This is a genomic window from Bartonella sp. MR100HLJHH, assembly GCF_042194215.1.
Lineage (GTDB): Bacteria > Pseudomonadota > Alphaproteobacteria > Rhizobiales > Rhizobiaceae > Bartonella > Bartonella grahamii.
Genome location: NZ_JBHIMR010000001.1, coordinates 57,672 through 115,342, shown reverse-complemented (window position 1 = coordinate 115,342; position 57,671 = coordinate 57,672). Strand labels below are relative to the sequence as shown.

51 protein-coding genes and 1 tRNA gene (2 of these 52 cut by a window edge) are annotated in these 57,671 nt (G+C 37.6%); 33 read left to right on the top strand and 19 right to left on the bottom strand.

Going from position 1 to position 57,671, the window contains the following annotated elements; translation table 11 throughout:
* From mnmE to ACFIJ7_RS00485, 5 genes are all read left to right on the top strand, one after another.
* On the top strand, positions 1-1,078 hold the 3' portion of the coding sequence (mnmE, locus tag ACFIJ7_RS00505; protein ID WP_273787546.1) for a tRNA uridine-5-carboxymethylaminomethyl(34) synthesis GTPase MnmE. Its footprint begins 230 nt before the window's first position; the window shows 1,078 of its 1,308 coding nt (coding positions 231-1,308); its start codon lies beyond the left edge, outside the window; its stop codon occupies positions 1,076-1,078.
* A 106-nt stretch (positions 1,079-1,184) separates the two neighbouring features.
* The gene (gene mnmG / locus ACFIJ7_RS00500) at positions 1,185-3,053 is read left to right on the top strand and encodes a tRNA uridine-5-carboxymethylaminomethyl(34) synthesis enzyme MnmG (protein WP_375644350.1); all 1,869 of its coding nucleotides are present in this window, start codon (positions 1,185-1,187) and stop codon (positions 3,051-3,053) included.
* A complete protein-coding gene (rsmG, locus tag ACFIJ7_RS00495; protein ID WP_375635355.1) occupies positions 3,053-3,700 on the top strand; it encodes a 16S rRNA (guanine(527)-N(7))-methyltransferase RsmG in 648 nt (215 codons plus the stop codon). Before mnmG ends, rsmG begins: the two co-directional genes overlap by 1 nt.
* 6 nt (positions 3,701-3,706) lie before the next feature.
* Positions 3,707-4,504 carry a ParA family protein gene (locus tag ACFIJ7_RS00490; protein WP_375644349.1) on the top strand — a complete coding sequence of 266 codons (798 nt, stop codon included), beginning with the start codon at positions 3,707-3,709 and terminating at the stop codon, positions 4,502-4,504.
* 32 nt (positions 4,505-4,536) lie between these two features.
* Positions 4,537-5,442: a ParB/RepB/Spo0J family partition protein gene (locus ACFIJ7_RS00485; RefSeq protein ID WP_375644348.1), complete on the top strand. Its 906-nt coding sequence runs from the start codon at positions 4,537-4,539 to the stop codon at positions 5,440-5,442.
* A gap of 558 nt (positions 5,443-6,000) precedes the next feature.
* Here the strand turns inward: ACFIJ7_RS00485 and ACFIJ7_RS00480 are convergent.
* The 6 genes from ACFIJ7_RS00480 to dapF all read right to left on the bottom strand — a co-directional run bounded on the left by ACFIJ7_RS00480 (position 6,001) and on the right by dapF (position 11,815).
* The gene (locus ACFIJ7_RS00480; protein ID WP_375644347.1) at positions 6,001-6,840 is read right to left on the bottom strand and encodes a hypothetical protein; all 840 of its coding nucleotides are present in this window, start codon (positions 6,838-6,840) and stop codon (positions 6,001-6,003) included.
* Positions 6,841-6,905: 65 nt separating this feature from the next.
* Entirely contained in the window at positions 6,906-7,667 is a 762-nt protein-coding gene (gloB, locus tag ACFIJ7_RS00475; RefSeq protein ID WP_375644346.1) for a hydroxyacylglutathione hydrolase, read from the bottom strand.
* A gap of 62 nt (positions 7,668-7,729) precedes the next feature.
* Positions 7,730-8,416 carry a septation protein A gene (locus ACFIJ7_RS00470; protein ID WP_375635351.1) on the bottom strand — a complete coding sequence of 229 codons (687 nt, stop codon included), beginning with the start codon at positions 8,414-8,416 and terminating at the stop codon, positions 7,730-7,732.
* Positions 8,413-9,666, bottom strand: coding sequence for a signal recognition particle-docking protein FtsY (gene ftsY, locus ACFIJ7_RS00465; protein ID WP_375635350.1), 1,254 nt, complete (start codon positions 9,664-9,666; stop codon positions 8,413-8,415). Before ftsY ends, ACFIJ7_RS00470 begins: the two co-directional genes overlap by 4 nt.
* A 14-nt stretch (positions 9,667-9,680) precedes the next feature.
* A complete protein-coding gene (gene mtaB / locus ACFIJ7_RS00460) occupies positions 9,681-10,964 on the bottom strand; it encodes a tRNA (N(6)-L-threonylcarbamoyladenosine(37)-C(2))-methylthiotransferase MtaB (RefSeq protein ID WP_375644345.1) in 1,284 nt (427 codons plus the stop codon).
* Positions 10,964-11,815 (bottom strand): diaminopimelate epimerase, encoded by an 852-nt coding sequence (dapF, locus tag ACFIJ7_RS00455; RefSeq protein ID WP_375635348.1) that lies wholly within the window; start codon positions 11,813-11,815, stop codon positions 10,964-10,966. Before dapF ends, mtaB begins: the two co-directional genes overlap by 1 nt.
* A gap of 227 nt (positions 11,816-12,042) precedes the next feature.
* Between dapF and ACFIJ7_RS00450 the strand changes: the two genes are divergently transcribed.
* The 8 genes from ACFIJ7_RS00450 (at position 12,043) to lpdA (ending at position 23,176) form a co-directional block, all read left to right on the top strand.
* The gene (locus tag ACFIJ7_RS00450; protein WP_015857108.1) at positions 12,043-12,588 is read left to right on the top strand and encodes an AprI/Inh family metalloprotease inhibitor; all 546 of its coding nucleotides are present in this window, start codon (positions 12,043-12,045) and stop codon (positions 12,586-12,588) included.
* A 98-nt stretch (positions 12,589-12,686) separates the two neighbouring features.
* Positions 12,687-13,886, top strand: coding sequence for a cell division protein ZapE (gene zapE / locus ACFIJ7_RS00445; protein ID WP_375635470.1), 1,200 nt, complete (start codon positions 12,687-12,689; stop codon positions 13,884-13,886).
* Positions 13,887-14,174: 288 nt separating this feature from the next.
* Entirely contained in the window at positions 14,175-15,137 is a 963-nt protein-coding gene (gene mdh, locus ACFIJ7_RS00440; RefSeq protein WP_375644344.1) for a malate dehydrogenase, read from the top strand.
* 90 nt (positions 15,138-15,227) lie between these two features.
* On the top strand, positions 15,228-16,424 hold the full coding sequence (sucC, locus tag ACFIJ7_RS00435; RefSeq protein ID WP_375635346.1) for an ADP-forming succinate--CoA ligase subunit beta: 1,197 nt from the start codon (positions 15,228-15,230) through the stop codon (positions 16,422-16,424).
* Between the two features lie 3 nt (positions 16,425-16,427).
* The gene (gene sucD, locus ACFIJ7_RS00430; protein ID WP_375644343.1) at positions 16,428-17,330 is read left to right on the top strand and encodes a succinate--CoA ligase subunit alpha; all 903 of its coding nucleotides are present in this window, start codon (positions 16,428-16,430) and stop codon (positions 17,328-17,330) included.
* Positions 17,331-17,494: 164 nt separating this feature from the next.
* Complete coding sequence (locus ACFIJ7_RS00425; protein WP_375644342.1) at positions 17,495-20,494, top strand: 2-oxoglutarate dehydrogenase E1 component; 3,000 nt, start codon at positions 17,495-17,497, stop codon at positions 20,492-20,494.
* 32 nt (positions 20,495-20,526) lie between these two features.
* Positions 20,527-21,738 (top strand): 2-oxoglutarate dehydrogenase complex dihydrolipoyllysine-residue succinyltransferase, encoded by a 1,212-nt coding sequence (gene odhB, locus ACFIJ7_RS00420; protein WP_375644341.1) that lies wholly within the window; start codon positions 20,527-20,529, stop codon positions 21,736-21,738.
* A 31-nt stretch (positions 21,739-21,769) separates the two neighbouring features.
* Entirely contained in the window at positions 21,770-23,176 is a 1,407-nt protein-coding gene (lpdA, locus tag ACFIJ7_RS00415; protein WP_015857101.1) for a dihydrolipoyl dehydrogenase, read from the top strand.
* A 1,142-nt stretch (positions 23,177-24,318) separates the two neighbouring features.
* On the opposite strand, the gene ACFIJ7_RS00410 is transcribed toward lpdA, so the two are convergent.
* Positions 24,319-25,557: a saccharopine dehydrogenase NADP-binding domain-containing protein gene (locus ACFIJ7_RS00410; RefSeq protein WP_375644340.1), complete on the bottom strand. Its 1,239-nt coding sequence runs from the start codon at positions 25,555-25,557 to the stop codon at positions 24,319-24,321.
* A gap of 53 nt (positions 25,558-25,610) precedes the next feature.
* Positions 25,611-26,708 carry a carboxynorspermidine decarboxylase gene (locus ACFIJ7_RS00405; RefSeq protein WP_375644418.1) on the bottom strand — a complete coding sequence of 366 codons (1,098 nt, stop codon included), beginning with the start codon at positions 26,706-26,708 and terminating at the stop codon, positions 25,611-25,613.
* A gap of 167 nt (positions 26,709-26,875) precedes the next feature.
* On the opposite strand from ACFIJ7_RS00405, the gene ACFIJ7_RS00400 reads away from it, so the two are divergent.
* The 7 genes from ACFIJ7_RS00400 (at position 26,876) to mnhG (ending at position 33,656) form a co-directional block, all read left to right on the top strand.
* On the top strand, positions 26,876-27,373 hold the full coding sequence (locus tag ACFIJ7_RS00400; RefSeq protein WP_375644339.1) for a BA14K family protein: 498 nt from the start codon (positions 26,876-26,878) through the stop codon (positions 27,371-27,373).
* 231 nt (positions 27,374-27,604) lie between these two features.
* Complete coding sequence (locus tag ACFIJ7_RS00395) at positions 27,605-30,526, top strand: monovalent cation/H+ antiporter subunit A (protein ID WP_375635340.1); 2,922 nt, start codon at positions 27,605-27,607, stop codon at positions 30,524-30,526.
* The gene (locus ACFIJ7_RS00390; protein WP_015857096.1) at positions 30,526-30,867 is read left to right on the top strand and encodes a Na+/H+ antiporter subunit C; all 342 of its coding nucleotides are present in this window, start codon (positions 30,526-30,528) and stop codon (positions 30,865-30,867) included. The genes ACFIJ7_RS00395 and ACFIJ7_RS00390 overlap by 1 nt, the downstream gene beginning before the upstream one ends.
* Positions 30,867-32,489, top strand: coding sequence for a monovalent cation/H+ antiporter subunit D (locus tag ACFIJ7_RS00385; protein WP_375644338.1), 1,623 nt, complete (start codon positions 30,867-30,869; stop codon positions 32,487-32,489). Before ACFIJ7_RS00390 ends, ACFIJ7_RS00385 begins: the two co-directional genes overlap by 1 nt.
* Positions 32,486-32,971 carry a Na+/H+ antiporter subunit E gene (locus ACFIJ7_RS00380; RefSeq protein ID WP_375644337.1) on the top strand — a complete coding sequence of 162 codons (486 nt, stop codon included), beginning with the start codon at positions 32,486-32,488 and terminating at the stop codon, positions 32,969-32,971. Before ACFIJ7_RS00385 ends, ACFIJ7_RS00380 begins: the two co-directional genes overlap by 4 nt.
* A complete protein-coding gene (locus ACFIJ7_RS00375; RefSeq protein ID WP_375635337.1) occupies positions 32,968-33,249 on the top strand; it encodes a K+/H+ antiporter subunit F in 282 nt (93 codons plus the stop codon). Before ACFIJ7_RS00380 ends, ACFIJ7_RS00375 begins: the two co-directional genes overlap by 4 nt.
* Positions 33,246-33,656 (top strand): monovalent cation/H(+) antiporter subunit G, encoded by a 411-nt coding sequence (gene mnhG, locus ACFIJ7_RS00370; protein WP_375644336.1) that lies wholly within the window; start codon positions 33,246-33,248, stop codon positions 33,654-33,656. The genes ACFIJ7_RS00375 and mnhG overlap by 4 nt, the downstream gene beginning before the upstream one ends.
* 16 nt (positions 33,657-33,672) lie before the next feature.
* On the opposite strand, the gene ACFIJ7_RS00365 is transcribed toward mnhG, so the two are convergent.
* The 4 genes from ACFIJ7_RS00365 to ACFIJ7_RS00350 all read right to left on the bottom strand — a co-directional run bounded on the left by ACFIJ7_RS00365 (position 33,673) and on the right by ACFIJ7_RS00350 (position 36,634).
* Entirely contained in the window at positions 33,673-34,062 is a 390-nt protein-coding gene (locus tag ACFIJ7_RS00365; RefSeq protein ID WP_015857091.1) for an MliC family protein, read from the bottom strand.
* 17 nt (positions 34,063-34,079) lie between these two features.
* Positions 34,080-34,475 (bottom strand): MliC family protein, encoded by a 396-nt coding sequence (locus tag ACFIJ7_RS00360; protein WP_375635334.1) that lies wholly within the window; start codon positions 34,473-34,475, stop codon positions 34,080-34,082.
* Between the two features lie 418 nt (positions 34,476-34,893).
* Positions 34,894-36,027, bottom strand: coding sequence for a 3-dehydroquinate synthase (aroB, locus tag ACFIJ7_RS00355; RefSeq protein WP_375644335.1), 1,134 nt, complete (start codon positions 36,025-36,027; stop codon positions 34,894-34,896).
* Positions 36,002-36,634 carry a shikimate kinase gene (locus ACFIJ7_RS00350; RefSeq protein WP_375644417.1) on the bottom strand — a complete coding sequence of 211 codons (633 nt, stop codon included), beginning with the start codon at positions 36,632-36,634 and terminating at the stop codon, positions 36,002-36,004. The genes aroB and ACFIJ7_RS00350 overlap by 26 nt, the downstream gene beginning before the upstream one ends.
* Positions 36,635-36,893: 259 nt before the next feature.
* Between ACFIJ7_RS00350 and ACFIJ7_RS00345 the strand changes: the two genes are divergently transcribed.
* From ACFIJ7_RS00345 to ACFIJ7_RS00335, 3 genes are all read left to right on the top strand, one after another.
* Positions 36,894-37,832: a site-specific tyrosine recombinase XerD gene (locus ACFIJ7_RS00345; RefSeq protein WP_375644416.1), complete on the top strand. Its 939-nt coding sequence runs from the start codon at positions 36,894-36,896 to the stop codon at positions 37,830-37,832.
* A 78-nt stretch (positions 37,833-37,910) separates the two neighbouring features.
* Positions 37,911-38,867: an acetyl-CoA carboxylase carboxyltransferase subunit alpha gene (locus tag ACFIJ7_RS00340; protein WP_375644415.1), complete on the top strand. Its 957-nt coding sequence runs from the start codon at positions 37,911-37,913 to the stop codon at positions 38,865-38,867.
* 40 nt (positions 38,868-38,907) lie between these two features.
* Positions 38,908-39,657, top strand: coding sequence for a L,D-transpeptidase family protein (locus ACFIJ7_RS00335; RefSeq protein ID WP_375635332.1), 750 nt, complete (start codon positions 38,908-38,910; stop codon positions 39,655-39,657).
* Positions 39,658-41,203: 1,546 nt separating this feature from the next.
* Here the strand turns inward: ACFIJ7_RS00335 and ACFIJ7_RS00330 are convergent.
* The 3 genes from ACFIJ7_RS00330 to ACFIJ7_RS00320 form a co-directional block, all read right to left on the bottom strand.
* Entirely contained in the window at positions 41,204-42,265 is a 1,062-nt protein-coding gene (locus ACFIJ7_RS00330; RefSeq protein ID WP_375644334.1) for a CobW family GTP-binding protein, read from the bottom strand.
* A gap of 416 nt (positions 42,266-42,681) precedes the next feature.
* Complete coding sequence (locus ACFIJ7_RS00325) at positions 42,682-43,773, bottom strand: D-alanyl-D-alanine carboxypeptidase family protein (RefSeq protein ID WP_375635330.1); 1,092 nt, start codon at positions 43,771-43,773, stop codon at positions 42,682-42,684.
* A 706-nt stretch (positions 43,774-44,479) separates the two neighbouring features.
* Positions 44,480-45,277 (bottom strand): 1-acyl-sn-glycerol-3-phosphate acyltransferase, encoded by a 798-nt coding sequence (locus ACFIJ7_RS00320; protein WP_015857082.1) that lies wholly within the window; start codon positions 45,275-45,277, stop codon positions 44,480-44,482.
* Between the two features lie 129 nt (positions 45,278-45,406).
* On the opposite strand from ACFIJ7_RS00320, the gene thiD reads away from it, so the two are divergent.
* Entirely contained in the window at positions 45,407-46,261 is an 855-nt protein-coding gene (gene thiD, locus ACFIJ7_RS00315) for a bifunctional hydroxymethylpyrimidine kinase/phosphomethylpyrimidine kinase (RefSeq protein WP_375635329.1), read from the top strand.
* 403 nt (positions 46,262-46,664) lie between these two features.
* On the top strand, positions 46,665-46,862 hold the full coding sequence (locus tag ACFIJ7_RS00310) for a hypothetical protein (RefSeq protein ID WP_375644333.1): 198 nt from the start codon (positions 46,665-46,667) through the stop codon (positions 46,860-46,862).
* A 785-nt stretch (positions 46,863-47,647) separates the two neighbouring features.
* Here the strand turns inward: ACFIJ7_RS00310 and ACFIJ7_RS00305 are convergent.
* The gene (locus ACFIJ7_RS00305; RefSeq protein WP_375644332.1) at positions 47,648-48,463 is read right to left on the bottom strand and encodes a GNAT family N-acetyltransferase; all 816 of its coding nucleotides are present in this window, start codon (positions 48,461-48,463) and stop codon (positions 47,648-47,650) included.
* A gap of 473 nt (positions 48,464-48,936) precedes the next feature.
* A tRNA-Gly gene (locus ACFIJ7_RS00300) sits at positions 48,937-49,011 on the bottom strand.
* A 185-nt stretch (positions 49,012-49,196) separates the two neighbouring features.
* Here ACFIJ7_RS00300 and ACFIJ7_RS00295 point away from each other — a divergent pair.
* The 4 genes from ACFIJ7_RS00295 to holA are packed head-to-tail and all read left to right on the top strand — an operon-like array spanning position 49,197 to position 52,961.
* Complete coding sequence (locus tag ACFIJ7_RS00295; RefSeq protein WP_375635327.1) at positions 49,197-50,174, top strand: ABC transporter substrate-binding protein; 978 nt, start codon at positions 49,197-49,199, stop codon at positions 50,172-50,174.
* 58 nt (positions 50,175-50,232) lie between these two features.
* Positions 50,233-51,129, top strand: coding sequence for an ABC transporter permease (locus ACFIJ7_RS00290; protein ID WP_375635326.1), 897 nt, complete (start codon positions 50,233-50,235; stop codon positions 51,127-51,129).
* A complete protein-coding gene (locus ACFIJ7_RS00285) occupies positions 51,122-51,916 on the top strand; it encodes an ABC transporter ATP-binding protein (protein WP_015857078.1) in 795 nt (264 codons plus the stop codon). Before ACFIJ7_RS00290 ends, ACFIJ7_RS00285 begins: the two co-directional genes overlap by 8 nt.
* A gap of 4 nt (positions 51,917-51,920) precedes the next feature.
* Positions 51,921-52,961, top strand: a complete 1,041-nt coding sequence (holA, locus tag ACFIJ7_RS00280; protein WP_375635325.1) for a DNA polymerase III subunit delta — start codon at positions 51,921-51,923, stop codon at positions 52,959-52,961.
* A 375-nt stretch (positions 52,962-53,336) separates the two neighbouring features.
* Here holA and ACFIJ7_RS00275 read toward each other — a convergent pair whose 3' ends face one another.
* Positions 53,337-53,483, bottom strand: coding sequence for a hypothetical protein (locus tag ACFIJ7_RS00275; RefSeq protein ID WP_375635324.1), 147 nt, complete (start codon positions 53,481-53,483; stop codon positions 53,337-53,339).
* Between the two features lie 356 nt (positions 53,484-53,839).
* On the opposite strand from ACFIJ7_RS00275, the gene ACFIJ7_RS00270 reads away from it, so the two are divergent.
* The 4 genes from ACFIJ7_RS00270 to ACFIJ7_RS00255 all read left to right on the top strand — a co-directional run bounded on the left by ACFIJ7_RS00270 (position 53,840) and on the right by ACFIJ7_RS00255 (position 57,447).
* Positions 53,840-54,007 carry a hypothetical protein gene (locus tag ACFIJ7_RS00270; protein ID WP_375644331.1) on the top strand — a complete coding sequence of 56 codons (168 nt, stop codon included), beginning with the start codon at positions 53,840-53,842 and terminating at the stop codon, positions 54,005-54,007.
* 737 nt (positions 54,008-54,744) lie between these two features.
* Complete coding sequence (locus ACFIJ7_RS00265) at positions 54,745-55,674, top strand: prephenate/arogenate dehydrogenase family protein (protein WP_375635323.1); 930 nt, start codon at positions 54,745-54,747, stop codon at positions 55,672-55,674.
* A 410-nt stretch (positions 55,675-56,084) separates the two neighbouring features.
* On the top strand, positions 56,085-56,939 hold the full coding sequence (locus tag ACFIJ7_RS00260) for a YihY/virulence factor BrkB family protein (RefSeq protein ID WP_375635322.1): 855 nt from the start codon (positions 56,085-56,087) through the stop codon (positions 56,937-56,939).
* Between the two features lie 31 nt (positions 56,940-56,970).
* The gene (locus ACFIJ7_RS00255; RefSeq protein WP_375635465.1) at positions 56,971-57,447 is read left to right on the top strand and encodes a YaiI/YqxD family protein; all 477 of its coding nucleotides are present in this window, start codon (positions 56,971-56,973) and stop codon (positions 57,445-57,447) included.
* Position 57,448: 1 nt separating this feature from the next.
* Here the strand turns inward: ACFIJ7_RS00255 and ACFIJ7_RS00250 are convergent, their stop codons facing one another.
* Positions 57,449-57,671, bottom strand: partial view of a TlpA disulfide reductase family protein gene (locus tag ACFIJ7_RS00250; RefSeq protein ID WP_375644330.1) — the final stretch only. The gene runs 473 nt beyond the window's last position; 223 of the gene's 696 nt are visible here — the last part of the coding sequence; its start codon lies off the right edge, out of view; the stop codon is at positions 57,449-57,451.

The window sequence follows — 57,671 nt, the reverse complement described above, 5'->3', positions numbered from 1 at the left end:
ATTCCATTTACATGGAGGAAAAGCCGTTGTTAGTCGTTTTCTCGATGAATTGTCGACATTTTCTGGATGCCGTATTGCAGAAGCAGGTGAATTTTCACGTCGTGCTTTTATGGAAGGAAAATTAGATCTTGTTCAAGCAGAAGGTCTTGCTGATTTAATAGAAGCAGAAACGGAAAGCCAACGGCGTTTAGCTGTTATGGGTACAAGTGGACATTTAACGACACTTTATCGTGATTGGCGTCATAAGCTTATGAAGGCGCGTGCTTTTATTGAGGCAGAACTCGATTTTGTTGATGAAGCAGATATTCCTAACGCAATATCTGATAAAGTTTGGAAAGATGTTGAGGATCTTTGTACTTCTATTCGTGAATATATTACTGAAGGAGAGCGTGCTAGTATTTTACGTGATGGATTAAAAATTGTTATTGCTGGTGCTCCAAATTCTGGAAAATCAAGCATTATGAATCGTCTTTCAGGAAGATCTGTTGCTATTGTAACGGAAGAAGCAGGAACAACCCGTGATGCTTTAGAAATGAGAATTATTCTTGGTGGTTTACCTATTTTTTTAACGGATACTGCTGGTTTTAGAAAAACAGAAAATAAAATAGAACAAATGGGAATAGAAGTTGCTAAACAGCATGTTAGGGAAGCTGATTTAGTTATTTTGGTTTATGATATAGGAAATCCTGAGCAAGTTGATTTACCAGAAACATCGGCTGAAATATGGTGTGTTGGCAATAAGCTTGATCTTTATGAAAAAAATGATCAGCATTGGTCTATACAATTTTCCGCATTAACTGGTTTAAATTTTGATTATTTTATCAAAGAACTTGAATCATTTTGTCATCATCGTGCTTCTGAAATTGGAAATATTGTTCCGGCGCGTAAAAGACAACTTCAATTATTAAAGGAGGCTGTTAAAGAGATTGAATATTCTCTTAATTATCATTCTCTTGATCTCAGTTTACGTGCAGAACATCTCCGTTGTGCAAGTGATTTTCTTGGAAAAATTACAGGAGATATTGATGTTGAAGATTTGCTTGATATTATTTTTTCAGAGTTTTGTGTTGGTAAATAATGATTCACGTGAAACATTGATTATTTCATAGACAGATTATAAAGATTATGTAATTTATATTCTGTTTCACGTGAAACCTTAGAATATTTTCTACGGAATGAATAAAATGCAATCATATGATGTTGTTATTGTTGGTGGTGGTCATGCTGGCTGTGAAGCGGCTTCAGCTTCAGCGCGTGTAGGAGCCAAAACAGCGCTTGTTACACATAAAATATCAGCACTGGGAACAATGTCGTGTAATCCTGCTATTGGTGGACTTGGAAAAGGGCATCTAGTTCGTGAAATAGATGCGTTAGATGGTCTCATGGGAAGAGCAGCAGATGCTGCTGGAATTCAGTTTAGACTACTTAATAGACGTAAAGGACCGGCAGTAAGAGGACCACGGACACAGGCGGATCGACAACTTTATAAAAAAGCAATTCAAAAATTATTAAAAGAACAAGAAAATCTTACTCTTATTGAGGATGAAGTTATTGATCTGGTTGTTAAATATAATTGTGTATCAGGTGTTATTTTAAAAAAACAAGGAACAATTTTATCTGGTGCTGTTGTTTTAACAACAGGAACATTTTTAAATGGCTTTATTCATATTGGTGATAAAACATGGGCTGCTGGACGTATGGGAGATCAGTCAAGTGTGCAACTTGCTAAACGTTTAAAAAATTATCATATAAAACTTGGTCGATTAAAAACAGGAACCCCTGCTCGTTTGAGTAAAAAAACAATTGCTTGGGATCATCTTCCAAAACAACAAGCAGATGAAAATCCCATTCCCTTTTCTCTTTTAACAGAGAAAATTGAACAACCACAAATTGAATGTGCAATAACACGTACAAATGAGAGAACACATCAAATTATTCGCGAGAATATTTATCGTTCTGCTTTATATTCTGGAAATATTGAAGGGTTAGGACCACGTTATTGTCCTTCTGTTGAAGATAAAATTGTGAAATTTGGAGAACGTGATGGACATCAGATCTTTCTAGAACCAGAAGGATTAAATGATGATACTGTTTATCCAAATGGTCTTTCTACTTCTCTTCCTGAAGATGTACAAATTTCTCTATTGAAAACCATTGAAGGGTTGGAAAATGCTATAGTTTTGCAACCTGGTTATGCTATTGAATATGATTTTGTTAATCCACAACAATTAACGAGAAGCTTAGAATTATGTTCTTTACCGGGTTTGTTCTTAGCAGGCCAAATTAATGGTACAACAGGATATGAGGAAGCAGCAGCACAAGGACTTTTAGCTGGATTAAATGCGGCACGTAAAGTAGGTAAATTAGATGAAATACTTATAAGTCGTTCTACCGCTTATATTGGTGTTATGGTTGATGATTTGGTTTCACGTGGTGTTTGTGAACCTTATAGGATGTTTACATCACGTGCTGAATTTCGTTTATCTTTACGATCTGATAATGCTGATACGCGTTTAACACCTTTGGCACAAAAATGTGGTATTGTGAGTGAAATACGTTGGGAATGTTATCAGAAAAAACAAGAACGCCTTGATCAAGCACGATCAATATGTCAAAATCTTTTTTTAACACCCAATGAAGCTTCTGCTCATGGATTACACGTTAATCATGATGGAATTCGGCGTTCCGCTTATGATTTTCTTGCTTATCCTCATATGACTTTAGAGCGTCTTTCAGATTTTTGGCCACAATTACAAATGATTGATTCTAAAACAGCAGAATCTTTAGAAATTGAAGCACAATATGCGGTTTATTTAGATAAACAAGCACAAGATATTGCCTCTCTTCAAAGAGATGAGCGTTTAGAAATTCCTTCTTCTCTTGATATTCAGGCAATTTCAGGTCTTTCAAATGAACTTAAATCAAAAATTCAAGAAGTGTCGCCGCGTTCAATTGCTGATGCACAAAAAATTGATGGCATGACACCCGCCGCGTTATCGCTTATTATTACATATATTCAACGTCAACGACGTGAAAAGGCTAAAACAGCTTAATGGATTTTTCTACAGAAAAAAAATATCAACAATTATTAAATATTGTTCCTTCTGTTTCACGTGAAACGATGGAAAATTTAATTCAGTTTGAGTCTTTAATACTTCAATGGAATGCGCATATTAATTTGATATCTGCTACAACGATACCAGATCTATGGACACGGCATATTCTAGATTCAGCACAAATTTTTCCTTTGTATGCTCATTCTTTACATTGGTGTGATTTAGGATCAGGAGGAGGTTTTCCTGCAATTGTGATTGCTATCTTTTTGAAAGAAAAAAAAGTAGGACATATTAATCTTGTTGAAAGTAATGGGAAAAAAGTTTCTTTTTTGCGAACAGTTATTGCTCAACTTAATCTTCCAGCAACGGTTTATCACGCTAGAATTGAAGATGTATATCAAAAAATTCCCGTATCTGATATTATAACGGCACGGGGATTAGCGCCGCTCAATAGTCTTTTACAACTTATTTTTCCTTTATTAACAGAAAAAACAATCGCTCTTTTGCAAAAAGGTCGGGATTACGCTACAGAAATAAAAAATGCCTCTGCCAATTGGCACTTTGATCTGTTAAAACATAAAAGTAAAGTTGATGAAAATTCTGTTATTTTAGAAATTTCTCATATTCGATCATATAGAGGGTAGAGCAAAATGAGCGAAACACGAATTATCGCTATTGCAAACCAAAAGGGTGGAGTCGGAAAAACAACCACAGCAATTAATCTTGCAACAGCTTTAGCGGCTATTGGTGAAAATGTCCTTATTATGGATGTTGATCCACAAGGTAATGCTAGTACAGGTTTAGGGATTGATCGTAATAACCGTCCTTTATCTTCTTATGATGTTTTAGTTTCGGGAGTTTCAATTACACAAGCGGCTTTAAAAACAGCAGTACCTAATCTTTATATAGTTCCCTCTACACTTGATCTTTTAGGTGTGGAAATGGAAATTTCTTCATCACAAGATCGCATACAACGCTTACGTAAAGCTTTCTATGATGATCCGGAAATGGAAAAAAAATTCAATTATATTTTAATTGATTGTCCTCCCTCCCTTAATCTTTTAACACTTAATGCTATGGGGGCTGCGGATTCTGTTTTAGTGCCTATGCAGTGTGAATTTTTAGCACTTGAAGGTTTAAGTCAATTACTTGAAACAGTAAAACAAGTGCGATCCGTACTTAATCCATCTTTAGAAATCCAAGGTATCGTTCTAACAATGTATGATGGACGTAATAATCTTTCAAATCAAGTTGTTGAAGATGTACGTTCTTTTATGGGAGATAAGGTTTATCGTACTGTTATTCCACGAAATGTAAGAGTATCAGAAGCGCCCTCTTTTGGAAAACCTGTATTGCTTTATGATCTCAAATGTGCTGGGAGCCAAGCTTATTTGCGTCTAGCATCAGAAATGATTCAACGTGAAAAACAAGCGCGTGCTGCTGCTTAAAAAAATCAACTAAAAATTTAAAGAGCAAAATTATGAATGATGATCAATCAAAAAAAAGGCTGGGTCGTGGATTAGCGGCATTAATTGGGGATATCAGTTTAAACAGCGATATTACACGTTCATCAAATACTGACAAATTTACAGAGTCCGATACAGCTTCTCCTGTTTCTGAACGATTTGTTCCACTTGAATCTATTTCGTGCAATCCACATAATCCGCGACGCCATTTTACCGATTCAGAACTTGATAATTTAGCACAATCAATTCGCCAGCACGGTGTTGTTCAACCTGTTATTGTAAGACCATCACGTGATCATCCTCATCGTTTTGAATTAATTGCTGGCGAACGGCGTTGGCGTGCTGCACAGCGAGCTAATTTAAATAAATTACCTGTTATTGTTCGCGATGTAGATGATAAAACGGCTTTGGAATTGGCAATTATTGAAAATGTTCAACGTGCCGATCTTAATCCTATCGAAGAAGCAATGGGATATGAAATTTTGCTGAATGAGCATGGATATACGCAGGCAGATTTAGCGCAAGTTATTGGAAAAAGTCGCAGTCATGTTGCTAATACGCTTCGTTTGTTAAAACTTCCACCAAAAGTACAACAATTCTTAACCGATGGACAACTTTCCGCTGGTCATGCACGCTGTCTTATCACTGTTGAGAATCCACAGGATTTAGCCGAAAAAATTATTCGCGAAGGGCTTTCTGTGCGCCAAACGGAAATACTTGCGTATGAACAAGCAAATCCAAAAGTCAAAAAACGAACTGCTGTTGAGAAAGATACAGAAACAAAATCTTTAGAAAAATTACTTGCAGATGTTATCGGAATGAAAGTGACTATCCGGCATGGCAAAAAAGGTGGTGATTTAAAAATACGCTACTCTTCACTAGAACAATTAGATGATATTTGCCGGCGTTTGCAAAACTAGTTAATTGTCTAAAATAGTACGAATTCTATCGATATATTTTTGATCGAAATTTAAATCATCTGAAGATATAGTATTTTTTCATTGAAGAGGATTTCTTTATCTTCAAAGGCTATTATTGCAGCAAAGTTGCTTGAAGAGTCATGAGATCAATAATGTAATCTTTAGGTGAGAGATTATGTTTTCTTAAAAGATCTGTTAGTTTTGATCTAGAAAAAATAGAAGCAATGAGTCTTTTAATGCTGTTATCATTTCCGGTATTGGATACCTCTGGCTCTGGAGGTAAATCCTCAATTTCTTTGTTTTAGTTATTCTATTTTTAAGAGGAAATATTCTGTTAAAGGATAATTTACAGTGATATTTGGATGGCTGCTAGGGAGAGAACAAATAGATTGTTTGTTCCCTTTGCCATTGTTATTTGAATATATGTTAAAAAAGAGAAAAGAAAAAACAAACTCAATGCCAATTTAAACATGATCAAAATTTATCCTTTCTTTTCCAAATTTCAGTGAAGACTTTTCCGTTTGCGAAGTTAATCATTTGTTCAAAGTAGCATGAATTCTATTTACAACGCCCTCTTAAAGCAACAAGCATTCTATACATATATTTTTTACCAAATTCCAAATTATCTGAAACTACAGCATTTTTTTTATCAAAAGAAATCTCATCTTTTTTGAGAACTTCAAGAGGAAATAACAGCATTGTTAATGTTGCTTGAATGGCGAGGCGACCTATAACAAAATCTTTAGGTGTGATATTATTTTTTCTTAAAATATTCATTAATTTTGGTTGATTAGAAATAGAAGCTACTAATCTTTCAATACTGTCATCGTGTTCAATTTCAATATCAGATGCTTTTTCAGTATTGGATACTTTTGATTCTGGTGGTGAGTTTTCACACTCTTCTTTATTAATTTGTTCCATTTTAAAAAGCAAATCTTCCGTTAAGATGTAATTTGCGATGACATGCGGGAAATTGAATTTATTGGCTGTTTCCTTTTTCTTTGTTGGGTTACAAATTTTGCTTTCAACAGCCAATATTCTATACATATGTTTTTTACCAAATTCCAAATTGCTTAAAAACACAGTTTTTTTTTCATCAAATTCAAAACCCCAGCTAAGCGCCATCAATATTCCTTCAAACATATTGCAACCAACAGCAAAATCTTTAGGTGTGATGTTATTGTTTTTTAAAATACTCATTAATTTTGGTTGATCAAAAATATAAGCGGTAAATTCTTTAATACTACTGTTATATGGGGTATTAGATGTTTTTAACTCTGGCAGTAAATTTTCATATTCCTTTCCAATTTGTTCCATTTTTAAAAGAAAGTCTTCAGTTAGGGTGTAATTTTCAATGAAATGCTGGAAATTAAATTGATTGTCTATTTCCTTTGCCATTGTTAGTTGAGTATGTATTACAAAAAGAAAAAGGAAAAAAAAATGTAACACGAGCTTAAACATGGTTAAAAATTATCCTTTCTTCTTCGAATTTCAGCAAAGACGTTTTCATCTGTTTCTTCTTCCATTGCAAGGCTTCTTCGCAGTGTACTGTCATCCCAGCGGAGAAAGGGATTGGTAGCTTTTTCTTGCCCTAAGGTTACTGGTAAAGTCATAGTATTTTTTGCATGTAGCAAAAAAACTTCTTCTACTCTTTGACGAAGTTTCTGATTATGTGGATCAAGTGTTAACGCGAAAAGAGCATTGTTTTTGGTATATTCATGACCGCAATAAAGAAGTGTCTTATCGGGAAGTTGACGAAGCTTTTTTAAAGAGTTCAGCATTTGAGCAGGTGTTCCTTCGAAAAGGCGTCCACAACCGAGTGAGAAAAGTGTATCTCCAGCAAAGAGTAAACCTTCTTCAGGAAAATAATAAGATAATGCGCCCGAAGTGTGACCAGGTGTTGAAAGAGCCAAAAGTGGGTGAGAACCAAAGAGAAGTTTTTCATCAGGTTGAAGTGTTTGATCAAGATGGTGAATCTTTTCTTTTTCTGCTTCTGGTCCGATAACCATAGCGTTGTATACTTGTTTTAATTCTTCCAATGCTTCTACATGGTCGTGATGATGATGAGTTACAAAAATAGTCTGAAGTGTCCAGTTACGGCGTTTTAAGGCGTCATGAATCGCTTCACCTTCAGGAGCATCAATTGCAGCTGTGTAGCCACTTTTTTCATCATGAATGAGTACACCAAAGTTATCTTTTCGACAAATAAACTGTTCAATCAACATGTTTTTCTCCTGAACAGTGTTTGGTGATGAATCTATAGAATAATATATAGTGGTGAATTTTTTTAAGAATCAGATTTGTCCTCTTCTGTGAAAAGTCCTTTTGAATGTTTCATAATGATAGGCATTTGGGTAAGCATAAAGAGGACTGTTAGGGGCATGACGCCAAATACTTTAAAACTTGTCCAAAAATTGTCGCTAAAATTACGCCAAATAATTTCATTCAAAAGGGCAAGAAAAACGAAAAAGAATGCCCAACGATAGGTAAGTTTTTGCCAGCCTAAATCATCAAGTTTTAATGTAGAATCAAGAGCATAACGTAAAAGTGGTTTTTTAAAACACATACCACCAAAAAGGATGAGCGCAAATAAGCTATTAATAATTGTTGGTTTCATTTTGATGAAAGTATCGTTGTGAAGCCAAAGAGTTAAAAATCCAAAGACTAGAACAAAGATTCCTGAAAGAAGAGGCATAATAGGAATTTGTCTTGCAAGGATCCATGATAAGCTTAGAGAAATAATAATCGCTATCATAAAAATAGCTGTTGCAGGGAAAATAGGTTTACTAAAATTTTGAAAAAATCCAATGTTTTTTATTAACCATTCTCCCTTATAATTGGCAAAAAAGAAGGCAACCAACGGACCCATTTCTAAGAGAAACTTTATGGTTGGTGAGAGAGGGGGGGTCTTATTGTTATTCATATTTTTTTCAGAATTATTGCGTGAATTAGAGTTAGATAAAGGCTGTTTCATGTATGTTTTCCTGCGATAGTTTCGGCAAAGTCAGAAGCAGAAAAAGGTTGAAGGTCTTCAATATTTTCTCCTATACCGATAAAATAAACGGGTAATTTATATTTTGCTGCTATAGCGACAAGAATTCCTCCTCGTGCGGTTCCATCTAGCTTTGTCATGACTAAACCATTAACACCAGCAATATCACGGAAAATTTCCACTTGGTTGAGTGCATTCTGTCCGGTAGTTGCATCAAGCGTTTGAAGGATTGTATGGGGTGCTTGGGGGGTGTGTTTTTTTAAAACACGAATAATTTTTGCCAACTCATCCATCAATTCAGATTTATTTTGTAAACGCCCTGCTGTATCAATAATTAATACATCGCTGTTTGCTTTTTTTGCTTTTTCATAAGCATCAAAGGCTAAGCTGGCGGCATCTGCACCCAATTTTGTCGAAATAACAGGAGAATCAGTACGTTTACCCCAAATATGCAATTGCTCAATAGCTGCGGCTCGGAAAGTATCACCAGCTGCAAGCATAACTTTTAATCCCCCTGCTGTTAATTTTGCTGCAAGTTTTCCGATTGTTGTCGTTTTTCCAGTTCCATTTACACCTACCAGCAAAATAACATGAGGTTTATAGCTGAGATCAAGCTCTAATGGAATTGCAACAGGTTCCAGAACTTTTTTGACCTCATCAGCTACAATAGTATGAATATCGTCTGGGGAAAGATCTTTTCCGTAACGACTGGAAGCTAAAGTATTTGTGATGCGTGTCGCCGTTTCTACTCCAAGATCAGCTTGGATAAGGATATCTTCGAGCTCTTGCAATGTATCTTCATCAAGTTTTCTTTTAACAAAGAGGTCGCCAATTGATCCGCTTAGGCGTTGTGAAGAAAGAGATAGACTTTTTTTAAGGCGCCCAAACCACGCTATCTTTTTTTGTTCAACAGAAGGTTCAGATAAAATTTCTTCATTCTTTTTTTCACGGATGTTGTCTGTGACAATAATTTTACCAGAAAGAGGAATTTTATCAGAATGGGATTCTAGAAATGGAGATTTTTTATCATATTTTGTAAGTGTTAACTCTCGATTTTTTGTTTGCTCTTCTTTTTCTGTGTATATAGAGATTTGGTTATTTTTTGTCCTTTCATTTTTGTCTTTATTTTCTTCCATTATATCGCTTTTATCAGGAATAGAAATCTGTTGTTTCATTTCCTGCTCTTGAGATTTGTTAAAAGAGAATATTTTTTTAATAAAAGATTTCGTCATAAGAATTTTCCTGCTCAAGCAGCGTTTAATTTTGGAAGGACAGCAATCAATTTATCGCCATCATGATCAACGATAAGGGCTTGAACAATTGTTCCTGCTTTTGCACCTTTAACTTGTACAAGAGTATAATCTTCTGTTCGTCCGATTTCATCTTTTTCAATGAGAACTGTTTGTAGACTGTTTTGCAAATGAGCAAGATGCTTTTGGTAAGCCTCTTCACCTGCTTTACGTAATTTTTCAGCACGCATCTTAACTATTTTACGGTTGATTTGTGGCATACGTGCGGCAGGTGTTCCTTCTCTTGGACTAAAGGGGAAGACATGGAGATGGGTTAAATTACAATCTTTGATTAAAACAAGACTGTTTTGAAACATCTCTTCTGTTTCTGTAGGAAAACCAGCAATTAAGTCGGCACCATAAACCATTGTAGGACGTTTGGCACGCAACTCTTGGCAAAATTGAATGGCATGTTCGCGTAAGTGTCGCCGTTTCATCCGTTTTAAAATCATATTATCACCTGCTTGCAAAGATAAATGCAAATGGGGCATGATCCTTGTTTCATAAGCTAAAAGATTAATGAGTTCTTCGTCTGCTTCAATAGAGTCAATAGATGAGAGGCGTAATCGCGCTAAGTCAGGGACATGATGCAAAATTGCTGAAGTTAATTTTCCTAGAGTAGCTTTTCCAGGAAGATCGTGGCCATAACTTGTAAGGTCAACACCTGTAAGGACAACTTCTTGGATACCCTCACCGATCAGCTTTTTAATTTGTTCTATGACAGCACCCATGGGAACAGAGCGAGATGGTCCTCGTCCATAAGGAATAATGCAAAATGTACAGCGATGATCACATCCATTTTGTACCTGTACAAAAGCGCGGGTGCGCTCTTGCATTGCACTGACCATATGTGGAGCAATTTTTTGTACTTCCATAATATCATTGACACGCACCTTTTCGGAATGGTTAATACCAAAATCAGGAAGTTGACGATAAGAATGGGCGTGAAGTTTATCTTCGTTTCCTAAAACGAGATCCACTTCTGTCATTGAGGCAAAATTTTGTGCTTCTGTTTGGGCTGCACACCCTGTTACAATGATACGTGCATGAGGATTTTCACGTCGTGCTTTGCGGATAGCTTGTTTTGCTTGTCGTACGGCTTCGGTAGTGACAGCACAGGTATTAAAGATAATAGCACCATCTTTAAGCTGATCTAGCCCTGAAGAAGTACTTTCTTTGCGAATGATTTCCGATTCGTAGCTATTAAGCCGACAACCAAAAGTTACAATTTCTATTGCCATCAGGAGTGATCCTTTTTGTAGCACCCTGTTAAAGGGCTTAAAAAACCACTAAATTGATATTTTATTGGTCCTGTCATAATAACGTGATCATCTTCTCGGTAAAAAATATTAAGTGTTCCCTTTGGTAAGTTTACATCAATATGGCGTTGTGTAAGACCACGACGATAAGCAGCCACTGCACTTGCACAGGCAGCACTTCCACATGCTTGTGTTAATCCTGCTCCTCGCTCCCATGTCCGTAAATTTAGACTTTTCTTTGACGTTATGCAAGCAATGGAAATATTGCACTGTTCGGGAAATAGGGGATCATGTTCAAGTTTTGGTCCATATTTTTCTAATGGAATATGTTGAATATCATTTTCAACAAAAAAGATAGCATGGAGATTGCCAATGGATATGAGACAAGCATCTTTTAGAGGACCAGCCGTAATTTCTACGTGATTGGTATCAACTATTTCACGTGAAACAGGCATCTCTTTTGCATTGAAATTTGGGCATCCCATATCAACAGAAATGAGATTATCGGTTTGATATGTCCCTTCAATAATTCCAGCGGGAGTTTCTAAACGAAATTTTTCACCAAAATTGTGATCTTTAAGCCATGCAACGACACAGCGGGTACCATTGCCACAAGCTTTAGCCATTGATCCGTCGGCATTCCATATTTCTATGCGGAAGTCGGCTTTTTTCTGGGTTGGTGTGTGGATAGCCATGATTTGATCAAAATGCATTTCGGGATCTGCTGACAAAGCAAGGATTGCTTGTAGTGTAAGAGCATGAGTGCTTTCACGCATATCAATAACAATAATTTGATTTCCAAGACCGTCCATTTTGCTAAATGGCGTTTTCATGAAACTTCTCTATTTCTAATGATTACTTATAAAGAAATATATGACTGAAAATCTTATAAATTTCTAGTCTTTAATAAAGATAAAATTGGGTACATAAATTATTTCGTTTAAAAATAAGTGATTTTAACCTGTTTTTTTTAATTTGTTAATTTATCTTTGTAACTATAACAAATATTCACTTAATTTTTTTTGTGAACTTATTTATTGTCGTGGGAGAGAGTACAGATATGTCGTTTTCAAAAATTTCGTTTTTCGTTGCACTATCAACTGTAATGCTTTTAGGGGGATGTTCAACAACACGGTTTGACAGTAATGACGGTAGTAACGCATTAGAAGTTTTTTATCCATCTCAACAAATGACAACATTGGAAGTGTCTGATCTGTCATCTACTTCTTCGTCGATATCTGAGGCAGCAAACGCTTCGATGTATGAAAAAGGAGATTCTCAGAGTGATGGACGAATGGCTAGTCTCGAATTGCCAAGTAATGCTACTGATTTATTTCCTGCAAGTGTTGCTGGTGTATGGAATCTTTCTATGGGGGGTAAAGTTTGTCGGATCGCAACGCCGCAAACAAAGTTTGGACAAGGGTACCGCGCTGGTCCTTTACACTGTCCAGGAATTGCTTCCCAAGTGAGATCGTGGGCTGTTAAAGGAAAAAGATTATATTTTTATAATAACTCTGGACGTGTTATCCTTGCTCTCTACTCTTCAAATGTTGATCGTTTTGAGGGACGTACACTTGATGATCATCCCGTTGTTTTAAGTCGTTAAATCATTTTTGATCGTTTATGAAAAACTAAGCTAGACGGGCAGATTCGTGAAAAGTATTTGTATTTTTCATTGAGAACGGTTTGAAAAAGGTTATTTGGATGATTCTCGTTTCAACACGTTATAAAGAGCTTGTCTCTAAAGGGGAGGTTTGTTTTGATCCCGCTCAATTAGCTATAACAGAATATTTTGACCATTTATTAAAAAAAATTGCGGAACAAAACATCTCTCGTCCTTGGACTTGGATATTTTGCTTTTTCTTTAATAGAATATTTAAGAGGAAAAAACAAAATATCTCTTGTGTTGTAAAACAAGGGGATGAAAAAGGTTCTTTTCAGGGGTTGTATGTTTTTGGTGAAGTAGGACGGGGCAAAACCATGCTGATGGATTTGTTCTTTTCTTGTTTGCCTAAAGGTCATAAAAAGCGTGCTCATTTTAATGATTTTATGACTGATGTGCATGAGCGTATTAATTTTTATCGTCAAGCATCTGGGGGTGAAAAGTTTAAACAAGATAATCCTATTTTAGCTGTTGCTGAAGATCTTGCACGAGAAGCAAAGGTACTTTGTTTTGATGAGTTTAGTGTAACAGATATTGCTGATGCTATGGTATTGGGGCGGCTTATTTCTGCTTTGTTTGATAAAGGAATTTTCTTTATTGCGACTTCAAATGTGGCGCCGGATAACCTTTATTATAACGGTTTAAATCGTGAACTCTTTTTGCCTTTTATTCAAGTTTTGAAAGCATATGTTCGTGTTGTTAATCTTGATGCAAAAACAGATTATCGTCTTGAAAAATCAAATCTACAGCCTGTGTATGTAGCACCTTTAGGGAAAAAAGCAGATGAATGCATGGATCAAGCATGGGCACTTGTATTGCAAGGACATAAGGAGATATCTGATGAGCTTTCTATAAAAGGGCGCCTTATTCCTATTCCGCGGGTTGGTGCAGGATGTGCACGCTTTGATTATGGAGATTTATGTGCAAAGCCTTTGGCAGCGGCTGAGTATTTGGTATTAGGGGAGAATTATCATACGATTTTTATTGATAATGTACCGGTCATGGATGATACATGTCGCAATGAAACAAAACGGTTTATTTTGCTTATTGATATTCTTTATGAGCGCCACATACGGTTATTTATGTCGGCTGCGGCAGAGGTGGGAGATTTGTATAAAGGGCATGCGCAGATTACGGAAACATTTGAATTTCAAAGAACACAGTCACGTCTTTTTGAAATGCAAAGCCACGATTATTTAAAACTTTGGGAAGAACATTTTCTTTTGAAGAAGAAGCATTGATTATACTTTTACCTTTACGTAAACTGTAAAAACAATAACTCTTTGAAATTAAAGAAATGTAATAATTCTGTTGTATTTTTTTTAAATTCACTTTATCGATACATCGTGATAATTTTCTAATAGTTGTTTCAGCGGAGGGTTGTTGTTTCTGTAAGGAGAAAAATTTGTAAATTTCATTTCTTTACTCCTTTTTATGATATTGTTTGAATATGGTTGAAGTCAAAAATATTCAGTATAGGGACGCTGATGGGTGTGCGCTGAATTATCTAAAAGTTAGGAAAAAATAAAATGGCACGGAAAAAAATAGCTCTCATTGGTTCAGGTATGATTGGTGGTACTTTAGCACATATTATTGGGCTTAAAGAGCTTGCTGATGTGGTCTTATTTGATATTGCAGAAGGTGTGCCACAAGGTAAGGCTCTAGATATCGCCGAATCTTCTCCCGTTGATGGTTTTGATATCAGTCTAAAAGGTGCTAATGCTTATGAAGCAATTGAAGGTGCTGATGTTGTTATTATAACAGCAGGCGTTGCGCGAAAACCTGGTATGAGCCGTGATGAACTTTTGGGCATTAATTTAAAGGTTATGGAACAAGTTGGAGCTGGAATTAAAAAATACGCTTCTTCAGCATTTGTTATTTGTATTACCAATCCCCTTGATGCAATGGTGTGGGCATTGCAGAAATTTTCAGGTCTCCCTACACATAAAGTGGTTGGTATGGCTGGTGTTCTTGATTCAGCGCGTTTTCGTCATTTCTTATCTGAGGAATTTAAGGTCTCTATTAAAGATGTGACAGCGTTTGTTTTAGGGGGGCACGGTGATACAATGGTTCCTCTCGTGCGTTATTCAACAGTTGGTGGTATTTCTTTGCCTGATCTTATAAAGATGGGCTGGACAACACAGGAAAGAATTGATCAAATTATCCAGCGTACCCGTGATGGCGGTGCAGAAATTGTTGGTTTGTTAAAAACAGGTTCTGCTTATTATGCACCAGCAGCTTCTGCTGTTTCTATGGCTGAGGCCTATTTAAAGGACACTAAGCGTGTTGTGCCTGTTGCAGCTTATCTTTCAGGAGAATATGGGGTTAATGATACCTACGTTGGTGTTCCTGTTGTAATTGGTGCAGGTGGTGTTGAACGAGTCATTGAAATTGATCTTGATAAAGAAGAAAGAGGTGCTTTTGATCATTCAGTAAATGCAGTTAAAAAGCTTTGTGAAGCTTGTATTGCTCTTGTGCCTAGTCTCAAGTAAATTGAACAAGATTTAATTCATTAAAACTAAGTATTTAGAATATTAAAACTTTAGGATTAATAATGATCCATAAAAGAAAAGGACAAATGCATGAATATCCATGAGTATCAGGCCAAACGTCTGCTTCATGAATATGGAGCACCAATTGCAAATGGTGTTGCTGTTTATTCTGTTGAGCAAGCTGAAAAATGGGCGGAAAAATTGCCCGGACCTCTCTATGTGGTTAAAAGTCAGATACACGCTGGTGGTCGTGGTAAGGGTAAGTTTAAAGAACTTGGTCCTGATGCAAAGGGTGGTGTTCGGCTTGCAAAATCTGTTGAAGAAGTTGTTGCAAATGTTCAAGAAATGCTTGGTAAAACTTTGGTAACCAAACAAACGGGTCCAGAGGGTAAGCAGGTCAATCGTCTTTACATTGAGGATGGTGCTGATATTGAAAGGGAGCTTTATCTTTCACTTTTGGTTGATCGTAGCGTTGGTCGAATTGCTTTTGTTGTTTCAACAGAAGGTGGAATGGATATTGAAACGGTTGCTGAAGAGACACCAGAAAAAATATTCACGCTTCCCATTGATGCTGTAGAGGGTGTTACTTCGGTTGATTGTGCAAGACTTTGTGATGCATTGAAACTACAAAGTAGTGCGCGAGAAGATGGTGAAAAGCTTTTTCCGATTCTCTATAAGGCATTTTGTAAAAAAGATATGAGCCTTTTAGAAATCAATCCGCTTATTGTGATGAAAGATGGTCGTTTACGTGTTCTTGATGCAAAAGTTTCTTTTGATAATAATGCTCTGTTTCGTCATCCAGATATTTTAGAATTACGCGATCTTTCAGAAGAGGATCCAAAAGAAATTGAAGCATCAAAGCATGATCTTGCTTATGTTGCTCTTGAGGGTACGATTGGTTGCATGGTTAATGGTGCGGGTCTTGCTATGGCAACAATGGATATTATCAAACTCTATGGAGCTGAGCCTGCAAATTTTCTTGACGTTGGTGGTGGAGCGTCAAAAGAAAAGGTGACAGCTGCTTTTAAAATTATTACGGCCGATCCAAATGTTAAGGGCATTTTGGTTAACATTTTTGGTGGTATTATGCGTTGTGATGTCATTGCTGAAGGTGTGGTTGCTGCTGTTCGTGAGGTTGGTTTAAAGGTTCCCTTAGTTGTTCGTCTTGAAGGCACTAATGTTGAGCAGGGTAAAGCAATTATTAATGAAAGTGGTTTGAATGTTATTCCTGCTGATGATTTAGATGATGCTGCCCAAAAAATTGTTGCAGCCGTGAAGGGAGCTTAAGCTATGTCGATTCTTGTGAATAAAGAGACAAAAGTTCTAGTTCAAGGGCTTACAGGAAAAACAGGAACATTTCATACAGAACAGGCGCTTGCTTATCATGGTACGCAAATGGTTGGGGGTGTTAATCCTAAAAAGGGTGGAGAAACATGGGAAGGTTCAAAAGGCGAAACTCTTCCTATCTTTGCTAATGTTGCAGAAGCAAAGGAAAAAACAGGCGCGGATGCTTCTGTTATTTATGTTCCTCCTGCAGGGGCTGCGGCAGCTATTATAGAGGCTATTGAAGCTGAAGTTCGTTTAATTATCTGTATTACGGAAGGTATTCCCGTTATGGATATGGTTAAAGTGAAGGCGCGATTAGAAAACTCAAAGTCTCGTCTTATTGGTCCTAATTGTCCTGGTATTCTTACACCAAATGAATGTAAAATTGGTATTATGCCTGGTTCTATTTTTAGAAAAGGTTCTGTTGGGGTTGTTTCGAGGTCGGGAACTTTAACTTATGAAGCCGTTTTTCAAACGAGTCAGGAAGGTCTCGGGCAAACAACTGCGATAGGGATTGGTGGCGACCCTGTTAAGGGCACTGAATTTATTGATGTGTTGGAAATGTTTTTAGCGGATGATGAAACTCAGTCTATTGTTATGATTGGGGAGATTGGTGGTTCTGCTGAAGAAGAAGCAGCACGGTTTCTGCAAGATGAAGCAAAAAAAGGTCGTAAAAAACCAGTTGTTGGCTTTATTGCTGGCCGTACAGCTCCTCCAGGACGTACAATGGGACATGCTGGTGCTGTTATTTCTGGTGGTAAAGGTGGAGCAGAAGATAAAATTGCGGCAATGGAATCAGCAGGGATTCGAGTGTCTCCTTCACCATCACAGATAGGTAAGACTTTGATGTCAGTTTTGAAGGGCTAAAAGAAAATTTCACCTGAATAAGAAAAAGTTCTTAGATTCAGGTGAAAAAACTTGAGTATAAAAAGGTAAAACTTTTTTGAATGTTTGAATCATTGCTTGTTTTGTAAGCATTTAAAGGTCGAAAAGAGATATAAGGAGACGGAATAGATGTTCCGGAGAGGTATATGGCAAGGCAGGACGAAATAAATAGCCTTTTTGCACAGACATCATTTCTTTATGGTGGCAATGCGGATTATATAGATCAACTTTATGCTCAATATGAAAAAGATCCTACCAGTGTTGATTCACAGTGGCGTGCTTTTTTTGAAGGACTTCATGATAATAAAGAAGATGTTCTCAGAAATGCTGAAGGGGCAACATGGCAAAGTGATTATTGGCCAGTAAAGGCAAATGGAGAATTGGTTTCTGCTCTTGATGGTGATTGGTCTTCTCTTGAAAAATATCTTGGTGATAAATTAAAGGAAAAAGCAATAACAGGTGCTGCACAAAAGGGAAAAACTTCCAGTGAGCAAGATATTATTCGTGCAACACGTGATTCCGTTCATGCAATTATGATGATTCGTGCGTTTCGAGCACGGGGGCATCTTCGTGCGCGGCTTGACCCTCTTCAATTGGCCGAAAAACAAGAAGATTATAAGGAACTTTCTCCAGAAGCTTATGGTTTTACTCCAGCTGATTACGAGCGTCCCATTTTTATTGATAATGTTTTAGGGTTGGAATATGCAACTATTCCACAAATGCTTGAAATTCTCAACCGTACATATTGTTCAACAATCGGTGTGGAATATATGCATGTTTCTGATCCGGTTCAGAAAGCATGGCTTCAAGAACGCATTGAAGGGCGAGATGAAAAAATTTCTTTCACACAACAAGACAAGAAAGCTATCCTGAAAAAGCTTATTCAGGCAGAAGGATTCGAACAGTTTTTAGACACTAAATATAAAGGTACAAAGCGTTTTGGACTCGATGGTGGTGAGGCGCTGATTCCCGCTCTTGAACAGATTATCAAATGTGGTAGTGCTTTAGGGGTGCAGGAAGTTATTTTAGGAATGGCACATCGTGGTCGTTTAAATGTTCTTTCACAAGTTCTTGCCAAGCCGCATAGGGCTATCTTTCATGAATTCAAAGGGGGATCTTATAAGCCTGATGATGTGGAGGGATCCGGTGATGTCAAATATCATTTGGGAACTTCAGCTGATCTTGAATTTGATGGTAAAAAAGTTCATTTATCGCTGTTGGCCAATCCATCTCATCTTGAGATTGTTGATCCGGTTGTTATGGGAAAAGCACGTGCTAAACAAGATCAACTTATGGGACTTGCACATACTGATTTACTCTCATTAAGTGAGCGTTCAAAAGTGATGCCATTGCTTATTCATGGTGATGCTGCTTTTGCGGGACAAGGCGTTATCCAAGAAACTTTTGGTCTTTCAGGTCTTAAAGGTTATCGTGTTGCAGGCTCACTTCATGTTATTATCAATAATCAGATTGGTTTTACAACATCTCCACGTTTTTTACGTTCTTCGCCTTATCCATCAGATGTTGCAAAAATGATTGATGCACCAATTTTCCATGTGAATGGTGATGATCCTGAGGCAGTTGTTTTTGTTGCCAAAATAGCAACAGAGTTTCGCCAAATTTTCCATAAACCGGTGGTTATTGATATGTTTTGTTATCGCCGTTATGGGCATAATGAAGGTGATGAGCCTTCCTTTACGCAACCGCTTATGTATAAAGCAATTCGTAATCATAAAACAATACTTCAACTTTATAGTGACCAATTGGTAGCAGAAGGGGTGATTTCTTTAGAAGAGATTGAGCAACAAAAAAAAATATGGCGCGATAAGCTTGAAGGTGAATTTGAAGCAAGTGCTTCTTATAAGCCTAATAAAGCTGATTGGCTTGATGGAAGCTGGACGGGACTCAAAGCTTTTAGTAGTTCTGATGAACAACATTCTAGAACAACCGGTGTTGAATTAAAAATTTTAAAGGAAATTGGTCAGAAAATTGTCGAAATTCCGGCAGATTTTCACGTTCACAAAACCATTCAACGTTTTTTAAATAATCGTGCTAAAATTTTTGAAACCGGTGAGGGTGTTGACTGGGCAACCGCTGAAGCTCTAGCTTTTGGTTCTCTTTGTTTGGAAGGAGCACCGGTTCGTCTTTCCGGTGAGGATGTTGAACGGGGAACTTTTTCACAACGTCATTCAGTTCTTTATGACCAAGAAAATGAGGCGCGTTATATTCCTTTGAATCATTTACAAAAAGGGCAAGCGCTTTATGAAGTTGTTAATTCTATGCTTTCTGAAGAAGCTGTTCTTGGTTTTGAATATGGATATTCTCTTGCTGAACCACGAGGATTAACACTTTGGGAAGCACAATTTGGTGATTTCTCTAATGGTGCACAGGTCATTTTTGATCAATTTATTTCATCCGCGGAGCGTAAGTGGCTTCGTATGTCTGGTCTTGTGTGTTTATTGCCTCATGGTTTTGAAGGGCAAGGGCCGGAGCATTCTTCTGCACGTTTAGAACGGTTTCTTCAACTTTGTGCGGAAGATAATATGCAGGTTGCTAATTGTACAACCCCTGCAAATTATTTTCATATTTTGCGTCGACAAATTAAGCGTGACTTCCGTAAGCCATTGATTTTGATGACACCGAAATCACTTTTACGTCATAAGCGCGCTGTTTCTCTTCTCAATGAAATGGGGCCAGAAACAAGTTTCTGTCGTGTGTTGCTTGATGATGCAGAATGTCTCAAAGATTCTGTCATTAAGTTGCAGAAAGATAATAAAATTCGCCGTGTCGTTCTTTGTACTGGTAAGGTTTATTACGACCTTTATGAAGAACGTGAAAAAAAGGGTATTGATGATGTTTACCTCCTTCGTGTTGAACAACTTTATCCTTTCCCTGCTAAAGTTTTGGTGAATGTGTTGTCGCGCTTTTTGCAGGCGGAAGTTTTTTGGTGCCAAGAAGAACCAAAAAACATGGGGGCTTGGTCATTTATTGAGCCTTATTTGGAATGGGTTTTGACGCATATTAATGCGCAATATTCACGTGCTCGTTATGCAGGACGTCCTGCGAGTGCGTCACCGGCCTCTGGGTTAATGGTGAAACACCTTGAACAACTGGCTGCGTTTCTTAAAGACGCGTTAGGTTCTTAATTTATTACTACTCTGATGTATGGAAAAATATTATGACTACTGAAATTCGTGTTCCTACTTTGGGCGAATCGGTTACCGAAGCAACGATTGGCAAATGGTTTAAAAAACTTGGCGAAGCTGTCGCTATGGATGAGCCTTTGGTTGAATTAGAAACTGATAAGGTGACCGTTGAAGTTCCTTCTCCTGTTGCGGGAAAATTATCTGAAATCATTGCAAAAGAAGGCGATACGGTTGAAGTAAATGCTCTTTTAGGAGTGGTGGAAGCTGGAGAAGCTGGTGTCTCCCAATCATCTTCACCTTCTGCTACACTTGTTCCAGCGGCTTCATCTGAATCAGAGAAGCCTGCTTCGAGCAGTACAATGCCTCCTTCTCCTTCAGCAGCAAAATTGATGGCTGAAAATAATGTTGCAAAAAGCGATATTTCAGGTTCTGGAAAACGTGGACAAATTCTTAAAGAAGATGTTCTTGGTGGATTAAAACAAAGTACAAATGCCTCTACACCCTCTTCTTCTGCGACGAGTTCTTCGGCAGCTCCTGTCCAAGAAACACGTGAAGAGCGGGTTCGTATGACGAAATTGCGTCAAACAATTGCTCGCCGTCTTAAAGATGCACAAAATGTAGCAGCAATGTTAACCACATTTAATGAGGTTGATATGTCAGCGGTGATGGATTTGCGCAAGCGTTATAAGGACCTTTTTGAAAAGAAACATGGTGTTAAACTTGGTTTTATGGGCTTTTTTACCAAAGCTGTTTGTCATGCATTAAAAGAACTTCCTGCTGTTAATGCCGAGATTGATGGGACAGATATTGTTTACAAAAACTATGTCAATGTTGGAATTGCTGTTGGAACGGATAAAGGGCTTGTTGTTCCAGTAGTGCGAGATGCAGATCAAATGTCATTGGCAGAGATTGAAAAAGAGATTGGTCGTTTGGGGCGTCTTGCGCGTGATGGAAAATTAGCCGTTTCTGATATGCAAGGGGGAACTTTTACCATTACCAATGGTGGTGTGTATGGATCGTTGATGTCAACACCGATTTTGAATGCACCACAATCTGGTATTTTGGGAATGCATGCGATTAAAGAGCGAGCAATGGTTGTTGAGGGCCAAGTTGTGATCCGCCCCATGATGTATTTAGCGCTTTCTTATGATCACCGTATTGTGGATGGGCAAGAAGCTGTAACTTTCCTTGTGCGTGTTAAGGAAAGCTTAGAAGATCCGGAACGCCTTGTTCTTGATTTGTAAAATACAGTTTTCAGGATGAAAGGAGAAACGGATGTCTTATGATGTGGCTGTGATCGGAGCGGGTCCAGGTGGTTATGTAGCAGCAATAAAGGCTGCACAACTAGGACTTAAAGTAGCGATTATTGAAAAGCGTACAACATTAGGAGGAACATGTCTCAACGTTGGTTGTATTCCTTCTAAAGCGTTGTTGCATGCTTCAGAAGTGTTTTCTGAAACCCAGCATGGTTTTGAAACACTTGGTATTTCTATTGGCAAATCTAAGCTTAATCTTGAACAAATGATGGTTCATAAGAAAGCTGTGGTGACAGCCAATACAAGTGGCGTTTCTTTTTTGATGAAAAAAAATAAAGTTGATACTTTTTTGGGGACAGCTAAAATTTTGAGTGCGGGTCATGTGGAAGTTGTTGCCAGAGATGGTAATAAACAAACAATTGAAACAAAAAATATTATTATTGCTACGGGCTCAGAGAGTTCAGGCATTCCAGGTGTGAATGTTGAAATTGATGAAAAGACTATTGTTTCTTCTACGGGAGCCCTTTCACTTGAAAAAGTACCAGAGCATATGATTGTAGTGGGTGCTGGTGTTATTGGTTCAGAACTTGGATCAGTTTGGAGCCGTTTAGGTGCTAAAGTTACCATTATTGAGTATCTTAATAAAATTTTGGGCTCAATGGATGGTGAAGTTTCACGGCAATTTCAGAAATTAATGGAAAAACAGGGGATAGAATATAAGACGGGAACAAAGGTGACAGCTGTTACACAATCTGGCTCAACTGCTCAGGTGACTTTTGAAGCCGTCAAAGGTGGTGCAGCTGAAACTTTAGAGGCTGATGTTGTGCTTATTGCTACTGGACGTTCTCCGTATACGGAGGGGCTTGGCTTAGGGGAGGCTGGTGTTCAGTTAGATGAACGCGGATTTATTGCAATTGATGCCCATTGGCAGACGAATGTTCCAGGAATTTATGCGATTGGTGATGTCGTAAAAGGGCCAATGTTAGCGCATAAAGCAGAGGAAGAAGGCGTTGCTGTGGCAGAAATTTTGGCAGGTCAAAAAGGGCATGTTAATTTTGATGTTATTCCTAGTGTTGTTTATACACAGCCGGAAATTGCTAGTGTAGGAAGGACAGAAGAAGAGCTAAAAACTGCTGGTATTGAATATAATGTTGGCAAATTTCCTTTTATGGCTAATGGTCGTGCTCGTGCAATGCAAAAGAGTGATGGGTTCGTTAAAATCCTTTCTGATAAAAAAACAGATCGGGTATTAGGGGGGCATATTCTTGGATTTGGTGCTGGTGAAATGATCCATGAAATTGCAGTTTTAATGGAATTTGGTGGTTCATCAGAAGATCTGGGGCGTTGTTGCCATGCACATCCTACCTTATCAGAAGCCGTGCGTGAGGCAGCTTTGGCAACATTTGCTAAACCACTTCATATTTAAAAAGCTTTTAAAAAGTACATTTTAAAAGTCATAGGAGGCAGAAAATATTTGTGAAGCATACAACAACATTTTAAAACTTTAAAAAGGAATACAACCAATTGTATTGAAATATTCCGTTTGTTGTATGCTTTTCTATAATTATTGTTTTAAAATTCAGTTGTGTAGTTTTTATTGATTATCCTGTTGTGTATTATTGTTTAGAGCGGTGGTGTTTGTTTGGTTTATGTAAAGTTTTACATATGGGGTGGTTTTTATACTATTATAAAATATTTAGGATAGGGTTCTGAGCCTATTTGCGTGCTTTGTTTTAAGAACACATCTCTCAAAATGCGCAAACCTATTTCACGATGGTGCTCGTGAATGGTATAGCTGTAAAGTTCCTCTTGAAATATATAAAATTCATTCAAATTGTTATAAGACCTATTTGTGCATCATCATCTTTATGTTTAGTAAAAGTATACGCTGACATTATAATGCACTTTTTCAGTTCTCAATATTACTAAAGCTCTTTATTATTTGAGAGTTTTTATAAGAGAAATTTTTACTCACACGCTCGCTTTGTTTGTGATGTGCAGGAAAAAGATATTAATTGATTCAATGTGAGGGAGTTTGTGATAAGAGAATCTTATAATATTCAGCGTTATGAATCAAGTTGAAAGTGATATTTATTGTTATAAATCAATGTGTTATATATGATAATGAATCATATGAAGAGAGAAGCCAAGAGGAATTCGCTCAAAGAAATTGAATTGTTTAATGATTGGTGTGGGTTAAGGATATTTGTCATTTAAGATGAAGAGGGGAGGGATTGAATATTCTACAAAATACCACTCTTTTTTAAAAGAGCGGTATTTTTATATCTTTTCTTTATCACACTATCTTTTTGATGATAATGACAAGTTATACAGTGTGATTAAATTAGTTTTTGCTTCTCTGTTTTTCTTGATCATTGCTTGTTATGTCTTAGAAAGATGATATGTTTCTTCTTTAAGGTTGTTAAGAAATCGTAATGTTGCCAAAATATAACGAATAACTAAAATTTTTTTGAAAACCATAATTACATGAGAATATTAAGTTTGTTTTCATTGGGCAGTTTTCTGATAACTTAAAAAATCAAGCATATGCTTTCTATAGGTATAAATTTAAAATTCTAATTTTTTATCCTCTTGTTGTTCTCTTATAAAAGTGGGAAGCCCCATACGATCAAGATATTTAAGGAAAGGGCGGGGTGGTAATTCCTCTACATTGACCATAGTCTTAACATCCCATTCGCCTGTAGCAATGAGAAGGGCTGTAGCAGCAGCTGGTACGCCAGCGGTATAGGAAATGCCTTGTGCTCCAGTTTCATGAAAAGCTTGTTTGTGATCGGCTATATTATAGATAAAAATTTCTCGCAGGTGTCCATCTTTTTCGCCTTTAATAAGATCTCCGATACAGGTTTTTCCTGTGTAGTCTGGGGCGAGAGAGGAAGGGTCGGGTAAGACGGCTTTCACGACTTTCAAGGGCACGACTTCTTGACCTTCCGCCGTTTTAATCGGTTGTTCGGATAAGAGTCCGAGGTTTTTTAGAACCGTAAAAACAGTGATATAACGTTCACTAAATCCCATCCAGAAACGGACATTCTCCACATCGAGATTTTTCGATAATGAATGAATTTCATCATGCCCTGTCATATAGGCTTTTTGTTTTCCAACAATGGGGAGATCCCATTCATGGCTGATTTCAAACATTTTATTGGAAGTCCATTTTTTATTTTGCCATGACCATACTTGTCCTGTAAATTCACGGAAGTTAATTTCTGGATCAAAATTTGTAGCAAACCAACGCCCATGATTTCCGGCATTAATATCAATAATATCAATATCTGTGATTTTATCAAAATAATTATCGCGCGCTAATGCTGCATAGGCATTCACTACACCTGGGTCAAAACCTGCTCCTAAAATAGCGGTTATACCAGCTTTTTCACATTCTTGACGCCGAGGCCATTCATAATTGCCATACCAAGGAGGTGTTTCACAAATTTTCAAGGGGTCTTCATGGATCGCTGTATCGATATAAGCGCATTTGGTTTCAATACAAGCTGAAAGAACAGACATATTAAGAAAGGCAGAACCAACATTAATGACAATTTCGCATTTGGTCTTTTGGATGAGCTTTATAGTTTCTTCTACATTCATGGCATTGAGCGAATGGCTTTTGAGAACACCCTGTTCTTTCATTGTGTTTTTTTCTTTAATAGAAGCAATGATGGCTTCACATTTTTTGAGTGTTCGTGAAGCAATATGAATTTCACCAAGAATATCGTTGTTTTGAGCACATTTGTGTGCAACAACTTGTGCAACACCTCCAGCACCAATAATGAGAACATTTTTTTTCATTGTAGGTTCATCTCCTTTTTAATACTGTTGTATGACGTTTTTATGGTTGATCTTTATGAAAGACTTTCCTGATAGTCGTTATAGCTGAATTGGCGTTGAAGTGTTAATGTACCATCGCACTCTTTGAGAACAATAGCAGGCATTGTAACGCCATTAAACCAGTTTTTCTTGACCATTGTATAACCTGCTGCATCCTGAAAAGACAGCCGATCGCCTATTTTAAGAGGTTTTTGAAATTGAAATGTTCCAAAAATATCGCCGGCAAGACAAGATTTTCCACAAATCATAATTTCGTGTGGTCCTTGATTGGGTTCTAATTTGGCATTTTCACGATAAATGAGAAGATCAAGCATATGTGCTTCAATTGAGCTGTCAACGATGGCAAGATTCTTTTCGTTATACAATGTGTCAAGAACACTGACTTCTAATGTGGTGCTTTTGGTGATAGCAGCTTCTCCTGGTTCTAGAAAAAGAGTAACACCATGGGTTTTAGAAAATTGTTTTAAACGTTTTGCGAAAGATTCTAAAGGATAATTTTCAGCTGTAAAATGGATTCCGCCACCAAGGCTTATCCAGTCAACCGCAGCGAAAAGTTCTGCAAATTTTTCTTCCATGTGATTCAGCATTTGGTTAAAAAGATTAAAATCAGCATTTTCGCAATTGTTGTGGATCATTAGGCCATTTATGAGGGGTAGAACTTCTTTTATAGCGCTTTGATTGGTTTCGCCTAAGCGGCTAAAAGGGCGGGAGGGATTGGCAAGATCAAAATTGGATGCGCTGATTCCTGGATTTAACCTCAAACCCCGTAGGATGGTTTTGCTAGCGTTAGAAAAACGTTGAAGCTGTTGGATTGAGTTAAAGATAATTTTGTCTGCATAGCTACAGGCTTCATCAATTTCATGATCGGCCCAAGCAACCGAATAGGCATGTGTTTCTTTGCCAAATTTTTCTCTTCCTAAACGCAGTTCATAAAGGGATGATGATGTGGTTCCATCCATGAACTCGGACATTAAATCAAAAACACTCCATGTAGCAAAACATTTCAAAGCAAGTAAAATTTTAGCTCCAGACATTTCCCGTAAACGAGAAATTGTTTGCATGTTTTTGATGAGTTTCGATTTGTCTATAAGGTAGTAGGGGGTTTTTATCATCATTTATTCATTCTTTTTTGAAGGATCTTATTACCAAGATCAACGTTTAGTACAAAGAGTAACAGAATGTCTCAAGAAAAAAGAGTCTTAAGAAAAGAATCTGTTTCTGTCTAGAAAGAGAAAGGCTTTCTGTAATTACTGTTGTTTATTATTTTGAGTTTTGCGTTATGAGTATGAAAAAAAAATTATATTATGCTTTAGCTTTTGTATTGGTTAGCAGTTTTTTCATTATAACAACTACTCTTGTTAATTGGGGGCAAAATAGGAGTGATGCTAAAGCCAAACTGGTTACTCAGACTTCTGTCCAAGATAGTTCGGTGCCTTTGATTTTTACGGGGCGTAGAGAACTTAATGGTTTTAAAGGTTATCGTCATTATCGGCGTGGTTATCGTAAATATAGTGATAATTGGTGGTATCCTGAAGTGGCATTTGTTACGTCACCGCACTTAAGCACAAAAAGCGCATCATTAAAAGCTGTACCAGATGCTAAAAAAGTGTTTTTAACGTCTTCTTCGGAAAAATTAGAAAAAAAAGAGCCATGGATGCTTAAACAACATATTGAATCTTGCCGTGCGCGTTATCGCTCTTATAATAAAAATGATAATAGTTTTCAGCCTTTTCATGGGGGGCGTAAACAGTGTTTATCACGCTTTTTTAAAGGATAGAAATTATTAAATAAATTTTTAATTGCTTCTTGTCGTGGGCGTTATTGTTCTTACAATAAAGAGAAAACTTGCGTGGTGCGCAGCATTTTCATGAAAGCGTTTTTTTTGAAAAATTTAAATACTTTTAAGTTTTATTAAATCTTATTATCATTAAGTGTGGAATGGGGGGTGAGGATATAAGTTTTTGTTTTGTCGATGACAAAATATTAAGGACAGGATGGAGTTGAAAGAATGACAACACGGGAAGCAATGTTGATATTGCTCGTTTTGCTTCCCTTTGGTGGAAGTGCTATCATTGGCTTTTTTCGCTCGACAGCAAAAAATAATGAAGCATGGTTTGCTGGGATTGTTGCACTTTTCTGTCTTATTTTTACAATAATGCTTTATCCGGAAGTTCGCGGAAACCACGTAGTGCGTTTAGATATTTCTTGGCTTCCAGAATGGGGGAGCGATTTGATTCTCCGTATAGATGGTTTGTCGTGGCTTTTTTGCTTGCTCATTACAGGAATTGGGTTGCTTGTTGTCATTTATTCACGTTATTACATGGATCCAGCAGATTCTGTACCGCGATTTTTTTCCTTTTTTTTGGCCTTTATGGGATCAATGACGGGAATAGTCTTATCAGGTAATCTCGTCTTTTTGGTTATTTTTTGGGAACTCACCAGCATTTTTTCTTTTTTGTTGATCGGCTATTGGTATCATAATGCAAGTGCGCGTGAGGGTGCGCGTATGGCTCTAACGATCACAGGTTTTGGCGGTTTTGCACTTTTTATTGGGGTTTTATTGATCGGGTATATTGTTGGCAGTTTTGATTTGGATAAAGTGCTGCAGTCTGGAGATATGATCCGGTCAAGTTCTCTTTATAGTCCTGTCCTTATTTGTATTTTATTGGGGGGATTAACAAAAAGTGCGCAGTTTCCCTTTCATTTTTGGCTGCCCAATGCGATGGCTGCTCCAACCCCTGTATCGGCTTATTTGCATTCAGCAACCATGGTAAAAGCGGGATTGTTTTTGCTTGTTCGTTTATGGCCTGTGCTTTCTGGGACAGAATCTTGGTTTTGGCTGGTTGGCTTTTCAGGACTCTCTACATTGCTGCTTGGTGCCTATTTTTCCATGTTTCAGCAAGACTTGAAAGGGCTGCTTGCTTATTCAACTATTAGTCATCTTGGATTGATTACCACGCTTTTAAGCCTTGGTAGTCCACTTGCTTGTGTTGCAGCGATCTTCCATATGGCTAATCATGCTACTTTTAAAGCTTCTTTATTTATGGCTGCTGGTATTATTGATCACGAGACGGGAACACGTGATATGCGTAAATTGTCAGGGCTTTATCGCTCTATGCCTATTACAGCAACTCTCGCTTTAGTTGCAAGCGCAGCGATGGCTGGAGTTCCTTTGTTGAATGGTTTTTTATCGAAAGAGATGTTTTTTGCTGAAGCTGTTGAAACGCATATGGAATCATGGCTCGATTGGATTGCACCTTATGTAGCAACGCTGGCTAGTCTGTTTAGTGTAACCTATTCTATACGCTTTATTCATGGCGTTTTTTTGGGACCAAAACCTGTCAATTTACCCAAAACTCCCCATGAACCACCGCATTTCATGCGTTTACCAATGGAGCTTTTGGTGTTTATTTGTTTAGCAGTTGGTATTTTTCCTAATTTAACAATAGGACCTATTTTAGATAACGCGGTTGTGTCTGTTTTAGGATCAATGACAATCCCTTATAGTTTAGCTGTTTGGCATGGGTTCAATACTCCATTAGTGATGAGTTTTGTTGCGTTATTAGGAGGCGGATTGCTCTACGCTGTCGGGCACCGTTATTTTTTATCCTGTGATGATGGAGCACCTTTTTTTCGTCACTTAAATGGACCGCGTATTTTTGAACGCATTCTCGTGATTATTTCTTGGAAATGGGCACGTGCGGTGGAATCTATTTTATCAACACGCCGTTTGCAGATACAGTTGCACTGGATTTTTTGGGTGTGTTTTGCATTTGTTGGTCTTTTACTTTGGTGCGATGGTTTCATTTCAGCGGGGGCGTTACCGCTTTTCCCAGTTGATATTCCCTTTCTCGCTCTTTGGTTAGTTGGCGGATTATGTGCACTTTTAGTTGCTTGGCAAGCAAAGTTTCATCGTCTTGCATCACTCATGTTGTCGGGGGGAGCTGGTTTGATGACTTGTGCAACCTTTTTATGGCTTTCTGCTCCTGATTTAGCAATAACACAATTAGTTGTTGAGGTTGTTACAGTCGTCTTATTATTGCTTGGTTTACGGTGGTTGCCTAAACGTTTGCATAATCCTACTCCAACGCCTGTTCGTTTTTTCGTGCGCTTGCGTCGTATCCGTGATTTCATCATAGCCCTTGTGGGAGGTGCTGGTGTAGCATGGCTCTCTTTTGCAGTGATGACACGTCCTCAAGGTACGACGATTTCTGATTTTTTTCTCACAAAGGCTTACTCTGATGCTGGTGGTCGCAATGTTGTGAATGTGTTGTTGGTTGATTTCCGTGGTTTTGATACTATGGGAGAAATTGTCGTTTTGGGTGTTGTATCACTCACTGTTTTTGCCCTTTTACGGCGGTTTCGTCCTGCCCCTGAAAGTATTGATGCACCTTTTCAGCAACGTGTCCAGAAAGCCTTTGATATGGCACAGCCTAATCGAAATGTGGGAGATACAGTGTTGAATTATTTAGCTGTTCCTGCTGTTATTATGGGTTGGCTCTTTCCGATTATTATCGCTTTTGCTATTTATTTATTTATGCGAGGGCATGATCTGCCAGGAGGTGGATTTGTCGGTGGTGTTACTTTGGCGATAGGATTTATTTTACAATATCTTGCACGCGATATTCGGTGGGTGGAAACGCATTTGAGAGTTTTACCTTTGCGTTGGATGGGCTTTGGTTTATTGTTGTCAGTCGTAACGGGGATGGGCTCTTGGTTTTTTGGATATCCTTTTTTAACATCCTTTTTTCGATATATTCATTTTCCGTTAATTGGAAAAGTTCCCATGGCATCTGCTTTTTTGTTTGATTTTGGTGTGCTTTCTCTTGTGTTAGGAGCAACTGTTCTCATTTTAATTGCACTTGCACACCAGTCAATTCGGAGTTACCGAATCGGTAAGAAACCTGTTTTGAAAGAGAAGGAAAATTAATGGAAATTGTTCTTTCTTTAGGTATTGGTATTCTTGTTGGATCAGGAATTTGGCTTATTTTACGTCCACGCACTTTTCAAGTCATTCTTGGTTTGTCTTTGATTTCCTATGGTGTCAATCTTTTTATGTTTTCAATGAGTAGACCGCGTAGTAATGCCGCTCCAATTGTTGATCCTACTACTGTTATTAATCCAGCTAATTATGTCGATCCTCTTCCTCAAGCCTTGGTTTTAACTGCGATTGTGATTGGTTTTGCAACGACAGCTTTATTTTTAGTTATTCTCTTGGTTTCACGCGGTTTAACGGGTTCAGATCACGTTGATGGACGTGAGGTGCAGTGATGGAAGTAGGAGTGCACCATCTCCTTATTTTGCCTATTCTTTTGCCGTTAATCACTGGAGCACTTCTTCTTTTTTATGATGAACGGCGTTCGAAATTTAAATCATTGATTAGTCTTTTTTCGGCGGGATTGTCGGTCGTTATTGCTGTTTTACTGATTATACGTACTCTTGAAATAGCGCCGGCTTGCGATGTTTATCGGCTTGGCAATTGGCTCTCTCCCTTCGGAATTGTTTTGGTCCTTGATCGTTTAAGCGCCATGATGCTTTTACTTTCAAGCTTATTGGTGACTAGCGTACTGGTTTTTGCGCGGGCTCATTGGTACAAAGCGGGTTCTCATTTTCAGTCACTGATGCAATTTTTCATGGTTGGAATAAACGGCGCTTTTTTGACCGGTGATTTATTTAATTTATTTGTATTTTTTGAAGTTATGTTAACGGCTTCCTATGGGCTTGCTTTGCATGGTTCTGGTCAGACACGCGTGCGTGCAGGGTTGCATTATGTTGTGGTTAATCTTGTTGCTTCATTACTTTTTTTAGTTGGTACGGCCCTCATTTATGGAGTCGCTGGTACTCTTAATATGGCCGATTTGGCTGTTAAAATAAAATATATATCTTCTACAGATATTGTTTTGTTCGAAATAGGTGTTGCACTTCTAGGTATTGCTTTTTTGCTTAAGGCTGGTATGTGGCCGCTTAATTTTTGGTTGGTGCCAACTTACAGCGCGGCAGTAGCGCCCGTTGGAGCTTCTTTTGCACTTTTGAGCAAGGTGGGTATTTATATTATTTTACGTTTAACGCTGCTGTGGTTTGGTCCTGAAAGTGAATATTTTAACCATTTTGGTCATACGGTTTTGTTTTATGGTGGGCTTGCCACTTTGATTTTTGGTTTTATTGGGGTATTGGCGAGCCAAGTTTTGGTGCGTTTGGCAGCTTATAGTGTTCTTGTCTCTTCTGGTACATTGTTGGCAGCAATAGGGATTGGCAATGCAGCACTGACAGCAGGTGCACTTTTTTATATTGTTTCTTCAACTTTAGCACTGGGAGCTTTTTTTCTTTTGGTAGAGTTGGTTGAACGCTGTCAAGATGTGGCTGCTAATGTTCTGGCTGTCACAATGGAGGTTTATGGTGATGATGAAGAGGAGGAAGAAGATGAAGTTGGCACATATCTCCCTGTAACCTTGGCAATTCTTGGGGCTTGTTTTGGTATCTGTGCCATTTTGATTATTGGATTGCCACCTTTTTCTGGTTTTGTTGCTAAACTTATGATGTTCATGGCAGTTTTAAACCATAGTAGAGAGGATTTTTTTGCCTCTCTTCCGGTTTATCATGATTGGCTTTTTGTGGTTTTTGTCACCCTCTCAGGTTTTGCAGCTTTGATTGCACTGACACGAACGGGGATTCGAACTTTTTGGGTTTCTCTTGAAGGTCGCGTTCCCCGTGTGCAGGTGATAGAATTTGCGCCTATTGCTGTTCTTCTTGCCTTGTGTTTTCTTATAACAATTGTAGCCGGTCCTGTTAGTCATTATATGTCTGAAACTGCTAAGACTTTGTATGAACCTCAGAATTATATTGGGAGCGTTTTAACGGATTTTTCTCTCGAAAAGAGGGAGATGAATAAATGAATCGTTTTTGTCCTTCTCCTTTTTTCAGTGGTGTCATTGTCCTTATGTGGCTTATTTTAAATGGTTTTAGTTTAGGGCAATTGTTTTTAGGTATTATAACCGCTTTGTTTTGTGGTTGGATGATACGGCTTCTTGAGCCGGAGAAGGTTGCTATTAAAAACTGGAGTGCGGTTTTTCGTCTTATTTTTCGAGTCTTGATAGATTCTATATCCTCAAATATCTCGGTGGCTTGGTTTGTTTTAACAAAAAGGTCTCGAAAACAGCGATCTGGCTTTATTGTAGTGCCTCTTCTGCTTCATAATCGCACTGCTTTGGCTATTTTAGCGTGCATCCTTTCGGCAACTCCTGGAACGGCTTGGGTTGCCTATAATAGTAAAAAGGGTGAGCTTTTGCTCCATGTCTTAAATTTAAAAAAAGGATATAATTATCAACGATTGATAAAACAACGGTATGAGCAATTACTTTTGGAGATTTTCTTATGAGTATGGTGATCCTTTATTGGGGGCTTTTCTTTTCACAGTTTTTTTTAAGTTTGGCGGTGGTCTTCGCATTGTTTCGGTTGATTCGTGGTCCACGGGCACAGGATAGAATTGTTGGTTTGGATGCTCTTTATATAACCACTGTTCTTTTGTTTCTTACATTCGATATCCGTTCAGGAACAACCATTTATTTTGTTGCTGCCCTCATTATTGGGTTGTTGGGGTCTGTTTCAAGCATCGCTTTAGCGAAGTTTCTTATGCGGGGGGAGGTTATTGAATGAAAGATGACGTATCGCTTGTGGTGGCTATTGCTATCACGGTTTTCTTAATATTAGGGTCTGGATTGACACTGATCGCAACGATAGGTTTGGTGCGCTTTTCCAGTTTTTATGAGCGTTTGCATATGCTTTCAGTGTGTACGAGTTGGGGTGTTGGTAGCATTCTTATTTCTTCATTTCTCTATTCAATATTTGTGGACCATTATTTTGTTTTTCATGAAGTGTTGCTGATGTTTTTTTTGTTTTTAACAGCACCGGTAGCTTCTATGTTGCTCTCACATACAGCAGCTTATCGACATCATTCAGAAGAACAGTCAGAAAAACCGCTGGCTCTTTTATTAAACCAGACGGAGGAAAAGTTACTCACGTCAGAAGGAACATCAAGCGATGAGAGCCAGCGCGGTTCTTGAAATGTAAGAACCTTCCTTATTCTGTGCTTTTTTCTTCTACACACGTGAGGGACGTTGCGTGGTCTTCAGTAAGGGTATTGTAGAATGAGGCCTCGTTTCCTTTTGTCCACCAAACATATTCACCCCCTACATATTTTGCTCCAGAAGCAGAAACGACATTGGAAGCGATGATGCGCTTTCCATTCCATTTGAGATCAACTAATGCAATATCATTGGTAGTGTAGTAGGTTGCTTCAACACGTTCTTTTTTTGTTTCATTGCTGCATTGATAGACAGCGGTTTCTTTTTTTGGTTCTGAATCGTCTGGTACCTCAATGACTAAAGAGCCGGCAAAGGCACTCGTTGAGCTAAAAAGCGATAGACTTAAAACGGCTAAAAACCGTAAATTAAAAAGAGTTTTTTTCATAATGATTCCTTCGTTATTTAGAACAACAATGTTGATTCATCTTTACAGTGGATGGGGGTTTTTCTTTCTGGATCACGAAGATGATCGTAAAGTGTGACTTCGTTGTTCTTTTTCCACCAAATATACCAGCTTCCTTCGTATTTTTCCCCTGTGTCTGCGACTACATTTGCAGCAACGACGCGCTCTCCTTTCCATTTGAAATCAACCAACGAAATATTATCAGCATTGAGATAGACCGCTTCAACGCGTTCTTTACCTGTTCCAGTATCACACTGATAGGTAATGGTCTCTGTTTTGGGCTCTGGGTTGTCTGGTACCTCAATGATAAAAGAACCAGCTAAGCTATTGTTTGAGCTGAAGATTGATAAACTTAAAGCGGTGAAAAATCCTAAAAAATGTAAAGTTTTTTTCATGATGCTTCCCTATATTCCTATATTGTTCACAAAGAATAATTTGATTGATACAATGGTGTCTACGGCAGGATTCGAACCTGCGACCCCAGGATTCATACCACTTCGATTTTCACCGCCAGCTTTTCATGGCTGTTTGTGGTCTGGACTGTCTCTTCACCTTGAAGCTTTTAGCTCTTTAGGTGCTGCCCGTTCAGTCTCTACACCTTTCTCTCATTTGAGGAGAGACTTGGCTCGGGATTGGCATATAGTCTCCCATGAAGCTTTCCCCGAATTTGAGCAGATCCACTTTGAGGATTTCTCCTTAAAGCGCCCAATTTCTTTAGGAATCCTGTGCTCTATCCTACTGAGCTACGCAGACATCATCATACTTATTCCTTTAATAGAAGTATAAAAACGAATCAATTATATTCAATATGAATTAACGAATTTCTGCTAATTTTTGTTCCAGAAAAGTCAAAACTGCTTCCGGAGAGACATTTTTTGCAATAAATGATTGACCAAGTCCGCGTGTTAAGATGAAGGTCAAATTGTTTTGCGAAACTTTTTTATCTTGGGCAATGAGAGTCATTAAAGTGTCAGAATCTGGTAACTTCCCTGGGATATCCTTTAATTGTGTAGGCAACCCTATAGATTTGAAGTGTGCTTCAATACGTTGTGTAAGTGTGGGACTTATCAAATTTAGTTGAGCAGAGAATTGATGCGCTAGAATCATTCCAATTGCTACAGCTTCGCCATGGATTAAGCGGTCTGAGTCATAGGCGGTTGCTGTTTCAAGCATGTGTCCAAATGTATGGCCGAGATTTAAGAGCGCGCGCTCTCCTGCTTCGTGTTCGTCACGTGCTACAATGGCAGCTTTAAATTGGCATGAGCGGACAATAGCTTCTGTTCGTATTGGGCCATTGGAAAAAATTTCTTTCCCATTTTTTTCAAGCCACTCAAAAAAATCAGGCTGGTTAATGAGTCCATATTTAACCATTTCTGCGTAACCAGCACGAAATTCGCGCGGTGGTAGGGTATCAAGAAGACATGTGTCAGCAATAACGCATTGCGGTTGATAAAAAGTACCAATAAGATTTTTACCATATTGGCTATTGATTCCAGTTTTTCCACCAACGGAGGAATCAATTTGTGCAAGAAGCGTTGTGGGCATTTGAATAAAGTTCATACCACGGCGGATTATACTTGCCGCAAATCCTGCTAGATCGCCAATGACACCACCACCAAAAGCAATAACACAATCGCCTCTTTCTAAACGCGCAGCAAGAATTTGACCGATGACAATTTGCAGGGTTGAAAATGATTTTGATTGTTCTCCTGCTTCTACAATAATAGGGACAGTATGAATTTTATTTTTTATTAACTCTGCTTGTAATATTTCCAAATGAAGAGAAGCAACATTTGTATCTGTAACAAGTGCCAAGCGCGTTGGATGAGGATCTTTTTTGTTAAGAGCATGTTTAATCTGTGAAGCAGCTTGTGCAATCAGATTCGGACCAATGATGATATCGTAACAGTGTTTGTCCAGTTTAACAGTGACGGTCTTTGTTTGCATGCTGGTTGTCCCTATTGTTAATTTCTGTGTATAGGTAGTGCTGTACAGATCGTATAACATTTTGTGCTACGGTATGACGGCTTTCTTTATGACTGTTAATTGTTAAGTTTGCCTTTGCATAGATAGGATAACGCTGTTCCATGAGCTTTTGCATGGTTTCTTTAGGGTTGGCTGTTTGAAGCAGGGGGCGTGTTGGGTGCTTTGAGACACGTTGCATGAGGATATCAAGATCGACTTTTAGCCATATGGATATACCATTTTGGTGAATGGCTTTTCGGATATTTTCATTTATGTAGGCACCACCACCTGTTGCTAAAACAAGAGGACTTTTTTTTATGAGGTTTAGAATAACACGCTGTTCAAGAGCACGAAATTCTGATTCACCATAAATTTCAAAGAGTTCAGTGATTGTCATTTGCGCAGCTTTTTCAATTTCTTGGTCAGAATCATAAAAGGGTAAACGGAGCATGGTGGCGACGCGTTTTCCGATCACTGATTTTCCTGCCCCCATAAGACCAACAAGGACAAGTACTCTTTTATCAAGGGACGATAAGAGCTGATTCTTTATTTGTGTTATGGGGACGCGTTTTGGTCGATTGCTTTTCATAACTTTATTTCGGCATTTATCCATCTTAAAGTCAATTCCTGTTAATCTTTGTGAGGCATAATACGAGATAGAATATTTTTGGTAGGTTATTATCTTATGCCAACATTGACCAGATTTTTGATGATTCTTTTCATTTTGCTTTCTGTTCTTTTCATTATAATGGGTGCTCTTGTGGTTTGGGTTGAACCAGTAACTGTGGATATGTACATTGATGTCCCCTTGGATTCATGGAATCTTTCTACGGAAGCGAATCAATGAAATGAAAAGTGGTGCTGTGATAGATCATTTTCTTGAGATGATGAGCGCGGAGAGAGGGGCTTCACCTCATACGCTTGCGGCTTATCAGCATGATTTGCAGTGGGCACAAGACGAATTGTCTTCACACTCTGTTTCGCTTTTTTCAGCACAAAAAGAAGATTTAATTACTCTTTTGTCGCTTATGCATACTTTTGGTTTTGCGGCATCGTCGCAAGCGCGCCGTTTATCAACTTTACGTCAGTTTTATCAATTCCTTTATGCTGAAGGGTTGAGAGCAGATGATCCCTCTCATGATATTGATGCACCTCGCCAAGGGCGTCCTTTGCCAAAAATCATGAGTGAAGATGCAGTGATAAAATTGCTTGATTTAGCACAGTTAGAAGTTAATCAAGCTCATTATGGATCTAAGGATTATCTGCGTGCATTGCGTCTTCAGCTATTGAGTGAAATGCTTTATGCAACAGGATTACGCATTAGTGAATTGGTGAGTCTGCCTGTGCAGGCTGTTCGGGGGAAAGCATACAGCATTTTGGTTCGTGGTAAAGGCAAAAAAGAACGAATGGTGCTGTTATCAAAAAAAGCATATCAAGTTCTTTTGCAGTGGTTAAATTTGCGTGATCAGGGAAAGGATGCCGCAAGTTCTTATCTTTTTCCAGCGCATTCAGAAACAGGGTATATTGCGCGTCAAGTTGTTGCACGGGAGTTGAAAAATCTCGCCACAAGGGCAGGAATTGAAAGTAAACACTTTTCTCCCCATGTGTTGCGCCATGCTTTTGCTAGCCATCTTTTGCAAAATGGTGCTGATTTGCGTGCCGTTCAACATTTGTTAGGTCACTCTGATATTTCTACCACTCAGATTTATACCCATGTGTTGGAAGAGGGACTTTATCGTTTAGTTAATGAGCATCATCCACTTGCCGATGAGCAAAAGGCTCGTTAAAGAAAAGGTGATGTTTTTGAAAAAGACTTTATAAAGCAAATTATAAGTGTATAAGTGACACTGAATGAGTTGGTACAAATGTATAATTATCTTGATTTTGAAAAACCAGTTGCTGATCTTGATGGGAAAATTCTTGAATTAAAAAAAATTTCTCAGGAAAAAGGCAGTCTTGATATGAGTGACGAGATTGCTCGTCTTGAAACGCGTTCCCAAACAGCGTTGCGCGATATTTATAAAAAATTATCGCCGTGGCAAAAAACACAAGTCGCTCGTCATCCTGATCGTCCCCATTTTATGGACTATTCTAAACGCTTATTGAGTGATGTTACGCCTTTGGCAGGAGATCGCAAGTTTGCTGAAGATGAGGCTATTCAAGCTGGGTTTGCACGCTTTAGGGGAGAAGCAGTTGCTTATATCGGTCAAGAGAAAGGTCACGATACGCAAACACGTTTGCGTTATAATTTTGGTTCTGCACGTCCAGAAGGCTATCGTAAAGCTGTACGTATTATGGAAATGGCTGACCGCTTTGGTTTGCCACTTCTCACTTTTATTGATACAGCAGGTGCGTATCCTGGGGTAAGCGCTGAAGAACGTGGGCAAGCGGAAGCAATTGCTCAATCAACAGCTGCAACTTTGCGTTTGAAAGTTCCTGTGGTTTCCGTTGTTATTGGAGAAGGCGGTTCTGGAGGGGCGATAGCAATCGCGGCTGCCAACAAAGTTTATATGTTGGAGCACGCAATTTACTCTGTTATTTCACCAGAAGGAGCAGCTTCTATTTTATGGCGTGATCCAGCTCGTGCAAAAGATGCTGCAATGAATATGCGTATTACCGCTCAAGATTTGTATCGCTTGAAGATTATTGATGGCATTATTTCGGAACCTTTAGGGGGAGCGCATCGTGGCAAAGAGATTGTCATTGATGCAACGGGTGATGTTATTTCAGAGGCTTTAAAAGTTATGGCTGGAAAAGATGGTGAAGCTCTTAAACAAGAGCGAAGGGAAAAATACCTTCAAATTGGTCGATCTCTAACATAGGTTATTTTTTGTGAGGGGTGTTGGATTGGAGTTTTATTCGATGACATTTAGCAGATTCCTCGCTGTGTGTGTGTTGTTTGTAATGGGAATATTGGCGGCATGTGGGGGAAGATTGCCAGCTTCTATTCGTGCCAAAGTTGAGCAGCCGTTGCCACAAGAAATCCAGAACAGAATGGCTTTGTACGATATTGATCCTTATGCACCAATTGTAATGCGATTTTTCAAGGAAGAAAATCTTGCTGAAGTTTGGAAGCAATCTCGTTCAGGGCTTTTTATCTTGGTTGCTCGCTATGGCATTTGCAAATGGTCTGGTAAGCTTGGACCTAAATATAAAGAAGGGGATCTTCAGACACCAGAGGGTTTTTATACTATTAGCGCAAACCAAATGAATCCTTATTCAAAATATTATCTTTCTTTTAATATAGGATTTCCTAACCTTTATGATCAGGAAAATGGTCGTACAGGAAGCAATCTTATGGTGCACGGTTCTTGCTTTTCCGCAGGTTGTTATTCTATGAGTGATAAGAACATGGCTCAAATTTATGCGTTTGCACGGGATGCTTTTAAAGGAGGACAAAGAGAGTTTCAGTTGCAGGCCTTTCCTTTCCGCATGACCGAGGATAATATGTTACGTCATAGCAATGATCCTCATTATCAATTCTGGGTTATGCTTAAGAAAGGTTATGATTTTTTTGAAAAAAATCGTCAGCCTCCAACTGTTGAAGTTTATGGAAAACGTTACGTTTTTAATCGCGATATTGATAAAACTTCAGTTTCTCTATTGCAGTGAGTGTTATTGTATCCTGATGGACCGTAGACACTATCACTTATAAATGGCGATACAGGATATGCAAAAACTTTACGCATAAGGTGTTTAAGTGAGTAGTCAGTCTTTTAAAGCCTAGAGTTTTTTCATAGAGTCTTATGTAAGTAAATCAGATGAAGTGGGAAGCCAAGAGGAATTTTCTCAAAGAAGTTGGATTGTTTGCACATCGGTCAATCTTCATTTTTAGTGAAGAGTAAGTTAATATAAAATGTACTTCTCTTTTTATTTCTTTCAAAGAGTTTTATTCTTTCATGCTGTAAAATATTATCTTGTCGTGCTATTATATAAGATACATTCACACATTTTAAAATGCGATATTGCCTCTGTCTGATTTTGTTTTTTTCTTAACAGGGATTTTGATTTCACTTAGCTGGAGTAAATATAGAGTTGAGCAGAATATTTTAGAACCAAGAATTTGTCCAATCGGTCTGTGAAATGAATCGCATGAAGTGGTTCGCAGATGAAGTGCATTTAGAGAGAAAACAATCTGATTACAGATTTATGGATATTAAAATTTTTATCATAACAATTTGATTTACAATGACAGTTTATTATTTTTAGTTTGAATTGAGGGACTCAATATCATAAGATCCTTTTATCTTAAAATCTGTTTATAATGAATCAATCGAAACCATTTTTTGCACACCATAAAATTGGATTAGCATGTGAATAAAACTCTTAAAGAAAAGAGCACAGATAGTTTTCATGAGTACTCTAAAGTGCCAAGTTTTCTAAAACATTTTTAACTGGCAAGAGTATGAGGCTACCAGTTTGCATATTTATAGAGTAAAGATGGAGAATTTTGTATTATATTATTTATGGGTAGCGTTTTGAAATAGGAATGATGCGTATTGAGAGACGGTGTTTTTAAACGAGTGCGTGAATTCGCGATAAAATGATGTTCTATTTTGTGTGAAGGCGACTATTTTACAGATAAGGGTAATATGTTAGCGCTGGAGTGTTTTAATACGTAGTCATTTTGCGTCATGCGGTTTTGTAAGAGAGCTAAAAAGTTTCAATTGTGGTAGTCTATAGTGATTTTGTCGTCCAGTGAAAAGGTACGAATAATTTTATGGGAGGCATTATTGTTTAGAACGCATTGTTAAAAATGTGTATTTTCTTATTTTTTATTCCATTATGTGAATAAACTTGAATAGGAATGTTTATAAAAGTTTTTTATAAATTTATAACATATTGATTTATAAGTATATTTTTAGCGTTATTCAACTTGAATTAGTATCTTGGATACCGTAAGATTCTCCCGTTTCAAAGTTTCTCCATGTTGAATCAATTAAAACCATTTGCTTGCGCATTACAAACGGGGATAGCCGCGGGGGTAAAGCTGTGCAAGAAAAGACTAAAACGCTTTTTATGAACCATCTAAAGTGCCAAGAGCTTGTTCGACATTGGGGATTAGCAAAGTGTGTGATGATGCCAGTTTGCTCCTTTAAAAGCATAAAGATGGTGGTGCCAATGAATTTAATGTTATATCATTGAGGGTGAGAAAAAATTAAAATTTTATTCCTGGAATGATCAGAGGATTTTCTAAGAGAGCTGTTTTGTCTGCAGTATCTATTGCTGGTTTATTAAAGAAAGCATTGAGGAGCTTTTGTATTGCTTCTTTTTCAACACCATCGGCAATGATGACAAAACGTGTTTGTTTTATTCCTTTTGGCCATGCTGGCAATCTTATGGGAGGATGAAAAAATGTTTGTACGCCATGTAATACAAGTGGGCGATAAGGGTCATCACGCAATGCGATAATTGCTTTAATACGTAATAATTTTGTACCATAACGCTCTTGTAGGAGATCTAAAAAAGCTTCAATTGTGGCGGAATCAACAGGACCCTCACAGTTGAGTGAAAAGGTACGAATGGTTTTATGGGGGGTATGATCATGTGGGGTAGTCGTAAGATTTTGTTTAAGTTTTGTATTTTCTACTTTTTCATCCCATAATGTGTTATTTGTTAACAGATTTGAACAAAAATCTTCAGAATGGGCGTCAATGATTTGTGCTGTAGGATTAATCGTTTTAAGTGTGTTAAGAAGCGTATCTGAAGGTGTTTGTTGGGCCATAAGGTCTGTTTTGGTGAGAATAATTTTATCAGCAAATATTAATTGTTTATATATTTCAGGATAGCGCTCACATATGGAAAGTGTGCTTAATGTATCAAATGTTGCAAGAACAGCATTTATGGACAATGTTTGAATAAATAACGGGTGGCTTAAAAGTATTTGTAAAATAGGGGCGGGATCAGCCATCCCTGTGGTTTCAATGATAATATGATGGAGTTGTTTGATCTGTCCTGTCTGAACGCGATTTATTAAATCAATTAATGTGTCGATGAGATCACTGCGTAAATTGCAGCATAAGCAGCCATTGGCAAGCTCAATAATTCCCTCTGTCGTTTTTTCAACTAGAAGGTGGTCAATACTGATTTCGCCGAATTCATTGATGATAACAGCACATTCTGTTAAAAGAGGGTCTTGTAGCATACGGTTGAGCAAAGTTGTTTTGCCAGAGCCTAAAAAACCAGTAATAAGCGTGAGAGGGATGCGCTTTATTTTCATGTTAATCATCAACCGTGGTTTTGTTTTAAAAAAACATATTTCAGTACGTTTAACCAATTTATAATGGTGTCCGTGAGGGATATAATGGTTAACACCCTATGAAATCCATTGTACCACTATCTTTACGCTTATAAAGGTAGGTGTATGCAGGGTATATCATACACTTTTTTAGCGTCAATGTTATGATAATTCTTGGTTCTTGAAAGAATTTATAGGAGGAATTTTTATTCCTTGTTTTAATTATTTTATCTACATGTTCATCTACCTCGTGATGTGCAAGAGACTGGTTTTTATTGATTCAACAAATACAGATTTGAAATGAGAGAATCTTACAACATTTGTGGTTCTAACATAAGATACAAAATAATTAATTATCATTATAAATCAAAGTATTATAATTAATCGTAGATTATGATTTATGGCTTTTTTATAGAATGGTTTGCGCGTCTTTTATACGAACTATAGGGCTTTCTTAGTGGCTTTACTGTTATTTTAGGTGTTTTTGGCGTACGAATGAGGTGTACTGGTAAAGGATGAGAAAAAGGAGGTGGAGCAGTGATAAAAGGTGAGGTGAGAATAATATTTCCTTGATCATCATATGAATTTGCATGCATTTTTATGGCTTCAGGTGTGCATGTTTGTTGTCTCATATTGTTGGCTTGTGTTATATTTCTCCCATAAGGTTTTAATGTTGCTAGTGTTAATTGGGGTCTTCCTTGGTGCAAAAATCCTGTTTCAAGAAGTTGTGCAGCTTTTTCTTCTCTTTCAGTTATGTTGTTAGCACCTAGAATGACAGTAATAATTGTACGTTTATTGCGTGTGGCTGAGGCAACAAGATTAAAACCCGAGGCACAAATAAAGCCTGTTTTCATACCGTCTATTCCATAAAAACGGCCAATGAGGTTGTTTGAGTTATGCTGGACTTTTCGATTGTTACCAAAATCAATGGCTGGAATAGAAAAATAATGAGCATATTGTGGAAATTCTCGACGTATTTGAACGGCTAAAAGAGCAATATCGCGCGCTGTGGAGTAGTTTTGAGGGTCTGGTAAACCACTTGCGTTCGCAAAATGCGTTCCAAACATGCCTAAACGTTTAGCTTCGCTATTCATTTTACGTACAAAATTTTTCTGTGAACCTGCAACAGCTTCACTCATGGCAATGGCTAAATCATTGGTAGATTTAACCATGGTGATACTTAAGGCTGTATCAAGTGTGAGTACAGAACCAGCTTTATAGCCTGAACGATATGAGGGAGCTTTTGCGGCGTATTCGCTGATGGTGATATGTTTGTCTGGTGAAATTTCCCCTCGGCTCATGGCACGAAAAATAACATAAGCGGTCATTAATTTTGTCAAGGAAGCAGGGTACCAACGCTCAAAAGCTTGATTATGTTTTAAGATATGCCCCGTTGTAACATCAACAGAAATAAAAGGCTGCGCTAGAGCAACAGCGCTGAATAAACTCAAAATCACAGAAAAAAATAAATTATAGAAGAGACGTTGCATTAATTTAAATCGAGTTCCTTCTTATTCGTTATTTAGAATTGTTTTAATGTAGCACACAAAGCTTTTAAGTCTAGGTTAGGAAGGAAAGATGGTTAATTGCTGTATCCGTTGTGTCTCGGAGATAAAAACCAATACTCATTTTTATTTTCCCCTTGAATTTGGTTTGATGACTTACAGTATCTTAAGAAATACTTTTTAAATAATGAAGATTGTACAAGATTTCAGGTTCTTGGGGGATTGATGTTTCTTAGGAAGGAACGAATCGGCATAATCATACATTTTTCTTGTCCTCCTGTTAGGACAGCCCTTGGCACTTGAGAGGGGTCGTAAAAAGCATTTAATCTTTTCTTGTATCGTTTTATTCACACAGATATCCCTGCTTGTAATGTGCAAGCAAATGATTCTAATTGATTCAATATGGAATAGATTTGAAATGAGAGAATCTTACGGTATTTCGAGGTCTCATTCAAGTTGAATAACGATAAAATATCCTTATAAATCAATATTATGTATGTTATTTAAACGATTTTAAAGAGAGGAAGAATTCTTTCTCAAAAAAAATTCATACATTGGTCATTTCTTATAATGTACATGTGTTTTATAATTTTGAATTAGAAAGTTTGAAGTATCTTTCTTATATTTTTGTTCCATATACGCCGCTCAATATACAAAGTGATGCGTTATTCTGATCAATCAATACATTGTTTCATGATGAATGATTTAGTTTTTGAAGTTTCTGAACAGCGTATGGTGGCATAGGAGGAGGGGTAGGATCTTGAGCTGCTAAGAGAAGCAGTTCATCACATGCTTTTTCAGTTTTTTGGACAAGTTGATCTAGAAAATCACGTTTGCTTAAACCAGCTTCTATCGGGGGAAGAATACGGACACGAATTGTTCCGGGATAGCGGCGAAAATTATTGCGTGGCCAATATAAACCCGCATTGTGTGCAATAGGCACAACTTGAAGCCCTAATTCATTATAGAGCGCGACAATTCCTGACTTATAATCTGGTTCTTGACCGGGTTGTCGGCGTGTTCCTTCGGGAAAAATTAAGATTTGGCGCCCTTGTTTTACTTTCTCTTTTGCTTTTTGTATAACCATTTTTAAGGCTTTGATGGGCGTTGTACGGTTAATGGGGATAATTTGTGTTTTTGCCATATACCAGCCAAACAATGGAATCCACATCAATTCACGTTTTAAAATGAGAGTGGGATCATCTAAATAGGGAACAAGACTGAAAGTTTCCCAAGCCGATTGATGCTTTGGAGCAATGATATAGGCTCCTTTGGGAAGATTTTCTAAACCTTCAATCTCATAACTTGTACCTGCGATGTATTTTTGCAAAAAGAGTGTAACGCGCGCCCATGTTTTAGGGACAATCCATGCCTTTTTGCGGGGCATTAAAAAATAAACGGGAGCGTAAAGGATCATTTGTATAAAAGTTGTTGTATAAAAAGCGAACGTAAAAAGAATAGAACGAAGGATAAGCACTACATTTTCCATTTTATATCTATAAGAAGACTTCGTATATAATATAATTCACATGAGAAAACATCTTCTTTATGTTTTTTCAAGCATCTATTTTTTCGGTAACTCATTTTCCGATATTTAAAAACAGAAGGAAAGAGGTTGATGGAATTACAAAAAGATAAACTTTTTATTCCACGGATTTTATCTATTGCGGGAACAGATCCTTCTGGTGGCGCTGGAATGCAGGCGGATTTGAAGGTTTTTTCAGCTATGAAAACTTATGGTATGAGTGTGGTTACAGCTGTTGTTGCACAAAATACTCAGGGTGTGCGTTCTTTTCAGGCATTAGATGCTTCTTTTGTTGCAGATCAAATTGATTCTGTTTTTGAGGATATCCATGTTGATGCCGTTAAAATTGGTATGGTTGCAAATGCTCAGATTGCACAGGTTATTGCAGAACGTCTTGCTTATCATAAAGCACGTTTTATTGTTTTTGATCCGGTTATGGTTGCAAAAAGTGGTGATGTTCTTTTAAAGTCTGATGCAATTGAAATTATGCGTGATGTTCTTGTGCCGATGTCAACTTTGATCACGCCAAATTTGCCTGAAGCTGCACTGTTATTGGGAGGTGAAGTGCAATGGTCTTTAGAGACTATGTATCAATATGCTCCACGACTCTTGGCGCTAGGGTGTCATGCAGTTTTGTTAAAAGGGGGACATTTGAATACGCTTACCAAGAATAGTACAGAAAATTACGATTATTCTAGTCCAGATCTTTATTGTGATTGTGAAAACCTTGTTATACTTGAAGCTTCTCGTCTTTCAACCACTCATGATCATGGGACAGGGTGTACCATTTCTGCCGCCATTGCAGCTCTGTTACCTACCCAACCTTTGGATTGCGCTGTTAAACAAGCAAAAGATTATTTGCATGGCGCTTTAACTGCCTCAAATGCTTTAAAAGTAGGGAAAGGGCGAGGGCCGCTTCATCATTTTTATGCATTATGGAAAGATTAATACAATAATTGATTGTGAAAAATCTTCACTCTATGAATTTGTTTCGTCATTATATGCTGTATATGCTGTTTTGGACTTATGACTGATAAGTGTTAGCGCATTGTAGATTAACAGTTATTTTGTATTAAGAAGAATGAGAAAAAAATGTTATAATCTATTTCTTTTATATATTTTTTACGATTAATCTATCCTGTTTCAGAGGCAATTTTGAGTATAAAAAGAGAGCAAGGAATTGTAAAATCAGGATTTGATAGCAAAAAGAGTAGAGGGAAAGACCTTTTACAAGGCGATATTAAAGCTGGCTGATCCCGCCATATTTGCTGTTTCTTACATTGGTGGCAAAACAGGATGAGCCGAAGTCGTTATAAAAATTATTGAATATATCTAATATTTACAGAATTTTTTGTCGGCATGGGTAGGGTTTTCTAAATGGCAATTGATACGTCCTGATGGAATTATCAATGATCTTTCAGGTGATGTGGTGAATTTTTTCGGATATTACAACGTCATTATCCTCTTTTTATGGAACTGCTTTATGGAATTGTTGGCGTTTCAGATGAGCAGCCGTGAGGAGTTTCAACATTTAATACAGCAGATCTAGAAACTTTTATGGATTTAGAGCGGCTTTAAGGTTTTTATATTTATAGTGATTAAGTTTTAGCGAGAAGGTAGTCGATCGCACAATCGGAGTTTCAATAGACTTGTAGCGTGTGGTTTAATCTTTTCAAACTTGAATTTTTATTCTGTCATTTAATGGATTTCACCATTAAGTATTTAAAATGATTTGATTTTATTGTGCACTATGACTGTTCAACACCTTATTTTACGTTGATTGAAGTTTTGTTCCTCATATAAAATAGTATGCTTCAAGTAGAGTGCACTTATATTATTAATTAACATGTTTATTTTAAAGAGATTTCTCATCATCAACTGTAATCTAAAAAAAGAAACAATATACATAAAGGACCTTTAAAAGGGTTTTGAAGCTCCTTTGGTTATTGTATAAAGCGAAGATTTTTTCTATTAATTGACTAACAGACTAACCATCTAACAAACTATGATATAACTGTAGTTTTAAATATTTGCTTTTTCGAGTTTTTTATAATTATCAGTAACAGACAGTAAATTATCGATCATATCAAATAAAATTTTCACTTGTTCAACTTAGATCTGTGATAGATATCTTTTTTAAGACAATGATCCTGAAAATTATAAAAGTAAGAAAATTTGAGTGAGTCATTTGAAACAATTATATTTGTAATAACTTTTTTAACTTTTCACTATCAGTATTAAAGAAGATTGGCTAAACTTTCTTGGTTGTATAGATTGGTTTTCTGTATTTGAGTTTTGCTGAAAATAATAAGTTCGCTTATCGATGAAAAGAATTCATCGCTCAATGATCATGTGTTTATTGGAATAAACTTTAAATTCACCAAAGTTTATAAAACCCAATTTTTTATAAATGCCAATTCCCTCGTGAGATGCTTGCATACCAATAACATGACATTTCTTTCTTTTTAAATGCTCAATAGCAATTTTTGTCATGAATGTCCCAACACCTTTTTTCTGAAAATCTGGATTGGTGACAATATCATACACTCCACCAATTCCATCTGCTTTAATACAAAAACATATTGCTACAGGATTATTATTTATGTAACCAACGAACATCTCTACATCAGGATCTTTTTTATAACAACGGCCTATTGTTTCATAAAATATAACCGCTTCTTCATCAAAAGGCTCGAAGACTGATGCCATAACATTTCCGTAATCTCTAAAATCTTGAAGTGATTCAACTTCCTTGATTTTGAAATTATCTGGCGTAGAAGTAACATGTGAGTCTATATTTTGTGCTAAAGCTGCCATTCCTACCTCTGTTTCAACATGCTCTAAACCAATAGATAAGAGAACTTCATCAACTTTATAATGAGACGAATGAGGTTCAACCCACCAAGCTAAAGGTAGTTTTTGTGCATTAAAGGAATGGATTATGGATTTTGCTTGGTTTGTAGGTATAGTTTCTTGTAAACTTTTAGCAGAGACAATATTGAATGTGTCTGAAGCAAATGTTGAATTAACAGAAGATACTCCATTTGGAAAATCAACAACCTTCATTTTAGGGCATGATTTTGGTAAAAAACGTACCTTTGAGCAAAAATTATTCTCTAATGATAAGTCAATTTTTGATTTGTTTAACATTTGTTTTTCTTGTCATGGCTCATCATTTCTAATTAATCTTTTAATATTGGGGCTGTAAGAAAATCCGTTAGCTCAAAAGTAATCCCAAATTCTTTTAAATACGCCTCTATAACCTGCCAAGGTCGTAAAAGATCTGCCGCGAATACTGAAAAAACTATTCTCGGGATTGCAAGAAATAAAGTTATTGTTGCCAAATAACGTCATGAACCAATGGGAATTGTCCATCTCGCTTTTCAAGCTTATTTTACACGGATTTAACGACCTAATAGACAACGGTAACCTTCCAGAAAAAATCCGTCTAAGTTAAAAATTGTTATCTTATGATCTAAGCCCCAATCCAATAGATGCTTCACAAGAAATTACGAATCTTAAAACTCTTTGAGAAAAAATAAATTGGTACAAAATCTAGTGGCAAAATATACAAAACCCGCTGGCAAGCTACACACGCAAGAGCGAATAAATACAAAATTCAATGGAGCGGGCGATGGGATTCGAACCCACGACCCCAACCTTGGCAAGGTTGTGCTCTACCCCTGAGCTACACCCGCTGACCGATTCGATATATATCTTGCCTGTATGGCGTAGGCTTCTACGAATTGCAACAAAAAAATATCATTTTAGTTTGATTTATTTTGTACATGTTTTAATAAATTGAAATAAAGATTGATTTTAGAAGATTCTTCAGTAATAGATTATTCCTTTTTTAATTTTGCATAGAGAGGGGTGGAGTATAATGTTGAAGAGAATAAAAATATTAGGGATTATCATTGCAGCTGTTTTTATGATGAACAGTGTTGCAAAAGCGGATGACCAAGTTAAACGCGTTAAAGTTGCAATTACACAGATTATGGTCCATCCTGCTGCGGATACCGTTCGTAAAGGTGTGGAAGATGTTCTTGCAGAAAATGGCTATAAGCAAGGTGAAAATTTTCAACTTACCTTTTTATCAGCGCAAGGCAATATTTCAACAGCAACGCAAATTGCACGTAAATTTGTTGGTGATAAACCTGATGTTATTGTAGCGATTACCACGCCTTCAGCACAAACAATGCTTGCGGCGACAAAAACAATTCCTATCGTCTTTGCTGCGATTTCTGATCCTATTGGAGCTAAAATCGTTTCTTCGCTTACCAAACCTGGCGGTAATATGACGGGAAGTTCTGATCGTATAGATGTTGCAGAAAGTGTTAAACTTTTACAAGAAGTAAAACCAGATTTGAAAAAACTCGGTTATCTTTATAATGCTTCTGAAGCAAATTCTGTTTCAACACTTAAGGTGTTAAAGAATGTGGCAAAAAAAGTTGGAATTGAAGTCATTCCTTCATCGGCACCAAAACCTTCTGATGTTCAGGCGGCAACGCGGGCTTTAATTGGTAAAGTGGATGTTATTTTTATTCCCGCTGATAATACGGTTCTTTCTGTTTTAGAAGGAGCAGCAAAAGTTACACAGGAAGCAAATGTTCCTGTATTTACTGTCGATTCTAATTCTATTGGACGCGGTCCTTTTATGACGCAGGGCGTAAATTTCTATGATGTAGGGGTTGAAGCTGGGAAATTGGTTGTGCGTATTCTAAAGGGTGAAAAGCCTGGTGATATTGATGTTGTGCAGGCGGCTAGTAATGACATTCGAATTGATATGAAAGCAGCAGAAAAAGCGGGGATTGTTATTCCGCAGGCAGTTATTGATCGTGCGACAAAAGTGATTCAATAACTTTGATAGGATGTTGATACAATAAAATACGTTAAGTTTTCATGGGGATTGTCTTTACATGAATATATTTGCGTTTTCTGGCGCTGTGGAATTGGGTCTTATTTATGCGTTTGTGGCTATAGGGGTTTATCTCTCTTTTCGCGTTTTGGACTTTCCTGATTTAACAGTTGATGGCTCATTTCTTCTTGGGTCTTGTGTCTGTGGCGTCTTGATTCTTTTAGGTTTTAATGCATGGACAGCTATGGCATGTGCTTTTTGTGCAGGCATGGTAGCTGGTTTATTAACAGCTATGTTGAATTTGCGTTTTGGTATTTTGAATCTTTTGGCTTCCATTTTAACAATGTCAGCGCTCTATACGGTTAATCTTCGTATTATGGGAATTATGGGAGGATCTAATATTAATTTAGCGCTTGCTGATACGGCGTTAACGCCCTTTTATAATCTGTTTGGTTTGTCTGATATTTTTGTGCGTCCTCTTTTCATTGGTACTGTATTGCTAGTTGTAGCGTTTTTGATTTGGCGTTTTTTGGAAAGTGAAATAGGTCTTGCTATGCGTGCAATGGGAGCTAATCCACGGATGGCTACAGCTCAAGGGGTTCATACGTCGGCGCTAATTTATTTTGGTATGGGGCTTTCAAATGCCTGTGTTGCACTTGGTGGTTCTCTTTATATTCAAACTGCAATTGCAACGGATATTACCGGTGGAATTGGAACAATTGTTTTTGGATTGGCAGCTGTGATTATCGGTGAAACTTTGTTTCGTACGCGTAATATTTTTTGGATTATAATCAGCTGTATTGTGGGGTCTGTGCTTTATCGTGTGGCGGTGCAATTTGCATTTGAGGCAAATGGAATTGGTATTGATACGTCGACAGATCTTCAGTTGATTACTTCACTGTTGGTTATTTTAACCCTTATTGTGCCACGCTATTGGAGGAGGCGTAAACGTGATTGAGTTTTCTCATGTTGGGGTTACATTTAAACCGCAAACACCTTTGGAAAAACAGGCTTTGATTGATATTAACCTTAAAATTGATCAGGGTAGTTTTGTTACGGTTATCGGTTCAAATGGCGCTGGTAAATCAACCTTGCTCAGTGTTTTAGCAGGTGCAACGCTTCCCTCAACAGGGAAAGTGGTTATCAATGGGCAAAATGTTTCTAGACAATCAGTCAGTGAACGCGCTGGAAAGGTTGCTTGTGTTTTTCAAGATTCTTTGATAGGCAGTTGCGGTTCTTTAACAATTGAAGAAAATTTGGCTCTTGCTGCTCTTCGAGGAAGTCGTCGTGGTTTGCGTTCGGCTTTAAACCATGAGAAACGGCAATTTTTTCGAGAAAAAATTGCTCAATTAGGCATTGGTCTTGAAGCATATATTCATAATCCTATGGACAGTTTATCAGGTGGGCAACGCCAAGCTGTTTGCCTTGTGATGGCAACATTAGCCCATGCGGATGTTTTATTGCTTGATGAACATACCTCAGCGCTTGATCCTGGAATGGCTGATTTTGTGATGCGGTTGACTGAAAAAATCGTTGAAGAGAAAAAACTAACGACTATCATGGTGACTCATTCTATGCGTCAGGCTCTTGATTATGGCGATCGCACCTTGATGTTGCATGGTGGAAAAGTGATTTTGGATGTCTGTCATGAGGAGCGTAAGGGCTTGGATGTCAATGATTTAATTGGCATGTTTCAGAAAGTTCGCGGGGAAGTTCTTGATGATGATGAACTGTTAATGGATTAATAATGTGGCTCAGAAAAAAGCACATGAAGTTGATCAGTTTTTAACGCGTTTTTCACGTGCTTTTCCTATTGTTCTCATTTATGGGCCAGATCGTGGTCTTATTTGTGAGCGTGCACAATGTTTTGCAAAACTTACACAGGTAGCAATAGAAGATCCATTTTCGACAGTTCGTTTGGATGCTGCTGAAATTGATAAAGATCCTGCACGTTTGGAAAATGAAGCGCGTACGTTATCGCTTTTTGGGGGAGATCGTTTGATATGGATCTCTAATGCTGCTAACCAAAAAGGTTTTCTTGCTGCCTTGAAAATTTTAATTGAGAAGCCACCAGAAGCCTGTTTTATTCTCATTGAATCAGGGGACTTAAAAAAAGGAACAGGGTTGCGCAATGCTGTTGAAACGTCATCAAAAGCAATGGCTTTGCCCTGTTTTGCGGATGATATGCGTTCTCTTGACGGTTTGATTGATGAGGTTTTAGAGCAGTTTAAAAAGACTCTTTCTTTGGATGCACGTAGATGGTTGCATGAAAGTTTAGGGGCGGATCGCCTTGTATCACGAGGTGAATTAGAAAAGCTTTGTCTTTATGCTGCAAATGTTCATATTACTCTTGAAGATGTGAAAGCTGTTGTAAGCGATGTCAGTGCTCTTTCTCAAGATGAAGTCATAGATGCTCTTTTATTAGGTGATATATCAGGCTTTGAAGTGCATTTTAATCGACATGCAGCATTGCATGGGGCGCTTTTTTTTATTTTGAGTACAGCACAAAGGCATTTTCAGCAATTACAGCTATTGCGTTATCAGGTAGAGGTTGAAGGAAAATCGCCTTTTACGGTGGTTTCTCAAGCACGGCCTCCCATTTTTTTTCAACGGAAAAAGACAGTTGAACAAGCTTTAAAATATTGGAAGTTAGAACAGATTTCCTACGCAATGGAAAGAATTCAGGGTGCTGTTTTAGACAGTCGTAAAAATCCACTTTTGGGTGAAGCTATCATTCGTCAAGTTTTGTTAGGGCTCACAATTATTGCACGACGCCAGATGGCAGCTTAACAGTTTAAAAATATGATGATTTTTTATTTTTAGTACGCCACAGAGGTATTTTCAGCAATTAAAACTTTTGTGTTAACAAGTAGAGGTTAGTTGTAGTTTTGAAGAGCTTGAAAGTTTTATAGAAATTTTTCTTTAGAAAAATTATTTATCTTCGAAAGGCAGTTTTTACACCGTTTTATTATCTTGTTGTGCCGTAAAACACTGTTGGTTCGTGATATAGAGCTCAGGTAAAATTTTACGCATTCGGTGTTTTTGTGTGAGTATGTGGTGAATATTAGGCTGGTTCATAGCGCCTTAATTGGGGTAACACCCCTCATGCAAAACAGAGCATCTCAAACAACAGAAGACACTTGTATGGTAAATTCATACGCTTTCTTAGAAATATTTTTCAATGCGCGTCATATCTATTTCGCGACGGCGTTTGTGAATGGTATAACGGTAAAGTTCTCCGTGAAGAATATAAAATCCATAGAGCATCTCTATCTTTACGCTTAATAAAAGTGCAAGCCAGAGCACTATCATATATTTGCCTAGTCTCTAATTTGCTACAGTTTTTGGCATTAGAGAGCGTTTTTCATCATTTTTTTCTCACATGCCTTCTTGTGACGTGCAGACAAGAGATTTTAATTGATAAGAGGATTTGTGATGGAAGAATTTTACCGTATTTGAAGTTATGATTCAAATTGAAAAACAATTATTATATTTATAAATCAATATATTATAGATTAATAGAATCACTTAAAATAGTGAACCAGTGGAATCTTTTAGATAAGAAAATGAATTGTTTGCAGATCGGTATGAATTAAGAATCTTCGTGGGATGAGGAGAAAGTCAAGATAGATTATGATGAAAACGACAGTACCTATGGGGAGACTTTTATGTTTGATACAGGGATGATTATCTTAGCAATGAATGCTCTCAAATTCCAAGGATTTTCGCAACATTGGGGGGTAGGCAAATATAATGATAGTGTTTTATTAAGTGTAAAGAGGCTCGTACTTAATGGATTTATAGTTATAACATTTACGAACACTGTTGTGAGATAGGCTGGGGAGCGAGATGCTTTTTAAAACAAATGCATGAATTTGTAATCCAAATCTATTCTGTTTGGGGCGTTCTATTTTACGTGAGGGTTGTGATTCCATTAAAGGGATGTTTGGTGTTTTTGTTATCAAACTTTTTCTTTATTGAGAGGGGGTGTTTTTCTCGTATTTGTTTGATTTACGGTATCAGGAATTGGGAGAGGAAAATGTTTTTAATGGTATTTTTTGTATGCGTTGTTTTACGGTGTTTTCAATATTCACAAAACTTGTGTTGATGTTGTAGGTGGAGGCGTAATACGTTCTTATATAGGTCTAATGTACAAATTAATAAATGTATCGGGATAATTGGGAAAGAGTTGGTGTCTGCTTACGCTTTTGATGTGTTTTTTTATGAGTAAATTAGTAAGATAAAGTAAACTGATGAGATTTTATGTAGAGTCGTTGTTATCATAATTGAGAGTGCATTTATATTTTGTTTCAGTGATGTGCTTTGATCAGTAATTAAGTGGGAGTTTTAGAGCGTGATGTTAGATTTCTCGTCATTTATTTTTTATGTGTTTTCTAGGTAAAATGATCTGTTGTCAGCTTGCGCAGGTGATGATTGGTAAACTGCGTTATTCTTTATTCTCTAGTTGTCGTTTTTTAATGTTTTACGCATAATTCTTGAACAAACAGACAGGAAAATTATGATTTTACAATTGTCTTTATTGCCATTTGCAAAGAATCTTTGAAGGTGAAAGATGCCCCATATTCAATTTGAAAAAATAGCGCTCATTGGGATCGGTCTGATTGGATCTTCTTTAGCAAGGGTGATTAAAAAGAAAAATCTTGCGGCTCAGATTTCTATTGCAACGCGTCGTTCAGAAACCCTGAAAAGAGCGCGTGAATTGGAGCTTGGGGACTTTTATACGACAGATAATGCAAAAGCTGTTGAAGGAGCGGATTTGGTTATTGTTTCTGTTCCTGTTGGGGCGAGTGCAGAGGTGGCAAAAAATATTCATGATCATTTAAAACCTGGAGCGATTGTGAGTGATGTTGGTTCTACGAAAGCGTTGGTTATTGCGGAAATGGCGCCTTTATTGCCAAAAACGGTTCATTTTATTCCAGGGCATCCTATTGCTGGAACGGAATATTCAGGACCGGATGCTGGTTTCGCTGATTTATTTATGAATCGTTGGTGTATTTTAACGCCTTTTGCTGAGAGTGATGCTGCTGCTGTCGCACAATTGACAGCGTTTTGGGAAGCTTGTGGTGCGCGTGTCGAAAAGATGGAACCTAAACATCATGATCTTGTTTTGGCTATTGTTTCGCATTTGCCGCATTTGATTGCTTATAATACTGTTGGGACAGCGAGTGATTTAGAAAAGGTGACAAATTCAGAAGTGATTGCTTATTCTGCTTCCGGTTTTCGTGATTTTACGCGTTTGGCATCTTCTGATCCCGTTATGTGGCGCGATATTTGTTTGCATAATAAGGATGCTATTTTAGAAATGTTGAGCCGTTTTAGTGAGGGGCTTGCTTTTTTAGAGCAGGCAATTCGTTTAGGAGATGGTGAGACATTGTTTAACTTTTTTACACGTACGCGTGCTGTACGTCGCAATATTATTGATGCTGGACAAGAAATTGATGCTCCTGATTTTGGACGTCAGAGTGTTTCTAAAAAAGGGTGAGTAAAAGCAAGGGTTTTTTGTTGAATTTCATTGGTTTTTTCTAGAAATTGATAAGAAGTTTTCTCTCTATTCAGTCATAGATTGCAATAAAAAAGAGTGGCGATTGCTTCGATACAGATAACCGTGACTTCAAAAGGTTTTATGTGCGCAAGATTATCGTGCTTAACTATCTATAGGGCATATGATGTACAGAAGAGGTTACGGATCTATAGAAGAGACAAAAAAATGAAGTCGTTGTAGAATTTCATATAGTGGGTTGTTGTTTTTGTTTTAGTATAAAGTCAGGCTTGACCGTATTGATTATTGCCCTTTATATTGCAACATTGGGAAATGTTTGTTTGCAGGGTTTTGATGATTTTTATAAAGCTTGAAATAGACAGAGGAAGAGTTTTACCAGAAAGTATTGAGATTTGTTAAGAAATATCTTTTGGTATAGCTATCGTATCCTTGTTGACGCAGTAAGCCATTATTGGCGTGATAATGGGAGTGCTTTTGCAAGCCATGTCGCGCTCTCTGGGCTTTTAGCATTTTTCCCTTTTTTTATTTTTGGAACTTCTCTTGCCAGTTTTCTTGGTGCTTTTACATATACACCGCAAAAAATCAAAGCACTTGTGCAGTTATTACCAGATGTCATTGCAGAGCCTTTATCTCAGGAAATTATCAATGTTTTAACCATACAGCGGGGAGGAGTGTTGACAGTTTCTGTCATTGGAGCGGCTTATTTTGCCTCTAATGGGATAGAGGCGTTACGTACAGCTTTAAATAGAGCTTATCGTGTTGTTGATCGGCGTAGCTTGTTGTTTTGTCGTTTTCAAAGTTTGTTTTTTGTGATTCTTGGAGCTGTTGGTCTTATTGTGATCAGCGTTTTGTTGATTTTAACACCTCTGCTGATCAAGATTATGCAAAATCATTCTTTTTTCATTACAGAATATATCGGTATCATTCGTCTATGGCGTTACATAATCGCAGCGGTTGTTCTCTTTGTAAGCCTTTTGATTGTTCATAAATGGCTACCAGCAGAGCGGCGGAAGTTTATAGATATTTTACCAGGAATTGTACTGACAATGTTTGTATGGTTTATGGCTTCAATTGCTTTTGCTCAATATTTAACAATGTTTGATTATATTTCTACCTATGCAGGGTTAGCATCTATTATGGTTGCTATTATTTTTCTTTACATATTGAGTGCAATTTTTATTTTGGGAGGAGAAATAAACGCGGCGATAATGTTTTATCGCAAGCATTTGCAACATTCAGATGAATGAAAGAACCTAACTATTGCGTGAAAGCCAAGGTATGAATATCCCAATAAAACCTGCTATCACTTTGTTGATTGATGCGGATGCTTGTCCTGTAAAAGATGAAGTTTATCGTGTGATGAATCGTTATCAGCTTAAGACATTTGTTGTGGCAAATCGTTTTTTGTCCCTTCCGGATGAAGCACTCATTGAAAGAGTGGTCGTTGCTGGTGAATTCAATGGTGCTGATGATTGGATCGTAGAACATGTGCATGAGGCAAGTATTGTTATTACCAGTGATATTCCTTTAGCAGCACGGGTTGTGCAAGCTGGGGGTTTTTGTCTTTCGCCAACGGGGCGTATTTTTGATGTAAATTCAATTGGTCAGGCTTTGGCGATGCGCAATTTGATGGAAGATTTGCGGGGACAGGGCAGTATAACGGGTGGTCTCCGTCCTTTTTGTCGTAAAGACCGTTCTGCTTTTTTATCAGCACTGGATCTCGTTATACAACGTTTAAAAAGACGCGGTTATTAGGTTATAGGGCTTCTTTTATAACAGCTTTTATAAGTGCTTTGGCATCGTCATTGGCCCATGGAGCTGCACCATTGAAGGAAGCAATGAGATATCCCTCTTTATCGATGAGAAATGTAATGGGGAGTCCTAAAGCAAGCCCCTGTTTTCTAACATTGTTGAAAATATCCATTGTTTCATCGCGATAGTAAAGCAAATTATTCGCATGAATATTCTGTAAAAATTGC

Coding starts and splice junctions, on each gene's coding strand:
- dapF (WP_375635348.1), bottom strand. CDS start 11,815: ATGAAAACGCCATTTAGCAAAATGGACGGTCTTGGAAATCAAATTATT.
- ACFIJ7_RS00470 (WP_375635351.1), bottom strand. CDS start 8,416: ATGAAACAGCCTTTATCTAACTCTAATTCACGCAATAATTCTGAAAAA.
- sucD (WP_375644343.1), top strand. CDS start 16,428: ATGTCGATTCTTGTGAATAAAGAGACAAAAGTTCTAGTTCAAGGGCTT.
- mdh (WP_375644344.1), top strand. CDS start 14,175: ATGGCACGGAAAAAAATAGCTCTCATTGGTTCAGGTATGATTGGTGGT.
- ACFIJ7_RS00335 (WP_375635332.1), top strand. CDS start 38,908: ATGACATTTAGCAGATTCCTCGCTGTGTGTGTGTTGTTTGTAATGGGA.
- ACFIJ7_RS00425 (WP_375644342.1), top strand. CDS start 17,495: ATGGCAAGGCAGGACGAAATAAATAGCCTTTTTGCACAGACATCATTT.
- aroB (WP_375644335.1), bottom strand. CDS start 36,027: ATGCAAACAAAGACCGTCACTGTTAAACTGGACAAACACTGTTACGAT.
- ACFIJ7_RS00270 (WP_375644331.1), top strand. CDS start 53,840: ATGTTTGATACAGGGATGATTATCTTAGCAATGAATGCTCTCAAATTC.
- ACFIJ7_RS00340 (WP_375644415.1), top strand. CDS start 37,911: ATGTATAATTATCTTGATTTTGAAAAACCAGTTGCTGATCTTGATGGG.
- ftsY (WP_375635350.1), bottom strand. CDS start 9,666: ATGACGAAATCTTTTATTAAAAAAATATTCTCTTTTAACAAATCTCAA.
- ACFIJ7_RS00325 (WP_375635330.1), bottom strand. CDS start 43,773: ATGCAACGTCTCTTCTATAATTTATTTTTTTCTGTGATTTTGAGTTTA.
- ACFIJ7_RS00305 (WP_375644332.1), bottom strand. CDS start 48,463: ATGTTAAACAAATCAAAAATTGACTTATCATTAGAGAATAATTTTTGC.
- ACFIJ7_RS00295 (WP_375635327.1), top strand. CDS start 49,197: ATGTTGAAGAGAATAAAAATATTAGGGATTATCATTGCAGCTGTTTTT.
- odhB (WP_375644341.1), top strand. CDS start 20,527: ATGACTACTGAAATTCGTGTTCCTACTTTGGGCGAATCGGTTACCGAA.
- mnhG (WP_375644336.1), top strand. CDS start 33,246: ATGAAAGATGACGTATCGCTTGTGGTGGCTATTGCTATCACGGTTTTC.
- ACFIJ7_RS00265 (WP_375635323.1), top strand. CDS start 54,745: ATGCCCCATATTCAATTTGAAAAAATAGCGCTCATTGGGATCGGTCTG.
- ACFIJ7_RS00450 (WP_015857108.1), top strand. CDS start 12,043: ATGTCGTTTTCAAAAATTTCGTTTTTCGTTGCACTATCAACTGTAATG.
- lpdA (WP_015857101.1), top strand. CDS start 21,770: ATGTCTTATGATGTGGCTGTGATCGGAGCGGGTCCAGGTGGTTATGTA.
- ACFIJ7_RS00350 (WP_375644417.1), bottom strand. CDS start 36,634: ATGAAAAGCAATCGACCAAAACGCGTCCCCATAACACAAATAAAGAAT.
- zapE (WP_375635470.1), top strand. CDS start 12,687: ATGATTCTCGTTTCAACACGTTATAAAGAGCTTGTCTCTAAAGGGGAG.
- ACFIJ7_RS00485 (WP_375644348.1), top strand. CDS start 4,537: ATGAATGATGATCAATCAAAAAAAAGGCTGGGTCGTGGATTAGCGGCA.
- ACFIJ7_RS00255 (WP_375635465.1), top strand. CDS start 56,971: ATGAATATCCCAATAAAACCTGCTATCACTTTGTTGATTGATGCGGAT.
- ACFIJ7_RS00345 (WP_375644416.1), top strand. CDS start 36,894: ATGAAAAGTGGTGCTGTGATAGATCATTTTCTTGAGATGATGAGCGCG.
- ACFIJ7_RS00330 (WP_375644334.1), bottom strand. CDS start 42,265: ATGAAAATAAAGCGCATCCCTCTCACGCTTATTACTGGTTTTTTAGGC.
- ACFIJ7_RS00480 (WP_375644347.1), bottom strand. CDS start 6,840: ATGGCAAAGGAAATAGACAATCAATTTAATTTCCAGCATTTCATTGAA.
- gloB (WP_375644346.1), bottom strand. CDS start 7,667: ATGTTGATTGAACAGTTTATTTGTCGAAAAGATAACTTTGGTGTACTC.
- ACFIJ7_RS00375 (WP_375635337.1), top strand. CDS start 32,968: ATGAGTATGGTGATCCTTTATTGGGGGCTTTTCTTTTCACAGTTTTTT.
- ACFIJ7_RS00405 (WP_375644418.1), bottom strand. CDS start 26,708: ATGATAAAAACCCCCTACTACCTTATAGACAAATCGAAACTCATCAAA.
- mtaB (WP_375644345.1), bottom strand. CDS start 10,964: ATGGCAATAGAAATTGTAACTTTTGGTTGTCGGCTTAATAGCTACGAA.
- ACFIJ7_RS00490 (WP_375644349.1), top strand. CDS start 3,707: ATGAGCGAAACACGAATTATCGCTATTGCAAACCAAAAGGGTGGAGTC.
- ACFIJ7_RS00385 (WP_375644338.1), top strand. CDS start 30,867: ATGGAAGTAGGAGTGCACCATCTCCTTATTTTGCCTATTCTTTTGCCG.
- ACFIJ7_RS00380 (WP_375644337.1), top strand. CDS start 32,486: ATGAATCGTTTTTGTCCTTCTCCTTTTTTCAGTGGTGTCATTGTCCTT.
- sucC (WP_375635346.1), top strand. CDS start 15,228: ATGAATATCCATGAGTATCAGGCCAAACGTCTGCTTCATGAATATGGA.
- ACFIJ7_RS00360 (WP_375635334.1), bottom strand. CDS start 34,475: ATGAAAAAAACTTTACATTTTTTAGGATTTTTCACCGCTTTAAGTTTA.
- ACFIJ7_RS00400 (WP_375644339.1), top strand. CDS start 26,876: ATGAGTATGAAAAAAAAATTATATTATGCTTTAGCTTTTGTATTGGTT.
- mnmG (WP_375644350.1), top strand. CDS start 1,185: ATGCAATCATATGATGTTGTTATTGTTGGTGGTGGTCATGCTGGCTGT.
- ACFIJ7_RS00275 (WP_375635324.1), bottom strand. CDS start 53,483: ATGATAGTGCTCTGGCTTGCACTTTTATTAAGCGTAAAGATAGAGATG.
- ACFIJ7_RS00365 (WP_015857091.1), bottom strand. CDS start 34,062: ATGAAAAAAACTCTTTTTAATTTACGGTTTTTAGCCGTTTTAAGTCTA.
- ACFIJ7_RS00395 (WP_375635340.1), top strand. CDS start 27,605: ATGACAACACGGGAAGCAATGTTGATATTGCTCGTTTTGCTTCCCTTT.
- thiD (WP_375635329.1), top strand. CDS start 45,407: ATGGAATTACAAAAAGATAAACTTTTTATTCCACGGATTTTATCTATT.
- ACFIJ7_RS00320 (WP_015857082.1), bottom strand. CDS start 45,277: ATGGAAAATGTAGTGCTTATCCTTCGTTCTATTCTTTTTACGTTCGCT.
- rsmG (WP_375635355.1), top strand. CDS start 3,053: ATGGATTTTTCTACAGAAAAAAAATATCAACAATTATTAAATATTGTT.
- ACFIJ7_RS00290 (WP_375635326.1), top strand. CDS start 50,233: ATGAATATATTTGCGTTTTCTGGCGCTGTGGAATTGGGTCTTATTTAT.
- ACFIJ7_RS00390 (WP_015857096.1), top strand. CDS start 30,526: ATGGAAATTGTTCTTTCTTTAGGTATTGGTATTCTTGTTGGATCAGGA.
- ACFIJ7_RS00410 (WP_375644340.1), bottom strand. CDS start 25,557: ATGAAAAAAAATGTTCTCATTATTGGTGCTGGAGGTGTTGCACAAGTT.